The sequence below is a fragment of the Flavobacterium wongokense genome (assembly GCF_021608265.1).
Lineage (GTDB): Bacteria > Bacteroidota > Bacteroidia > Flavobacteriales > Flavobacteriaceae > Flavobacterium > Flavobacterium wongokense.
On the sequence record NZ_JAKIHP010000003.1, the window covers coordinates 346,030 to 403,700 of the forward strand.

The 57,671-nt window shown below is 38.8% G+C and carries 56 protein-coding genes (2 of these 56 only partly in view); 32 read left to right on the forward strand and 24 right to left on the reverse strand.

Annotated elements, in window-relative coordinates; all coding sequences use genetic code 11:
• From L1S31_RS10830 to L1S31_RS10840, 3 genes are all read left to right on the forward strand, one after another.
• Positions 1-2,499: the 3' portion of a DNA polymerase III subunit alpha gene (locus L1S31_RS10830; RefSeq protein WP_236464749.1), read on the forward strand. The gene continues 564 nt to the left of window position 1, outside the view; the window shows 2,499 of its 3,063 coding nt (coding positions 565-3,063); its start codon lies beyond the left edge, outside the window; it ends in the stop codon at positions 2,497-2,499.
• 145 nt (positions 2,500-2,644) lie between these two features.
• Complete coding sequence (locus L1S31_RS10835; RefSeq protein WP_236464750.1) at positions 2,645-3,259, forward strand: HD domain-containing protein; 615 nt, start codon at positions 2,645-2,647, stop codon at positions 3,257-3,259.
• Positions 3,260-3,291: 32 nt separating this feature from the next.
• A complete protein-coding gene (locus L1S31_RS10840; RefSeq protein ID WP_236464751.1) occupies positions 3,292-3,828 on the forward strand; it encodes an NADPH-dependent FMN reductase in 537 nt (178 codons plus the stop codon).
• 84 nt (positions 3,829-3,912) lie between these two features.
• Here L1S31_RS10840 and L1S31_RS10845 read toward each other — a convergent pair whose 3' ends face one another.
• Both L1S31_RS10845 and L1S31_RS10850 read right to left on the reverse strand, forming a co-directional pair.
• The gene (locus L1S31_RS10845; protein ID WP_236464752.1) at positions 3,913-4,281 is read right to left on the reverse strand and encodes a LytR/AlgR family response regulator transcription factor; all 369 of its coding nucleotides are present in this window, start codon (positions 4,279-4,281) and stop codon (positions 3,913-3,915) included.
• Positions 4,282-4,524: 243 nt separating this feature from the next.
• A complete protein-coding gene (locus L1S31_RS10850; RefSeq protein WP_236464753.1) occupies positions 4,525-5,106 on the reverse strand; it encodes a Crp/Fnr family transcriptional regulator in 582 nt (193 codons plus the stop codon).
• Between the two features lie 122 nt (positions 5,107-5,228).
• Between L1S31_RS10850 and L1S31_RS10855 the strand changes: the two genes are divergently transcribed.
• Positions 5,229-5,684 (forward strand): DoxX family protein, encoded by a 456-nt coding sequence (locus L1S31_RS10855; protein WP_236464754.1) that lies wholly within the window; start codon positions 5,229-5,231, stop codon positions 5,682-5,684.
• Positions 5,685-5,885: 201 nt separating this feature from the next.
• A complete protein-coding gene (locus L1S31_RS10860; RefSeq protein ID WP_236464755.1) occupies positions 5,886-6,299 on the forward strand; it encodes a hypothetical protein in 414 nt (137 codons plus the stop codon).
• A 13-nt stretch (positions 6,300-6,312) separates the two neighbouring features.
• On the opposite strand, the gene L1S31_RS10865 is transcribed toward L1S31_RS10860, so the two are convergent.
• Complete coding sequence (locus L1S31_RS10865) at positions 6,313-7,482, reverse strand: retropepsin-like aspartic protease (RefSeq protein ID WP_236464756.1); 1,170 nt, start codon at positions 7,480-7,482, stop codon at positions 6,313-6,315.
• Positions 7,483-7,629: 147 nt separating this feature from the next.
• Positions 7,630-8,649 carry a WD40/YVTN/BNR-like repeat-containing protein gene (locus L1S31_RS10870; RefSeq protein ID WP_236464757.1) on the reverse strand — a complete coding sequence of 340 codons (1,020 nt, stop codon included), beginning with the start codon at positions 8,647-8,649 and terminating at the stop codon, positions 7,630-7,632.
• Positions 8,650-8,881: 232 nt separating this feature from the next.
• Here L1S31_RS10870 and L1S31_RS10875 point away from each other — a divergent pair, with 232 nt between their 5' ends.
• The 9 genes from L1S31_RS10875 to L1S31_RS10915 all read left to right on the forward strand — a co-directional run bounded on the left by L1S31_RS10875 (position 8,882) and on the right by L1S31_RS10915 (position 16,825).
• The gene (locus L1S31_RS10875; protein WP_236464758.1) at positions 8,882-9,472 is read left to right on the forward strand and encodes a Crp/Fnr family transcriptional regulator; all 591 of its coding nucleotides are present in this window, start codon (positions 8,882-8,884) and stop codon (positions 9,470-9,472) included.
• An 83-nt stretch (positions 9,473-9,555) separates the two neighbouring features.
• A complete protein-coding gene (locus tag L1S31_RS10880; RefSeq protein ID WP_255702254.1) occupies positions 9,556-10,140 on the forward strand; it encodes a flavodoxin family protein in 585 nt (194 codons plus the stop codon).
• Positions 10,141-10,323: 183 nt separating this feature from the next.
• Complete coding sequence (locus tag L1S31_RS10885; RefSeq protein ID WP_236464760.1) at positions 10,324-11,103, forward strand: GIN domain-containing protein; 780 nt, start codon at positions 10,324-10,326, stop codon at positions 11,101-11,103.
• A gap of 31 nt (positions 11,104-11,134) precedes the next feature.
• A complete protein-coding gene (locus L1S31_RS10890) occupies positions 11,135-11,590 on the forward strand; it encodes a DoxX family protein (protein ID WP_236464761.1) in 456 nt (151 codons plus the stop codon).
• Position 11,591: 1 nt separating this feature from the next.
• Positions 11,592-12,590 (forward strand): T9SS type A sorting domain-containing protein, encoded by a 999-nt coding sequence (locus L1S31_RS10895; RefSeq protein WP_236464762.1) that lies wholly within the window; start codon positions 11,592-11,594, stop codon positions 12,588-12,590.
• 4 nt (positions 12,591-12,594) lie between these two features.
• Positions 12,595-13,449 (forward strand): PhzF family phenazine biosynthesis protein, encoded by an 855-nt coding sequence (locus L1S31_RS10900; RefSeq protein WP_236464763.1) that lies wholly within the window; start codon positions 12,595-12,597, stop codon positions 13,447-13,449.
• 46 nt (positions 13,450-13,495) lie between these two features.
• A complete protein-coding gene (locus tag L1S31_RS10905; protein ID WP_236464764.1) occupies positions 13,496-14,302 on the forward strand; it encodes a T9SS-dependent choice-of-anchor J family protein in 807 nt (268 codons plus the stop codon).
• A 43-nt stretch (positions 14,303-14,345) separates the two neighbouring features.
• Entirely contained in the window at positions 14,346-15,290 is a 945-nt protein-coding gene (locus L1S31_RS10910; RefSeq protein WP_236464765.1) for an NADP-dependent oxidoreductase, read from the forward strand.
• A gap of 131 nt (positions 15,291-15,421) precedes the next feature.
• On the forward strand, positions 15,422-16,825 hold the full coding sequence (locus L1S31_RS10915; protein ID WP_236464766.1) for a pyridoxal phosphate-dependent decarboxylase family protein: 1,404 nt from the start codon (positions 15,422-15,424) through the stop codon (positions 16,823-16,825).
• Between the two features lie 127 nt (positions 16,826-16,952).
• Here L1S31_RS10915 and L1S31_RS10920 read toward each other — a convergent pair whose 3' ends face one another.
• From L1S31_RS10920 to L1S31_RS10960, 9 genes are all read right to left on the reverse strand, one after another.
• A complete protein-coding gene (locus L1S31_RS10920; RefSeq protein WP_236464767.1) occupies positions 16,953-17,609 on the reverse strand; it encodes a porin family protein in 657 nt (218 codons plus the stop codon).
• A gap of 251 nt (positions 17,610-17,860) precedes the next feature.
• Complete coding sequence (locus L1S31_RS10925; protein ID WP_236464768.1) at positions 17,861-18,073, reverse strand: heavy-metal-associated domain-containing protein; 213 nt, start codon at positions 18,071-18,073, stop codon at positions 17,861-17,863.
• Positions 18,074-18,106: 33 nt separating this feature from the next.
• On the reverse strand, positions 18,107-19,525 hold the full coding sequence (locus L1S31_RS10930) for an MFS transporter (RefSeq protein WP_236464769.1): 1,419 nt from the start codon (positions 19,523-19,525) through the stop codon (positions 18,107-18,109).
• A 94-nt stretch (positions 19,526-19,619) separates the two neighbouring features.
• The gene (locus L1S31_RS10935) at positions 19,620-20,960 is read right to left on the reverse strand and encodes a TolC family protein (RefSeq protein WP_236464770.1); all 1,341 of its coding nucleotides are present in this window, start codon (positions 20,958-20,960) and stop codon (positions 19,620-19,622) included.
• A gap of 10 nt (positions 20,961-20,970) precedes the next feature.
• Positions 20,971-24,072: an efflux RND transporter permease subunit gene (locus L1S31_RS10940; protein ID WP_236464771.1), complete on the reverse strand. Its 3,102-nt coding sequence runs from the start codon at positions 24,070-24,072 to the stop codon at positions 20,971-20,973.
• A gap of 18 nt (positions 24,073-24,090) precedes the next feature.
• Positions 24,091-25,158, reverse strand: a complete 1,068-nt coding sequence (locus tag L1S31_RS10945) for an efflux RND transporter periplasmic adaptor subunit (protein ID WP_236464772.1) — start codon at positions 25,156-25,158, stop codon at positions 24,091-24,093.
• A gap of 151 nt (positions 25,159-25,309) precedes the next feature.
• The gene (locus L1S31_RS10950; protein ID WP_236464773.1) at positions 25,310-27,556 is read right to left on the reverse strand and encodes a heavy metal translocating P-type ATPase; all 2,247 of its coding nucleotides are present in this window, start codon (positions 27,554-27,556) and stop codon (positions 25,310-25,312) included.
• A 42-nt stretch (positions 27,557-27,598) separates the two neighbouring features.
• The gene (locus L1S31_RS10955; protein ID WP_236464774.1) at positions 27,599-27,961 is read right to left on the reverse strand and encodes a helix-turn-helix domain-containing protein; all 363 of its coding nucleotides are present in this window, start codon (positions 27,959-27,961) and stop codon (positions 27,599-27,601) included.
• A gap of 304 nt (positions 27,962-28,265) precedes the next feature.
• A complete protein-coding gene (locus L1S31_RS10960) occupies positions 28,266-28,829 on the reverse strand; it encodes a helix-turn-helix domain-containing protein (protein ID WP_236464775.1) in 564 nt (187 codons plus the stop codon).
• Positions 28,830-29,866: 1,037 nt separating this feature from the next.
• Here L1S31_RS10960 and L1S31_RS10965 point away from each other — a divergent pair.
• From L1S31_RS10965 to L1S31_RS11015, 12 genes are all read left to right on the forward strand, one after another.
• Positions 29,867-30,064 (forward strand): hypothetical protein, encoded by a 198-nt coding sequence (locus tag L1S31_RS10965; RefSeq protein ID WP_236464776.1) that lies wholly within the window; start codon positions 29,867-29,869, stop codon positions 30,062-30,064.
• Positions 30,065-30,278: 214 nt separating this feature from the next.
• A complete protein-coding gene (locus L1S31_RS14945) occupies positions 30,279-30,611 on the forward strand; it encodes a DUF6660 family protein (protein ID WP_370637875.1) in 333 nt (110 codons plus the stop codon).
• A 104-nt stretch (positions 30,612-30,715) separates the two neighbouring features.
• Positions 30,716-35,032, forward strand: a complete 4,317-nt coding sequence (locus L1S31_RS10970; RefSeq protein ID WP_236464777.1) for a CusA/CzcA family heavy metal efflux RND transporter — start codon at positions 30,716-30,718, stop codon at positions 35,030-35,032.
• An 11-nt stretch (positions 35,033-35,043) separates the two neighbouring features.
• Positions 35,044-36,315, forward strand: coding sequence for an efflux RND transporter periplasmic adaptor subunit (locus tag L1S31_RS10975; protein WP_236464778.1), 1,272 nt, complete (start codon positions 35,044-35,046; stop codon positions 36,313-36,315).
• Between the two features lie 31 nt (positions 36,316-36,346).
• Positions 36,347-36,700 carry a heavy-metal-associated domain-containing protein gene (locus L1S31_RS10980; protein WP_236464779.1) on the forward strand — a complete coding sequence of 118 codons (354 nt, stop codon included), beginning with the start codon at positions 36,347-36,349 and terminating at the stop codon, positions 36,698-36,700.
• Between the two features lie 5 nt (positions 36,701-36,705).
• Positions 36,706-38,718 carry a heavy metal translocating P-type ATPase gene (locus L1S31_RS10985; protein ID WP_236464780.1) on the forward strand — a complete coding sequence of 671 codons (2,013 nt, stop codon included), beginning with the start codon at positions 36,706-36,708 and terminating at the stop codon, positions 38,716-38,718.
• A gap of 199 nt (positions 38,719-38,917) precedes the next feature.
• Entirely contained in the window at positions 38,918-39,403 is a 486-nt protein-coding gene (locus tag L1S31_RS10990) for a hypothetical protein (protein WP_236464781.1), read from the forward strand.
• A gap of 100 nt (positions 39,404-39,503) precedes the next feature.
• Positions 39,504-40,514, forward strand: a complete 1,011-nt coding sequence (locus L1S31_RS10995; protein ID WP_236464782.1) for an alpha/beta hydrolase — start codon at positions 39,504-39,506, stop codon at positions 40,512-40,514.
• Positions 40,515-41,558: 1,044 nt separating this feature from the next.
• Positions 41,559-41,978: a DUF6943 family protein gene (locus L1S31_RS11000; RefSeq protein WP_236464783.1), complete on the forward strand. Its 420-nt coding sequence runs from the start codon at positions 41,559-41,561 to the stop codon at positions 41,976-41,978.
• A 20-nt stretch (positions 41,979-41,998) separates the two neighbouring features.
• Positions 41,999-42,175 carry a hypothetical protein gene (locus L1S31_RS11005; RefSeq protein ID WP_236464784.1) on the forward strand — a complete coding sequence of 59 codons (177 nt, stop codon included), beginning with the start codon at positions 41,999-42,001 and terminating at the stop codon, positions 42,173-42,175.
• Positions 42,176-42,186: 11 nt separating this feature from the next.
• The gene (locus L1S31_RS11010) at positions 42,187-42,537 is read left to right on the forward strand and encodes a PcfK-like family protein (RefSeq protein ID WP_236464785.1); all 351 of its coding nucleotides are present in this window, start codon (positions 42,187-42,189) and stop codon (positions 42,535-42,537) included.
• Positions 42,538-42,863: 326 nt separating this feature from the next.
• A complete protein-coding gene (locus L1S31_RS11015) occupies positions 42,864-43,820 on the forward strand; it encodes a PcfJ domain-containing protein (RefSeq protein ID WP_236464786.1) in 957 nt (318 codons plus the stop codon).
• Positions 43,821-43,879: 59 nt separating this feature from the next.
• Here the strand turns inward: L1S31_RS11015 and L1S31_RS11020 are convergent, their stop codons facing one another.
• From L1S31_RS11020 to L1S31_RS11035, 4 genes are all read right to left on the reverse strand, one after another.
• On the reverse strand, positions 43,880-44,056 hold the full coding sequence (locus tag L1S31_RS11020; RefSeq protein ID WP_236464787.1) for a hypothetical protein: 177 nt from the start codon (positions 44,054-44,056) through the stop codon (positions 43,880-43,882).
• The gene (locus tag L1S31_RS11025) at positions 44,043-44,258 is read right to left on the reverse strand and encodes a hypothetical protein (RefSeq protein WP_236464788.1); all 216 of its coding nucleotides are present in this window, start codon (positions 44,256-44,258) and stop codon (positions 44,043-44,045) included. The genes L1S31_RS11020 and L1S31_RS11025 overlap by 14 nt, the downstream gene beginning before the upstream one ends.
• A 9-nt stretch (positions 44,259-44,267) precedes the next feature.
• Positions 44,268-45,053, reverse strand: coding sequence for a hypothetical protein (locus tag L1S31_RS11030; RefSeq protein ID WP_236464789.1), 786 nt, complete (start codon positions 45,051-45,053; stop codon positions 44,268-44,270).
• 123 nt (positions 45,054-45,176) lie between these two features.
• A complete protein-coding gene (locus tag L1S31_RS11035) occupies positions 45,177-45,938 on the reverse strand; it encodes a hypothetical protein (RefSeq protein ID WP_236464790.1) in 762 nt (253 codons plus the stop codon).
• Positions 45,939-46,929: 991 nt separating this feature from the next.
• On the opposite strand from L1S31_RS11035, the gene L1S31_RS11040 reads away from it, so the two are divergent.
• From L1S31_RS11040 to L1S31_RS11055, 4 genes are read left to right on the forward strand one after another with little or no spacing between them, the layout of a single operon-like run.
• Positions 46,930-47,826, forward strand: a complete 897-nt coding sequence (locus L1S31_RS11040) for a MerR family transcriptional regulator (RefSeq protein WP_236464791.1) — start codon at positions 46,930-46,932, stop codon at positions 47,824-47,826.
• Between the two features lie 46 nt (positions 47,827-47,872).
• Positions 47,873-49,330: a bifunctional phytoene desaturase/3,4-desaturase gene (crtID, locus tag L1S31_RS11045; RefSeq protein WP_236464792.1), complete on the forward strand. Its 1,458-nt coding sequence runs from the start codon at positions 47,873-47,875 to the stop codon at positions 49,328-49,330.
• Between the two features lie 11 nt (positions 49,331-49,341).
• On the forward strand, positions 49,342-50,181 hold the full coding sequence (locus tag L1S31_RS11050) for a phytoene/squalene synthase family protein (protein WP_236464793.1): 840 nt from the start codon (positions 49,342-49,344) through the stop codon (positions 50,179-50,181).
• Between the two features lie 4 nt (positions 50,182-50,185).
• On the forward strand, positions 50,186-50,629 hold the full coding sequence (locus tag L1S31_RS11055; protein ID WP_236464794.1) for a sterol desaturase family protein: 444 nt from the start codon (positions 50,186-50,188) through the stop codon (positions 50,627-50,629).
• 54 nt (positions 50,630-50,683) lie between these two features.
• Here the strand turns inward: L1S31_RS11055 and L1S31_RS11060 are convergent, their stop codons facing one another.
• Genes L1S31_RS11060 through L1S31_RS11075 form a run of 4 tightly spaced genes read right to left on the reverse strand, consistent with a single transcriptional unit; the run spans position 50,684 to position 52,726 of the window.
• Positions 50,684-51,217, reverse strand: coding sequence for a GFO_1091 family lipoprotein (locus L1S31_RS11060; RefSeq protein ID WP_236464795.1), 534 nt, complete (start codon positions 51,215-51,217; stop codon positions 50,684-50,686).
• A gap of 6 nt (positions 51,218-51,223) precedes the next feature.
• A complete protein-coding gene (locus L1S31_RS11065) occupies positions 51,224-51,766 on the reverse strand; it encodes a GFO_1090 family protein (RefSeq protein WP_236464796.1) in 543 nt (180 codons plus the stop codon).
• 14 nt (positions 51,767-51,780) lie between these two features.
• On the reverse strand, positions 51,781-52,230 hold the full coding sequence (locus L1S31_RS11070) for a PG0215 family putative anti-sigma factor (protein WP_236464797.1): 450 nt from the start codon (positions 52,228-52,230) through the stop codon (positions 51,781-51,783).
• Entirely contained in the window at positions 52,217-52,726 is a 510-nt protein-coding gene (locus tag L1S31_RS11075; RefSeq protein WP_236464798.1) for a GFO_1088 family ECF-type sigma factor, read from the reverse strand. Before L1S31_RS11075 ends, L1S31_RS11070 begins: the two co-directional genes overlap by 14 nt.
• A 122-nt stretch (positions 52,727-52,848) precedes the next feature.
• Here L1S31_RS11075 and L1S31_RS11080 point away from each other — a divergent pair, with 122 nt between their 5' ends.
• Together L1S31_RS11080 and L1S31_RS11085 are read left to right on the forward strand one after the other, a co-directional pair.
• Positions 52,849-54,261, forward strand: a complete 1,413-nt coding sequence (locus L1S31_RS11080; RefSeq protein ID WP_236464799.1) for a GFO_1087 family putative carboxy terminal peptidase — start codon at positions 52,849-52,851, stop codon at positions 54,259-54,261.
• Positions 54,262-54,275: 14 nt separating this feature from the next.
• The gene (locus tag L1S31_RS11085; RefSeq protein WP_236464800.1) at positions 54,276-54,902 is read left to right on the forward strand and encodes a peptidylprolyl isomerase; all 627 of its coding nucleotides are present in this window, start codon (positions 54,276-54,278) and stop codon (positions 54,900-54,902) included.
• Here L1S31_RS11085 and L1S31_RS11090 read toward each other — a convergent pair whose 3' ends face one another.
• The 3 genes from L1S31_RS11090 to L1S31_RS11100 all read right to left on the reverse strand — a co-directional run.
• Positions 54,903-55,853, reverse strand: coding sequence for an arginase (locus L1S31_RS11090; RefSeq protein WP_236464801.1), 951 nt, complete (start codon positions 55,851-55,853; stop codon positions 54,903-54,905).
• Between the two features lie 114 nt (positions 55,854-55,967).
• Positions 55,968-56,780, reverse strand: coding sequence for an FkbM family methyltransferase (locus L1S31_RS11095; protein WP_236464802.1), 813 nt, complete (start codon positions 56,778-56,780; stop codon positions 55,968-55,970).
• Between the two features lie 89 nt (positions 56,781-56,869).
• Positions 56,870-57,671, reverse strand: partial view of a T9SS type A sorting domain-containing protein gene (locus L1S31_RS11100; RefSeq protein ID WP_236464803.1) — the end only. The gene runs 1,169 nt beyond the window's last position; the window shows 802 of its 1,971 coding nt (coding positions 1,170-1,971); the start codon falls outside the window, past its right edge; the stop codon is at positions 56,870-56,872.

Here is a 57,671-nt window from a genome sequence, read left to right on the forward strand (position 1 = left end):
AAAGTTTCCGAAGTAATGATTCCTTTGGAAAACCTTAATGAGAAATTCAGTGACTATCCTAAGATTATACAAAATACCGAATCTATAATCGTAGCATGCAATTTCGAATTCGATTTCAATACCCCAAAAAATAAAAAGAACTACACCGCCGACAAACACGACGATATAGCATTACTGACTAAACTCGCTTACGAAGGAATGATTCGCCGTTATGGCCCTAATAATGGTCAAGCTAAAGCAAGGGTTGAAAAGGAATTGAAAGTAATCAATGAATTGGAGTTTAGCGGTTACTTCCTCATCACATGGGATATTGTACGTTATAGCATCAGTCGTGGTTTCTTGCACATTGGGCGTGGTAGCGGCGCCAACAGCATTATTGCGTACTGCCTTGATATTACAGATATTTGCCCGTTGGAACTCGATCTGTACTTCGAACGTTTTCTGAATGTCAATCGAAAAACGCCACCCGATTTTGATATTGATTGGTCCTGGCGCGAACGCGATACAATGCTGGAATACATTTTTAAAAAATACGGTGCCGATCACGTGGCTTTTTGTGGCACCAATGTCGAATTCAAATACCGTTCTATTTTCCGTGAAGTAGGCAAAGTCTTTGGTTTGCCTAAAGAGGAGCTCGACGAGCTTGCCAAAAACCCAATCAAAAGCCATCACAAAAATGCAGTAGTCAAAATGGTCCAGGAATATGGCATTATGTTAGAGAAATATCCCAATCAACGAAGCATGCACTCCTGCGGAATCCTCATTTCAGAAGAACCCATTACTAATTTCACGGCTCTGGAAATGCCCCCAAAAGGGTTTCCCATAGTGCAGTTTGATATGCATGTGGCTGAAGATATTGGTTTTGATAAATTTGATATTCTAAGCCAGCGTGGTATTGGCCATATTGACGATACCGTAAAGCTGATTAGGAAAAATCAGGGCATCGATGTCAATATCCGCGACACTTCCATTTCTAAAGATGAAGCAAAATGCAATGAACTGCTGAGCCAGGGCAAAACCATTGGGTGTTTCTACATTGAAAGCCCCGCGATGCGTGGATTATTGAGAAGGTTGAAATGTGACAATTACAAAGTATTGGTTGCTGCATCCTCCATTATCCGTCCCGGAGTAGCCCAATCAGGAATGATGAAGGAATATATCTTCAGGCATAATTATCCGGATAAATTTGAGTACTTCCACGATGTTTTTAAACAACAATTGGGCGAAACCTATGGCATTATGGTATATCAGGAAGATGTAATAAAAATTGCTTTGCATTACGGAGGGCTTCCGGCAGCCGATGGCGATATATTGCGGCGTGCTATGAGCGGCAAAGGACGGTCAAAAGCAGCATTACAGAAAGTAAAGGACAACTTCTTTGCCTCCTGTCAAAGGCAAGGCCATCCATTGCAGTTAAGCCAGGAAATTTACCGCCAGATAGAATCCTTTGCCGGATACTCCTTTTGCAAGGCGCACTCTGCATCCTATGCGGTAGAAAGTTATCAGAGCCTTTACTTAAAAACATACTATCCCATTGAATTCATGACAGCGGTAATCAACAATTTCGGAGGATTTTACCGCACAGAAGTATACATACATGAAGCAAAAATGTCGGGAGCAAAAATCCACAACCCCTGCGTAAATAAAAGTGATTTTCAGACAAATGTATATGGCCGCAATATTTACTTGGGGTTCCAGCACTTAAAAAGCCTCGAATCGAAAATTGGTGAACTGATTGTGGAGGAACGTAATCTAAATGGTCTATACCAATCCTTAGAGGATTTCATAAACCGGGTACCCATCGGAATTGAAGGCATACAGATATTGATTTTCATAGGTGCTTTTCGTTTCACGGGAAAAAGGAAAAACGAACTTTTGATAACAGCACGCTTGATAGTGATAAATTTCAAGCCCGAAAACCGTACACTTCTGCTGCTTCAGGAACCGGTCAGGGATTATAAATTGCCGGTACTGGACCGCTCTCCCTTTGAAGATGCATTTGATGAAATTGAATTGCTGGGCTTTCCGGTATCGGTTACACCATTCAATTTGTTGCAGACTTCATTTCGCGGAGATATAATGGCAAAGGATTTGACTATACACCATAAGAAAACAGTAAGGATGCTGGCTTACCTCATTTCACGAAAACACGTTCCCACTAAACGGGGCGATATGTATTTCGGAACCTGGATAGATGCACAAGGAGAATTTTTCGATACAGCCCATTTCGCAGACTGCCTTCAAAAATATCCGTTTCAGGGCGGTGGCTGTTACCTTTTGCTCGGTCAGGTCGAAGTCGATTATCATTTCCCAACCATTACCATCTCAAAAATGACAAAGATGCCATTCATTCCCGATCCCCGCTATTCAGCAACCGATGAAAAACGTTTCCAGGCACAGCAGCAAATCCGGGAAGACGTTAGCATGACCCATCGGGCACCTTATCCACAGGAACATGAATACAATATGCCTCGAAATAAAATGGAGTCGAGCGTTTAAACCCAAGGCTGAAGGCCGAACTGAGCGAAGCTAAAGAGTCCGGCGGACTCTTTTAGCGATGAGGTCAAGACGTCGCTGAGGCCAAAATCAAGATTATATTCTATTTAGGTTTTAAAAAGACTAAATTTGCACACTAACTTTTCATATGCTGACAGATATATTTTTACAGCTCGTAAATAAATACTCCAATAATACAGGATTGGCAACAAATCTTTGGTTGGAAATATTTACTAAATATTCTGAACCCAAAAGGCATTATCATACTATTAGCCACTTAGAAGCAATTATCAATGATTTGAATCCCATAAAGGAAAATATCGAGGATTGGGATACTACATTGTTTGCTGTTTTTTATCATGACATAATTTACAAAGCATCGAGCAGTACCAATGAAGCTGACAGTGCAAAATTAGCAATGCAGAAGCTCTCTGAAATTGGATATCCTGCTGTAAAAATAGCAAAATGCGCCAATATGATTCTGGCAACCAAATCACACGAACGATCTGAAGACAGCGATACAAATTACCTTACGGATGCTGATTTGGCAATTTTGGGCAGCAGTCAATATGATTATCAAAAATATACAGAACAGATACGGGAAGAATATTCAATCTACCCTGATTTCATGTTCAACACTGGCAGAAAAAAAGCATTACAGCATTTTCTTGAGATGGAGACAATATATAAAACAGAACCTTTTTCCGTAAAATATGAGAAACAGGCCAGGATAAATATTAACGAAGAGTTAGCCGCCATTTAAGCGGCATTACAACCAGTCACATACACAGGACTATGGCAGGGAAAAAGAATATATTTGTGATTGTTGGTAGTGCAAGTGAGGACTCTGCAAACCATAAAATTATTAATCTTTTTGCAGAACTGGCTAAAAATGACTTTAACGTATCAGTATATAAGGAATTAAAAGCGCTCCCTCATTTCGACCCTCAAGTATCGATTGAAGGCCCACCAGAGAAAATTACGGAAGTGCGAAACGAAATTCAAAAAGCAGACGGAATTGTAATCTGTACCCCCGAATACATTTTTAGCATTCCAAGCGGACTGAAGAATGTTATCGAATGGTGTGTGTCTACCGATGTATTTGACAACAAGCCTACCGCGCTTATTACCGCCTCCGCCAATGGAGAAAAAGGACATGAGCAGCTGAAGTTAATAATGCAAACCGTTATGGCAAAAGTTACTGACCAGACAAACCTGTTAATACCGGGAATCAAAGGAAAGATAAACGGTCAGGGTGAAATCACAAATCCAAAAACTATTGAGGATTTAATGTCGCTGATAATTAATTTTAAGATACTGCTCAAAAGTTGAAGCAAGACACCTAAGCGAATAAAAGTAAAGGCAGGAAAAATAATTCCCGCCCTCACCTACTAATCAACCTACCTAACTTTTATTTTACCGATCAAGCCATCTGCGGAACTCGACCGTTTTATTGAGGCTCGAAATTATTTCATTCTCTGACGCCGGTAGCATTTCAATTTTAATCCGGCTTCTTGACCATAGGATCATTTCATCAATGGCATCATAACCTATAATGAACTGGCGGTTTACCCTGAAAAACAGCTGTGGGTCTACTCGCTGGCCAATGGCATCAAGCGAATAATCCAACAAGTGCTTTTCATTATTCTTGGTTACAAGCCTGACATAGCGCCCGTCAGCAACAAAATAGGCAATTCTATTGCTGGGTATACTCTTTATCTTTCTCCCTGATACAATCAGAAAACGTTCCTGGTAACCGGTCGCTGTTAATGAGGGTGTTGACATTTCCAAACGCTGTTATGATTGGTTTATATTTGGGTAGTGTAAAAAATAGGGAACCGCAAATTTTTAGTTTTTGCACAATTCCTATTTATATTCTAAAAATTTATACCACAAAGATATCCTGGGCACATAACAATAAAAATGATGTAGCGTAAGAATTTGACTTGATCCATGTTAAGTTTAAAGCGATTCAATGGTATCCACTAAGTACTGTTTTTAGGTACTTACTTAGCCTGCATCAGGAAATCACGACTTCAGTAATTTACTTTTAAGCCTGCTTAGAGATTCTGGAGAAATGCCAAGATAGGATGCAATCCACTTCTGGCTTAACTTTTGGCTGACCTGAGGATATTTATTGCAAAAATCTACATACCGCTCTTCAGCAGACATACTCAAATTATTCAATGTCCTTGCCTGGAAACTGGCAAAAGCGTTCTGCGTAATCGCTAAAAAATAACTTTGAAACGAGGGAGCTTTCTCAAACGCCTCGCTGATGGCTTCTGACGAGAATTCATAAACCAAAGTATCTTCAATGGCTTGTACATTCAATAGTGCAGGAGTTCCTTTCAAAAAGCTGCTGATGTCACTAATCCACCAACCGTCAAAACCAAATTGGATAAGGTATTCTTCTCCTTTGGTGTCTATAAAATAGCCTACGGCAGTACCCGAAGATATAAAGCAGGTTTTTTTCGCAACGGTTCCGTTGTGAATAATGTATTGTCCCTTTTTTACTCTTCTTTCAATTCCCAAACTCCAGACGGAATCAATCTCTTCATCGGTAATGCCAACATGCCTGCGTATGCTTTCAGTAAATAATTCTTTTCCCATTCTTAATCTAAATCAAGATAATAAATTGATCCACATCATTTCCAAGATACAGGCCATTCATGAAATTTGCCCTGATATAAAAACAAATGCGTGAGTCAAATTTATCAATTAATTTTTTTATTATGAAACGTATTCTTTTAATGGATTTTCTGGACAGTAACAAACATGTCCAAAGTGCCGGTTTATTTATTTTGAGGTTTACTGCTTTTATCGTAGTCTTTCCACATGGGGCACAACTTTTATTGGGCTTGTTTGGCGGCTACGGGTTTAACCAGACTATGGATTATTTTACCGGGACTGTCAAATTACCCTGGATCATTGGATTATTTGTGATATTTATCCAGTTTTTCGGCGCCATGCTATTGCTTCTGGGATGGTATACAAGGCTCAACGCTATGGCCATGCTGGCTATCTTCGCTGGGATGATTTTTACAAACCATATCGAACATGGGTTCTTTATGAATTGGTTCGGTAACAATAGCGGTGAAGGATTTGAGTATCATTTACTGATTATAGGCATTATGCTCGGCCTTGTATTTATGGGCGCCGGAAAATACTCATTAGACAACAACCCCTAATCGATTATGCGACTTTATATTCTCCTCCTCATTTTGCCCCTAAGCTCATATGGTCAGTTTCAGGTCGAAGTAATGGCTGGTTGGCATCACTATCGGTATCAACAAAATTATAACGCAAAAATTCAAAACACTAGTTGGGGATTTTCACATGTTGCTTCGCAACTTAAGTTATATGAAGACAATCTAAAAAAACCAGAGGTAATGACCCAGTCCTACATCACATACAGCAGCCTGCCGTTTATGAAACTAGGACTCGGAACCTATTATACAGGCAAAGCCGGGTTCTCCCTATCGGCAAATGTCCAGCTAACAAAAAAAACAAAGAACTTCTTCATTTCGGCAATACCAAGGATTGATCTCAAACCCAACCCTGCGTGGGATATTTTGCTTGTAATAGAACTCCGGAAGGAATTAAATGCAAATGCCAACTGGTATTTTCGTTCGCAGTCACTGGGAAATTTCACAGGGCTAAATCACAACCGCAGTTATCAGTATTTAAAATTCGGGATTGAAAGGTTAAAAACGCAATTTGGCATTGCAGCAGATTTGGACACCTATGGCCCAAATGCCAATTCCATAGTAAATTTCGGAGGCTTTCTAAGAACAGTATTATGAATAAGGTCCAGTGTTATAAATTCACTTTTTTCAACAAACCATCTTTCGATTTCACCACAATCTCTTTAAGTTCTATGTCTTTTAAAATAGACGGGTTAGTTACTAATTGACAAATGTCATAATTTTCAAAATTGATACCGTTCACTTCGATAATCTGATCTCCCGTGAAAATTTTATCCTTAAGCTGATCGTCCCATACAATCCCAACACAAATCTTATCATTGATGATGGTAGGAATAAAACTTCGTTGCGTTTTATCGAGGTCGATACTTTCAGCACCATCAAAATAGAATTTCTGCTTGATAAAGTCTAAGGTAACCACTCCTTTCTCAAAAAACTCAGAACCTACCTTTGAGTTATTGTCATTTGTAGTAACAGTGGTAACATTCAGGAATCGTGAAGTTGAAATCGTTACAGATGGGATTTTTATGCGTACCTGCTCGTTGCTCTTAGAATTCCCAAAAAGGCCAATATCCTTCGAACCCGTACTTCTGCCAGAAATTATAAAACTGGCCTCGCTTTTCAATAATTGATAATTCCTTCCCGAAATATCATAAAATCCATTCATCCCGGTATCCAATAACACCTTGTCTGTTGTGGTTCCTTTTTCATTAAGGCTGATGGTTATGTAAGGGCTCCCCTGTTCATCCATCACTCCCATTTTGACACTGTTCTTCTTACTGAGCTTTAATTTGTCCCCTTGGTCGGTAATCCGCAGGATTCTGTTTGGAATGTCAATCTGCACTATCGAATGCATCAGTAAATTGCTTCCTATAAAGCCATCAATCTTAAAGCAGTCAAAAATCAGGTTACGTGCCTCGCTCGAAGCTAAAGCAATCGTATTCTGAAAAACAACATTCCCAATAGACAATTCATCAACGGAAACTATATCCATAAAGGATGCATTATTATTGGCATCTGTTACTTGAACCCGTTGAAGGAGCTGAGGATTTAGGGAAGCTTTTAATTCCTTGGTGATGCAATTGGTTGCGCCGGTGTCCAATAGGAACTTATACTCCTTGTTTTGAATGGTAACAGGGATAATGATCTTCCCGTTGATATACTCAAATTTTACTTCAGTAAAATAATCTTTATCCCTGGCTTTACCCCTGCTGAAGTCTATAGTTTGGGATATAAGCATACCGGGAAATAGTAGGAGCAGATAGGCGATTGCTTTTCTCATTATTAATTTGAATTTTCTGTGTTCGGACTGGTAGTATTATAGCTCTGGATTCACTATCGTTTAGTAAAAATACAATTTATTCCTTTAGACCAAAAGCCGACATTCCTGCCGGCTTTCCCAATCAAAACTACCTAATAAACCTCATCATCAAATTTTAGAAAGGTATCCGTTTTTTAGCAGGTAACCATAACTCCCCGCAACATATAGCGTTTTATTGACTCTTATGATTTTTGTGAAAGCACCATCTGGTTCAGGATGCTCATAAATCGATTGCCAATTGGTACCTCCGTCTGAAGACTTAAGGAGCTGACCATCAAGATTGGTGACAAAGATTTGCTTCTCATTCACATACAGTAAACTTGTATTACCCCCATTATGGTAAGGTGCGTAAGGAACCCTTGCTATCATTGTCCAGGTAACACCACCATCCGTAGTTTTTAAGAATTCGCTGTTATGGTTGACCATAAAGCCAACCTCTTTGTCAAGGAATTGCATGGCTTTGATCTCACTTGTCTGTATTGACATTTCAGTCCAATTATTTCCGCCATCAGTTGTTTTAAAAAGAACGGCACCGGAAAGCCCCTCACGTGTATCTCCGCCCCAGGCATAGATAACATTTTGCGATGCATAGCAAAGCCCTTTTATATAAATGCTTTCTTCGAAATTTATCCCCCAGCTGTTTCCAGCGTCTGTAGATTTAAGAACTGTTGAACCCTTCAAAGCAAAGCCGGTAGTTGCAGTATAAAAATGAATGTCATTGATAGTTCCTATATCCTGACCAAGATCTCCCCGGGCAATCATAGCATTATTCTCATTCATTTTATAAAAATCCCTCCTTCCGGCATAAACAGTACTAGGATTAAACATGAAAACACTGGAGTAAGTCGCATCCGTACCAGTCATCGAAGTCCAGGTCAATCCCCCATCATTCGTCTTAATAATAGTGCCCGAGGATCCACCCATCACACCATTCGCTTCATCACAAAAAGAAATATCGTCAAACGTAATTCCACCAAACGGCGAACCTACATCAACGCGGACTCTCGTAAAGCTTTCACTCAATAACTGTTTTGATGAATCTACTTCATCGCTGTCACTACACGAATAAAAAGTAGCTACGGCTACCACCAGATAAATTGCTTTTTTCATAATATTTTTTTTGCACAAACTTAACGGGTAAATAATACCACCCAATCATTCGAAGTTATGAGCGTGAAGATTAATGTTATGGATACGTCATAAAAAAGCATAACTTACTATTCATAAACCAATTGCATCAATTAAAAAATTATACACATTTTTTCTTGAATTGTGCAAGCAAAAAATAAAAGGTACTGGTAATTTTGTCGCGCCAACAGTAATGTCGAGATTTACAGGACGCATCCAAAACAAATGAACTATGGTTTACGGGCAACTTTTTACGGCGATTGAAAAACATGTGAAGCTAACAGAGGTAGAAAAAGATATCATCCGTTCCTGCAGTTCAGTTAAAAAACTTCGCAAGCACCAATACCTATTACAGGAGGGTAACATAGCCCATACCGAGAATTTTGTCATAAAAGGATGCCTGCGGTCTTATGAAGTAAATGAAAAAGGCCAGGAACATGTTATCCAGTTCAGCGTTGAAGAATGGTGGGTAGGTGATTTGCTTAGCTTCCTTACAGAACAGCCTTCAAACTATAATATCGATTGCCTGGAAGACTGCGAACTTATCCAATTTACTAAAGCTGATTTAAATCGCCTTTACGATGAAGTCCCAAAAGTAGAACGGTACTTCCGCATACTCCTCCAAAATGCTTACATAGCAACCAGCCAACGGCTGCTTTCGGCAATGTCTAAAACTGCCGTAGAGCAATATGCAGCATTCATTAAAAAATATCCGCATATCGAACGCCGTATAACCAATAAGCAGATAGCAAGTTACCTTGGCATAACTCCCGAAAGCCTCAGCAGGGTACGCAAACAATATATTGCTCCTTCCAAAACTTAACATAGGTCAAGTAAATTACTTATCCTGCATCATTGTCCACAGCCTACACCCGTCTGTAAATTTGCAGTGTAAATACTTAACATATGCAAAATCTTCAAATTACAATCGTTTACCACAGTGGCTTCGGGCATACAAAACAGGTCGCCACGGTATTGGCCGAGGCAATGCAATCGCATTCAGCACTGGTAGAGATTCGGCTTCTTACTGTCGACGAAGCCATCAAAAGTCCTGAGTTGCTGCATAACTCAGATACTATCGTATTTGGTTCTCCAACCTATTTTGGCAATGTGAGTGCCGAGTTTAAAAAATTTATGGAAACTACAGGAGGCTTCTGGTTCTCGCAAAAGTGGAAAGACAAGCTTGCGGCCGGCTTCACAAATTCCTCTACAACCGGAGGCGACAAGCTGGCAACACTAAGTTCCCTGTCGCTATTTGCTGCACAGCACAGTATGATCTGGATCAGTCAGGGTGTCATGCCCCGTTTCCTATGCGACCAGCAAACCGACGGGCAAAATCGTTTGGGAAGTTATCTGGGCCTTATGGTACAGTCCGATAATAATCTACAGGAAGTAAACCCAATGCAGTCAGGTGATTTACTTACAACAGAATTGTTTGCAAAACGAATTGTCGATATCACATTACAATATGGTAAAGTACTGGGAACTTAAAGACATCTTTTGAAAATTATAGAAATAGTATCCATAATTGAGCAAAAACGAACAAAATAAGCGCCAATATCTTTGCTAAGACCCTAAAGCGTACAATCAAAAATCATAAAGTTTCAACATCAATCAATCCGTGAGAAAGACTCACAAAAATTAAATCATCATCATCATCTAAAATCAAAAATCATGAAAAAATTCATTTTCACCGTGGCAATGGTCACAATCAGCTTTCTGTCGAAAGCACAGGTATCAGAAACAAGAAATGTTTCTTCATTCTCAAAAATTCAAGCTGCGGATGGCTTGGAAATAATTTACAGTAAAGGCAATACAACATCCGTTATTGTAGAAAGCACCGGTGATACTCCATTAAACACCATAAAGACAAAAGTGAAGAACAACACGCTTTTCGTTTCCGGGGCAAAGGGCTCGTCTGCAAAAATTTATTTGAGTACACCCGAAGTAAAGGCAGTGGTCCTTAAATCCAATTCAAAATTCAGGATTGTGGATGAGCTTACAGCACCTTCTGTTACAGTAAAAGTATCTTCCGGAGCCTACCTGTTAGGTCACATTAAATCAGAAAATTTAGTGATATCGGCTACTTCAAATGCTAAACTGATACTTACAGCTACCTCGTCTTCTGTTTCAGCATATTGTAGTGAAGGTGCCAAAGCAAGGGTTTCAGGTACTACTAAAGAGTTAGACTTGCGGTTAAATTCAAACGCATATTGGAATTCCTCCAATTTAGAATCTGAAGATATTACCGTAAAGGCGTCAAATAATGCTGATGCCGTACTATGTGGGTTGGCCAATTTAAATCTAAGCCTGGAAGATGAGGCTAAAGTAACCTATTTTGGAACGCCTTCAAACTTGTACGTAGCTGAAGGTTTGACAGTAACCGAAAAAAAATCTTCAGGAGAGAATTCCAAAATTGTAATGGTGCAAAATCCTGAAACCAGAAATTTATAATTAAGTCAAAATAAGTATAAATTCTAATATCATGAAGACAGATCTCTTTAAAAGGATAAATATTACGATGGCGTTGTTACGCATAATGCTGGCGCTTGCACTATTTCCTCACGGTGCACAGAAAATGATGGGTTGGTATGGCGGATACGGATTTGAGGGCACGATGGGGTACTTTACCGAAACCATGAAAATACCTTACATCATTGCCTTATTAGTAATCATTATCGAATTTATTGGCCCGATACTGCTGATGTTGGGTGTTTTTACCAGGACGACCTCCGCTCTGATTTTCGCCCTCTTTATGGGAATCATTTTCACATCACATGCCACTAACGGGTTTTTTATGAACTGGTTTGGAACACAAACTGGCGAAGGATACGAATACCATTTACTAATCCTTACCATCAGTTTAGCAATAACAATTATGGGGCCAGGCAATTTAAAACTCGCCAAACTATACAGAAAACAAACTCCTAAATCAAACTAAAATGAGAAAAATAATCGTAACGATAATCACATTACTATCAATACAAAGTGTCACAAGGGCACAAGTAGCCAGTTATACCTTCCAACACGAAGCACATGCATTTCCTTACCTCGCCGCTATACCTTCGGCCACAATAAATCATCATGACATAACTGATGATTTCGTACTTCCCACCGAAGCAGGTATACCGTTTAACTTCAGATTTGGAAACACCTATTACAATACTGTCAATATTTCAGAGAATGGATTCGTTTGGTTTGGTTCAGCTACCACGTCCGATATAACACAATGGAACCCAATTACAAACCCCCAACCGGCTAATCTTACCGGAATTATTTCGGCGATAGGTGTCGACCTTCATCCGCAATATACTGGAAGTGATTTCACCCGAATCAGATCAGGTTACTTTGGCGATTCTCCCAATCAGGTTTTTGTTATAGAGTGGTATCATACCTCGCGCATCTCCGTAATTAATGAAGCTGCCGGTCCGGATGAACTGGATTTTCAAATAAGGCTGCATGAAACTTCTAATAAAGTAGAGATTATCTATGGGAGGTTCCGAATGAATCCCCTGTATTTTGAATCAGTACAGGTAGGATTAAAAACCACAAATTCCGATTTCAGCTTACGCTCCACCGCCAATGCCCAATGGAACGCAACGGTCAATGGCGCTACGCTGAACAGTTCCTGTTTCCTTAGTAATACTTTCAAGCCTGCCAATGGTCAGTTTATGGTTTGGACGCCACAGTCGCTATCCGTTAACGACGGACAACTCAACAATGTTTCATTATATCCTATTCCCGCCTCAGCTTCACTTCATATCCATGGACTAGAAACAGCATCATTGACTTATAGGGTTATCGATCTAACGGGACGTATAATCGCTCAGGGAATTACTGACGATTACAGTATACCTGTAGATAACCTGCAAAGCGGAACATTTCTATTGGAACTAAAAAGCGACGACAATGTTGCCTATCACAAATTTGTTAAAATGTAATATCATGAAAGTAAATGTTAATGCCATAAGTGCCTTTACAGTAGACGGAAAAGGAGGAAATATTGCCGGGCTTGTTCTTGATGCAGGCCAATATACTTCACAGCAGAAGCAACAGATTGCCACACAATCCAATTTTTCTGAAACAGCCTTTGTATCACACTCACAAATTGCCGAATTTAAATTGGACTTTTACACACCTGTTAAACAGATTCCGCATTGCGGACATGCTACCATCGCTACATTCAGTTACCTAAAGAGCCAGGGCCTAATTGACGGTGAAACCTCTTCAAAGGAAACTATTGATGGCGTCCGTCAGATATTTTTTGATGGTGATATGGCTTTCATGGAGCAAAAGCCCGGAAAGTGGAGCTACACCGATGATGAATTAGAAATTGCCAACGCTCTAAATATCGAAACAAAAAAATTTAAGTCAAGTCCAGTTATAGTTAATACAGGCAACTCTTTCGTATTGGTCGAACTGGGCTCCATTAAGGAACTACAGGATTTGGCTCCCAATTTCGATTTGGTAAGGGAAATTTCAGAGAAGTACCTGTTAATAGGGTTCTATGTTTACGTACGGACTCCCAATGCTACAACCATTGCAACAACGCGTATGTTTGCACCATTATACGGTATACAGGAAGAATCTGCAACAGGTATGGCCGCGGGCCCATTAGCCTGGTGGCTCAACACTAAAGATCCCGGCATCGGAACAACATTCATGATCCGTCAGGGTGACTTTATGGACGTCCCTTCTTCCAGCAATCTTCATGCAATGATAAGTAAAGGTGAAAAGGTATCCAATATTTTCGTCGGAGGATCCGGTTCTTTTCTTCATAAACTCGAAATAACCATTTAAAATTCCCTCATTGAATACAATTAAAAATTTAAAATCTACAATTGCAATGAAAAAACTATTGCTCTTAAGCTTACTGATAGCAAATCAGTTTGAGGCACAAAGCCAGGCCGCAAACGTTCCTTATTCTTACGGATTTGAGAATTTCACCGAAGGATGGGACATCGTAAATTTAGGGACAGGAACAGCCACATGGTTTTTTTGGGAAAATGGTGATAATGGGGTGACCTCTGCAGAGGGAAATAATTACGCGGGTTACTTCTTCTCCGATACCGATGCCAATTCCTGGATTCTGTCACGAAAAATAAATATGTCGGCCGGGATCACCTATGCAATCTCCTTTCAATACAGGGGACAGGTGCCCGAGTACACCGAATGCCTCAAAGTAACAATCGGGAACAATAATACGGTAGCCGCACAAATAGCAGGTACGCTCTTGTTCGAAAATAACCAAATCCAAAGTGACCAATGGGTTACCAAAACGGTTTACTACACTCCGGCAGCCTCAGGTAACTATGCGCTGGGCTTCAATGTCTGTTCAATAGCATGGCAGGCGCTGCTTGCAGTTGATGATATCCGAATAAACATTGCAACGCTTTCAAATGAGGATTATGCAACACCACAGTTTAGTGTCGCTCCTAACCCTGTAAATAATTTACTGACCATTGAAAATCCGCACGGACTACTAATTGGAAAAATAAATATTAGTGACAATTTAGGAAGGATAATGAAGCAAATCGTTAATCAATCCAGCACTTCTGTCGTACTTGACATCGCCAACGTACCGGCTGGAATGTATATACTCCTCATTGAGACTGAAAACGGGATAACCCGAAAAAAAATTATAAAAGAATAATTCTAGCAAGGTAATTTGCAATAACAATCAAAAAAACGTGACTATGAAAGCTATAACTCTTGAAAAATTTGGAGGCGTTGAAAATTTTAAAATCCAAAATTTACCAATGCCTACTATTTCCGAAAATGAAGTATTGGTGAAGGTCAAAGCTTTTAGTGTTAATCCTGTCGATGTAAAAACCCGTGTAGGAGGATCTTTGGCAAAAGAACTTGAAAATGACCCTCCTATAATTCTCGGATGGGATATTTCAGGAACCATTGAAGAAGTAGGCGCCAATGTTACAAATTTTAAGGTAGGAGATGAAGTCTTTGGAATGGTTAAATTTGGCCAAAGTGCAAAGGCTTATGCCGAATATGTTGCAGCTCCCGCCGATCACCTGGCACTCAAACCGGCAAATATCACCCATCCACAAGCGGCAGCAAGTACCCTGGCAGCACTTACGGCATGGCAGGCACTCACCTATTTCGGAAAACTAAAACAAAATGATACTATTTTAATACATGCAGCTGCCGGAGGTGTCGGTCACTTTGCCGTACAAATTGCAAAACATCTCGGAGCTAATGTAATTGGGACCTCATCTGAAAAGAATAAGGAATTTGTCCTAAGTTTAGGAGCCAATGAGCATATAGACTACCGCAGTACAAAATTTGAAGACGTGGTTTCGGATATCGACTTTGTTTTGGAAACCATGGGCTACGAAAATTTTGGCCGTTCCATCGATGTGCTGAAACCTACAGGAACTATAATCAATTTGCCTTCAGGCCTGTCAGACGAAGTAAAAGCAAAAGCGATCCAAAAGGGAGTAAATGCCAACTTTTTCATGACAGTGTTTTCAGATAGTCATGACATCAATACTATTGCCTCCCTCTTGCAAAGTAATATCCTAACACCATACATCTCACATCAATATTCATTTGAGGAAATTGGTGCTGCCCATACACAAATGGAAAGTGGCTCAACAGTTGGAAAAATTGTGGTTTTAGTCTAAATTAGTGCTTTGTAAATAATCAATAACATCACACCGGTTTAGTTCAAAGAATAAAGTATGCCTATCCGGTGTACTTTACTTTTATATAGATACCGGCTCTAATATTAGCGTTTAATTTTATCATCAATAACATGAATACTAACCTTAAAAAAGATGCTGCCAACCTGGCGACTATACTAAAAAAAGTAAGCGAGCAAGGAGCGGAATATCTCGATGGTATCGCGGAAAGGCCTACCTCAACAACAGCTACAATACAAAAAGAACATACCCTGTCCGAGCAAGGGATTGGCACATTGGCCACCCTGGAAAATTTCAACGAAAGATTCGAACCATTGATGGTTGCCTCTTCAGGACCAAAATACTGGGGTTTTGTAACTGGGGGCTCAACCCCGGCTGCTATCGCCGGAGATTGGCTGACTACAATTTACGACCAAAATACCCAGGCTGAAAAAGGGTCAGGAGACAATTCCGCTCAAATTGAACTCGAAACAATTCAATTACTCCTGGATCTGTTTGACCTGCCTAAAGATTATTTAGGTGGATTTGTTACCGGTGCAACACTTTCCAACTTTACATCACTGGCAGTGGCCAGGCAATGGCTCGGAAAACAAAAAGGGTATGATATCGCAAAGGAAGGTAGTATCGCCGGATTAAAATTTTTAACGGCAACACCCCATTCGTCGGCATTAAAGTCAATGGCAATGTTAGGGGTCGGTAGTAACAACTTTACTAAAATCAGAGTCCTTGAGGGCAATCGTGAAGCGATGGACACAAAAGATTTAGAGCAAAAAATAATAGCGCTTAATGGCGAACCATTTGTACTTATTTCAAGTGGTGGAACGGTCAACACTGTAGATTTTGATGACTTTCAGGCCATTTCAGAACTAAAAAAACAATACAGCTTTTGGTGGCATATAGACGCAGCATTCGGTGGTTTCGCAGCTTGCTCTCCTATTTACAGGCACTTGGTGAAAGGTTGGGAAAATGCTGATAGCATCACAATAGATTGCCATAAATGGCTGAATGTTCCATATGAAAGTGCTGTCTATTTTATCAAGGACCAGCATCGTAATTTACAGGTAGAAACGTTTCAAAATTCCAATGCGCCTTACTTAGGTGACCCTTTGGAAAATTTTACTTACCTCAACTTCCTGCCCGAAAATTCAAGGCGGCTTAAAGCATTACCGGCTTGGTTTTCCCTTAAAGCCTATGGAAAAAAAGGATACCGCGATATAGTGGAAAATAATATCGAAAACGCAAAACAATTTGGAGATTACATCGATAAGGATAGTGCTTTTGAATTGCTGGCCCAGGTAAGGCTCAACACCGTTTGCTTTACATTAGAAGGCGCGGAAAATCAGGAAAAAGTTATTCTTTTCCTGAAGTCATTGAACGATACAGGAAAAGTATTTATGACCCCAACGGTTTATAATGGTAAAAAAGCAATCAGGGCGGCATTTGTGAACTGGAGGACCAACAGCACAGACATTAATGATGTAACACAACTTATGAAAGGGTTGGCAGATAAACTATAAGTAATCCGAGCACATTAAATTAAATGCACTTTAAAATATGTAGACATGAAAAAAATAAAACCCCAATACAATGTATTGGGGTTTTGCTTACACAGGAATCAAAAATGAACTATAAACAATTGAGTTCTTAAAAACGATATCCAACCGAAAATTGCGCACCCGAAGTCCTTACCTTCGAAGAACCTATCCCAGCTTCGCTTTGTCCGTTATTGATATTAGGGATTCCTTTGTTTAATCGTAATTGTAAATAGATATTTTCGCTGATGTTATAGGTTGAACCAAGCACTGCATCAAGATTAAATTGGTGAAAATTGTCCTTTACATCTTCTGTTCCTGAAGTATTAACCGGTGCTCCTTCAACTATTCCCTTCATCTCATAACTGTCTTTTGCAGCAATAAGATAGCCAACTTGCGGTCCACCTTCAATACTCCACTTTTTTGAAAGTGACCATTTCAGTAGAACCGGTAAGCTAACATAATGCAGCCTAAGTTTCTCACTCACGTCAAATTCCGAAGTATCATCCTCATTGTGGAAAGAGGTCTTGGCTCCCTCGCCTCTCAGAAGTAATTCAGGTTGTAGGGCAAGTGTACTGGTCAACGGTATCTCAGCTTGAACTCCTAAACTGTAAGACAGCAAAGGTTTGAACCGATCATCATCATCCCCATACAAAGGGAGGGTAAAATTAGAGACGCCCAGGCCTACTTTTCCGCTCCAGTTAATTTTTTGTGAGTTTGCGAATTGCGCGGCAAGGAGTAGCAATGCCGGAAAAATGATTTTCTTCATGTTTTAATAATTTTAATTGATAATTAATTGTCCCTTTTCTCGCTTCCTGAAGTCCTTTCCTACTTCAAAAATCCAGGACTTGATGATTTTTTTTGCAAAATTAGGTAAGGCATTTTGCAGGGAAAATGATGTAGGATAAGTAATGCGATTGACTTATGTTAAGTTTTGCAATAGCCTAACCTTCAAACTCCGTTAAAAACAAAACCCTACAAAGCAACTGTAGCACTTCATAGGGCTTTGAATCATATAATTTACGAAATCGGTTCTGCAGTAAACCCTGCCTCATTTACGATATCTACCACCTCTTTTTGGGTTAAATCACCTGGAGAGACAGTCAGTGTTTTTTTCAGTGTCATCACGTCAACCTCCCACTTTCCTTCTCCAATTTTCTCGTTTAAGGTAGGTGTTGCTTTAGCGATACAGCCGGCACATTTAATGTTTGTTTTGAATTGTAAAGTATTCATGTTAAAAATTTTTTTAATTAATTATTTGGATTTTTATTTTGTTGTTTTAATTGTAAAGATGGTCAGTAGGGTTGCCAGCGCACTCAATACCGCTGCAGCTGTAAAGGCAGTCTGAAAACCTGCAACCAATCCATTCTGCGGTGTGGCAACCAAAGCCGTCACGGCTTCTGTTTTCGCTGCTGCTATTACAACAATAATTGCCAATCCTAATGCCGAACCTATTTGGTAACTGGTGTTTACCAGTCCAGAAGCCAGTCCCATTTCTTCAGGCTTGGCACCCGACATAGCAGCCATGGTACTCGGTATATAAGCCAACGACATTCCAATCGCTCCCAATATAGATGCCGGTAAAACATTTCCTATAAAGGTACCGTCCGCAGGAGCCATGCTAAACAGGACTAAGGAAGCTGTCAGGAACAGTAATCCTGCAATTAAATTGGCTTTAAAACCAAATTTCACAACCAGTTTTCCAGTAAAGCCAACCATAACTATCATAATAACAAGTGTCATCGGAAGCAACGCCAGTCCGCTGTTAAATGCAGAATAATTAAGCACTTGCTGCAAATACAGGTTCAGGTAAAACCACAACGGAATCCAGGATCCTGCCAACAAAGCGGTTATAATATTGCCCGCAGATAAATTTGGCACCTTGAAGATGCTTAAGGGAAGAAGGGGCTCTTTCTTTTTATTTTGAGATACCAGGAAAATTGAGAATAAGATTGCTGAAACCAATAGCAAGCCTATGGTTTGTAAAGACATCCATCCGGCAGATTCTGCAGAAACAATGGCATAAACCGTTAGGACTAATGCCGTGGTAGCCATAATTGCTCCCGAAATATCCACACTTCCTTTTCTCGTTATCCCTTTTTGTAGTACACCTGGTGTTTGGAATAGTACCAGCAAACCTATCGGAATGTTGATTAAAAATATCCATTCCCATGACAGCCATTCTGTAATAACACCACCTAAAAATACCCCGGCAGAACCACCTGCTGCGGCAGCCGCACCCCAAAAACCAAACGCTTTACCCAACTCCTTCGGATCGGTGAACATCGTCATAACCATAGTAAGTGCTGCAGGTGCTATAAAAGCAGAACCTAAGCCTTGTAGGGCCCTTGCAGTATTTAAAGCTGAATCAGACCAGGCTACCCCTGCAAATAAGGAGGCCAATGTGAGTATAGCAAAACCCCACATAAAGATTTTGCGTGCTCCAAACACATCGGATAGCTTACCTCCTAAGAGTAAGAATCCGCCAAAGAAAATCACATACGCATTGAAAATCCATTGCAGCCCGGTTTGACTATAACCTAGATCGGCCTTGATAGCCGGTAATGCCACTCCAATAATGGAGGTATCCATAATCACTATAAATTGTGCAACACACAATAAGAATAAGGCTGACCATCTCAATGGATAAGGAGCCGGAGCCGTTGTTGTTTTAGTATCTTTCATATCTAAATTATTATTAAGCAAAATTATCACGGGTGTCTAATCCAAACTTTGCACTTTTTACTGTTGTTTTACTATAATTTTCTAAAATCTGGTATTATTGTAATAACCCTAAAGCCTTTTCGTAAGCTACCGTCAGGATCTTCAACTCATAAACCGCCATCAGATAATTGACCTGGGCCATATTATAAGCCAATTCAGCATCGTTTACTTCCAACATCGAACTCAGGTTATTCAGGTATCTGTTGTTATTAATCGTGTAATTCATTTCGGCGGCTTCTACGGTTTTCTTCTGAATGTCTAACTGAGCTTTGGCATTTTTCCAATTACTGGCCGTAGTGCTCAACTCTAAGTTGACTTCTTCCTTCAAATCCTCCAGAACCAGTTTTTCCTGTTGGATCTTTAGTTTACCCTGTCGTGCTTGTGCAGTAAATGTGCCGCCGCTAAAAAGAGGCACAGTAACCTGGAGGCCTACGAAGCTTGTTTTAGGGAATGTGTATTGGGACACTTTTACATCGTCGGCCTGCGCCTGAAGCTGGTATTGGCCAATTAAAGATACCTGCGGCAATTGGCTGCCTTTTATCACCAATAATTTTCGCTCTTCTTTTTCAATAGTTAAAACCTGAAGTTGGATATCTTTTCGCTTCGATGTGGCACTTTCAGCTTTATTTTCCAATAGGAGGAACTTTTCACTTTCATCTTCCAAAGCCAAACGGTCAGTTAGTTCAATCGGTAAAGTGCTATCCATTCCGATAAGTTTTTTAAATCTGGCCGTTACGATGTCAATATTGTTTTTCAGATAGGATATAGAAGATTTTAAATTTTCCACCGCAATATAACTTCTCAGCGTATCAACCTTTAAGGCTCGTCCTTCGGCAAATAGCGACTTCGCGTCCTGCAAAGCCTTTTGGTTTCGGGACATGCTTTTCGCCTGCAGTTCTAACTGGCCTTTCATCAGTTGAATAGTGTAATACTCTTTTGTAACCTGCAGCAACAACTGACTTTTCATCTCTTCGGTCGTTTCCTTTTCAATCTTCTCATCCACTTTCGCGACTTCTTTTTGGCGGCTGATATTTTTCGAAATCAGAGGTTGTTGCAGTGTGACTGCAGTATTCAAAGTATTCAAACCACCTACGCTTACATCCTGTACCGGATTCTGGGTACCGGCAAAAGTACCAGGCAAAAAGATGACTTGCCTGTCAAAATAATGGGACACAGTTCCGTTTAAGGCTACTGTAGGCAGTTGCTTTCCCCTCATCTCGTTGGTAATTTCCTTTTGTCTTTGCTCTTCAAGTTTTTGAACTGATAGGGTTTTATTGTTATTAGAGGCCAATTCTATAGCTTCCTTTAATGAAACCTGAGTTGTTTGTGCCTTCAGAAAATGTGTTGAAAGCAAAGCCAGAACAAGCCAGGCTGTTTTATAAATGACTGTTTTCATAATCAACATTTTAAAATTCGTTAGTATTTTCAAAGGATAATGCATCAGGATCTTCGACGATAGCGTTGGTTTTGCTGGCTGAAAGATAGGAGTACACCGCAGGGATAATGAATAAAGTCAGGATACCGGCAAAAAGAAGCCCTCCCACAATTACGATTCCTAATGATTGCCTGCTGTTCAGTGTCAGCGCAATTGGCAGAGCGCCAAATATCATCGCCAGGGAAGTCATCAGGATCGGTCTGAAACGCTGCACTGCCGCATGGGTTACCGCTTCAAATTTCGACATGCCCTTTGCCTTCAAATCATTGGCAAACTCTACGATTAAGATCCCGTTTTTGGTAATCAATCCGACTAGCGTGATGATTCCAATTTGACTAAATACGTTCAAACTTTGATCAAACCAGTATAGGCTTATCAGCGCACCGGTTACTGCCATCGGAACGGTCAGCATAATGATTAGCGGATCGCGCAAACTTTCAAATTGTGCAGCTAAAATCAAATAGATGAGAAGCAGCGCCAATACCAACGTGAATAAAATATTTCCCTGGCTTTCTTCGTAATCACGTGCCTGGCCCGATAAAGAGGTTTTAAAATTTTCGCCTAAAACACTTTTCCTGATACTTTCCATTTCACGGATGCCTTCTTCCAAGCTTACGCCTGGAGCCAGTCCTGCCGAAACCGTGGCAGAAGTATATTGATCGTAACGATAAATTGCCGCCGGACTAATATCTTCCTCAAGCGTAACTAAATTGTCCAAAGAAATCATATCGCCATTACTTGACCTGACATTAATGGATTTTAAATCACTCAAATCATTTCGTTGTTCTTTCTCTACCTGTCCAATCACCTCATATTGGCGGTCGTCTTTCAAGAAATATCCATAGCGCTGTCCCGATAATGACAATTGCAGGGCTCTCGAAACTTCCTGGATTGAAACCCCCATCAAGGCCGCTTTTTGACGGTCGATATTGATTTTGATTTCGGGTTTATTCATTTTTAAATCCGAATCCACAAACATCAATTTTTTGCTTTGGCGGGCGGCATTAAGGAACTTTGGCAGTACCTTATTGAGCGAATCCAGATTCTGCGCCTGCAAAACATACTGCACCGGCATACCACCACCATATCGTGTCCCAATTGTTGGGGGCATATAAGGGAACAGAAGGAATTTTCTAAAATTACCCGAAGCAGCTCCATATTTATTATAAATATCCTGAACAGAAGATTTCCGCTCTTTAGGATCTTTTAGGTATATGGTTTGTACAGCCACGTTCACCGGCGCAGGGGCAGGAATAAAAGAAATAGCGACCATAGAATACGTTTGGTATAGCCCATCAGTAGAATCGTTGACAAATTTGCCCACTTCCAACATATTTTTCTTCATATAGTCATAGGAAACGCCTTCCGGGGCCACTGCAATCAGATTCAGGTTAGAACGGTCTTCTACAGGCGCCAGCTCCGACGGCAGTGCTTTTCCTAAAAAGTAAATAAGTCCACCTGCAGCTACCAGGAACACCCACGCGAGCCATCTTCGCTTCATGAAAGAAGTTAACAGGTTCTCGTAGCCTTTATTCAGCTTAAGAAAAAACGGTTCTGTTTTGAGGTAGAGCCAATTGTGCTTATCTTGTTTTTTTAATAGATAGGCACTCAGCATTGGCGACAAAGTCAAGGCAACAAAAGCGGACACCAATACCGAACCCGAAACCACTATTGCAAATTCTTTAAATAACTGCCCGCTGATACCGCCCATAAAGACGATAGGCATAAATACGGCTGCCAATGTAATGGTAGTAGAAATTACCGCAAAGTAAATTTCTTTGGATCCCTTGAAAGCAGCCTCCCTTGGAGTCATGCCTTCCTCTACTTTTTTATAAATGTTTTCCAGCACTACGATAGCATCATCTACCACTAATCCAATGGCCAATACCAACCCCAACAATGTCAGGACATTGATGGAAAAACCTGCTACATACATAATGAAGAAAGCTGACAGGATCGAAACCGGAATTGCCAGTACGGGGATAATGGTTGAACGCCAGTCCCTTAAAAATAAAAAGATAATCAGCACTACCAGCCCAAATGCGATAAACAATGTTTCTTCCACTTCCTTAATCGATTCCCTAACCGGTTTAGTAAAGTCAAAACCAACTATTAACCGGTAATCCTTAGGTACTTCTTTGCGTAACTGATCTAATCTTTTATAGAATTCGTCCACTACTTCAATGGCATTGGCACCTCTTTGGATTTGAATAGCTACTCCAACTCCAATCCTGTTGGCATTATCAGTTCCGTTGATGATTGCATTGCGTTCATTCATTTCTCCTAATTCTGCAAAACCGACGTCTTTTAAACGGATAATAGCGTTTTCGGTTTGCTTGATAATCATGTTGTTAAAATCGGCAACCGAAGTCAGTCTTCCAATCGATCTCACACTCAGCTCGTTACTGTTCCCTTCAATTCTTCCTGAAGGCAGATCAATGTTTTCTCTTAGCAATGCCTGTCGTATATCTTCTGGAGTCAGTTTTACGGCTGCCAATCTGATAGGGTCAAAGCGCAATCGCATAGCGTATTTATGGTCACCCACTATCGCTACCTTGTTGATTCCCGGAATGGATTGAATCCTGTCTTTGATAACGGTCGAAGCCAAATGACTTACTTCCTTGATGTCCTTGGTATCGCTTTCCACTTCAAGAAAAGCAACCAAATTATCAGGTGAAGAAGCTTTTTCAACTATCGGCGGATCAACATCAGCCGGAATCTGATTTTTAGATTTCGCCACTTTATCGCGCACATCGTTGAGCGCATCCTCTAAATTAATATCGCGGTTAAATTCAACCGATATAATACTTACCTGCTCCCTCGATTCTGACGAAATGGTTCTGAGTCCATTGGCTTCTGCAATAGATTCCTCCATAGGCTTTGTAATTTTTGAAGCAATTACATCTGGGCTTGCACCGGGATAAAAAGTAACAACAGATATCACCGGAGGTTCGGTTAGCGGAAATTCCCTGACACCAAGGTACTTCCATCCCACTAATCCCATGATGGCTATGATTACCGAAAATACGCCAGCCAATACGGGCTTTTTAATACTTAATGATGGTAAATTCATGATTTCTTTTACTAAATGTTATTTTGAAGTAATTGCATTAACGGGCATACCATCCCCTAAACGGAGAATATTGGTAACCACAACAGCATCTCCATTATTGATTCCGGAAGTAATAGTGGCCTCTGATTCAGAGCGGTTGGAAATGGTAACAGATGTTAATTTGGCTTTACCGTCAACAAGGATATAAACATTATATCCTTTCTCTCCCGGTATCAATGCTTCTGATGGTATTGTAATGCCTTTGGCACCAGCTCTGCCCACCTTAAAGTGGATTTTTGCCGACATACCGCCTTTAAATTCTCCCTTCGGATTAACGGCAACTGCCTGCACTTTTAAGTTTCTGTTGGCTTCCTCCAATCCTGATTCACTGGCTTTTATAATCGCCGTATGCTGTTGGTCCGTAAGCTGTGTACTGAATCCAATCTTACTACCATTTTTAACTAGTGAAAGATATTTTTCAGGTAAGGAAAAATTGATTTTCACGGTAGATTGATCTTGTAGGTTTACCAAGTCTAGGCCCGGTGTAACATAAGAACCTAAATCCACTTTCGAAATGCCAATCCTGCCCGAAAAAGGCGCCCTGATTTCGGTTTTACTCAATTGAAATTGGACAAATTCCTGCTGGGCTTCCAAAGTTTGCAGCTTAACGGCAGCTTCATCATATTCCTGCTTTCTGACAGATTCCATCTTTAATAACCTACCTAAGCGCAGCTCGTTAAGCCTGGCCAATTTGAGTTCGGCCTGCAGTTCTTTTAATTTTGCTTTCAGGTCAGTATCGTTCAACTTATAAAGCAGTTGTCCTTTGCTTACATTCGAACCATCACTAAAAGCGATGCGTGTGATCTTTTGGGCAATTTCACTTACTATCGCAACCTCTTGGTAAGGAAGAATGGTGCCCACTACAACTTCCTCCTGGTCTAAATCAGTCTCCTGCGCTACGATAAAATCTACAGGAAGTTTACTTACTGCAGCAGCAGTATCACTGCCTTTTTTGGCCTCAGCGTCGCCATTCTGGCAGGAATTCAGAGTTAGGATCAGTATTCCCAATACAAGGAATATTTTGCCGATTTTTAAAACTTGTAACATATTAAATGATTTTAAATTAATAATATGGTACAAATTTATGGCGGGGCTTATGCAGGCTTTTTGCACTATTCAGAGGAAGATGTCTAAAATTTTAAACCAAAAAAAATGCCCGGTATAACCGGACATTCTGTAAATTATATTCAAACAAGCTTTACAGCTTCAACGCTTTTAATCTAAGGCTATTCCCTACTACCGACACAGAACTTAAGGCCATCGCTGCTCCTGCAATCATCGGGTCCAGTAAAAATCCGTTGATAGGATATAGTAATCCGGCAGCAACTGGGATACCAATTAAATTATAAATAAAGGCCCAAAAGAGGTTTTGCTTGATGGTATTGATGGTCCTGCCCGACAACTTCAGGGCTTTAGGTACCATATTCAAATCGGAGGTAATCAGGGTCATTTTGGCAACATCCATAGCTATGTCCGATCCTTTACCCATAGCAATGCTCACGTCAGCCTGAGCCAGGGCATGGCTGTCATTAATACCGTCTCCTACCATCGCCACAACTTTCCCCTGCGCTTGTAATTCTTTAATAAAGGAAGCTTTATCAGCGGGCATTACTTCAGCTTTATAGTGTCTCAGTCCAACTTCTTTTGCCACCGCGTGGGCGGTCTGCTGATTATCACCGGTCAGCATAAACACTTCAATACCGCTGTCCTGCAATGTTTTGATAGCCTCTTTAGAAGTCGCTTTCACTTTATCCGCTATTGCTATGACAGCTAAAGTTTCCATTTCATCAGCGAAATACACCACGGTTTTGGCTTCCTTTTGCCATTTTTCAGCAAAAGAGGATACCAGCGCACCTACTTTGATGCCATGCTCCGACATTAGGTTTCTATTTCCCACTAAGTACGTTTTCCCATCACTGGACGCTTTAACACCCCTGCCTGTGATACTTACAAATTGCCCTAACTGTAAAGACTGAAGGCCTTCGGTCTGCAAAATGGCAGTGACAGCTTCAGCCAATGGATGCTCAGACTGTTTTTCAATACTGTATAGGATTTGTTTTAGCAATGCATTATCACTTTGCTCATCCTTCCAAACCAATTCGGTAACTACTGGATTTCCTTCAGTGATGGTCCCTGTTTTATCCAGTATAATGGCATTCACCTTATGTGCCAGTTCCAGGCTTTCGGCATCTTTAATTAATATATTGTTTTCTGCACCTTTACCTATTCCCACCATGATGGCTGTTGGAGTGGCTAAACCAAGCGCACAAGGACATGCAATAACCAAAACAGATACCGATGTAAGCAACGCATGGGTCAGGGCATTATCAACCCCAAAAACCATCCATACAATAAAAGTCAGTAGCGCTATTCCAATAACTATAGGAACAAAAATCCCTGCAATCTTATCAACAAGCTTCTGGACCGGCGGTTTGCTGCCTTGGGCATCCTGCACCATTTTAATGATATGGGCCAAAATAGTGTCACCACCCACTTTTTCAGCTTTGAATTCAAAACTGCCCTTCTGGTTGATTGTTCCTGCAAAAACCTTTTCTCCTTTTATTTTTTCAACAGGTATAGGTTCTCCGCTTATCATACTTTCATCTACAAAAGACTGCCCCTGTGTAACTTCCCCGTCTACCGCTATTTTATCTCCCGGTTTCACAATAATAATGTCTCCCATGGCAACATCAGCAATAGGAACTTCCCTTTCAACACCGTCAGTTATAATGCTTACTGTTGTAGGCTGCAGTCCAATCAGTTTCTTCAAGGCTGAGGAGGTGTTGGATTTAGCCTTTTCTTCCAGTAATTTCCCAATAGAAATAAAAGCCACAATTACAGCTGCCGCTTCAAAGTATACATGGGCGTGTAAACCTCTCTCGTGCCAAAATTCAGGAAAAAAAGTATTAAAAACACTGAACAGGTAAGCTATTCCTGTACTCAAAGCTACCAGCGTATCCATATTGGCTTTACCGTGTTTGGCCTGTCTGTAGGCATTTATAAAAAAGCCGCTGCCCAAATAAAACACTACAGGAGTGGCTAACGCCATCATAATATAATTGCCAAAGGGCATATCCATGAAGAACATTCCAATAACAACGATCGGAATAGACAGCAGCACCGCTAAGGCCGTTCTTTTTTTCAGTGCTTCATAGTGTTTTTGCTGCTGCTCCTGTTGCACCTGAAAGGGATCTTCCGCATCTACGATCAAATCATAACCTATCGAGCGGGTTCTGTTTTGAATTTCTTCTATACTTACGGCATCTGAATACTCAATCCATGCCGATTGGTTGGCATAGTTCACACCGGCATCCTTTACACCTTCAGTCGATTTAATGATGCTTTCCACGCTTATGGCACAGGCAGCACACGTCATACCGGTAACCGGAAAAGTGTGCTTTGCAAAAATATTTTTTTCAGTTTTATTCTGGACTAAAGTTTCCATGATATTAAATTTTAATTAGTGGTATTCGTTTTTATGCCGTTGTTAAGCCATGTGCATAGCAGCAGACAATAAATTATTTTTTCTAAGGTTCTTAAAATGATAGGTATCAAAGCCTGTATAGGTTTTTAATTGCCTTGATAGATGAGAGACACTACTATAACCCCACTCATCAGAGATTTCAGTAAGTGATTTGTCGGTCTGTATTAGCTGCTCCTTTACTTTATTGATTCGTTGCTGGATAATAAATTTTTCCAAAGTAATGCCTTCGTAATCTGAAAACACCGAACTCAAGTAAGCGTAATCTCTTCTCAACTGCGTACTCAAATACTCTGAGAATTTAGGAGTGGTTTTGTTTTCGGATTGTAAATCGATAGCGTTTTTAACGCAATCCTTAATTTGTGACACAAGCGCTAACTTTTTATCGCTTAAAAGAGCAAAGCCGTACTTATGAAGTAATGACTGAATCTGATCTTCGCTAATATGACCTGGTAAATCTCCCTTAAAAAAAACTTCCCCCAGGTTTATCGATGTGACCTCTAATCCTATAAGGGATAATTCGTCGAATATAATGGTGATGCATCTCGTACATACCATTCCTTTTATCTGAAGTCTGTTAGTGCCTTGCATGTCCTTTTAAATTTTATAGGACAAAATTAGGGTATGCAGGTTGCAGCGCTATTGTAAAATTCCTGAATAGATGTGCAAAATTTTACAATTGGTCAAGTGACTTCCGCTTGTTTTCCTTTATCGATTTGAAATGAGATGGTGTAAGGCCGGTAATTTTTTTAAATTGGGTAGACAAATGCTGTACATTACTGTAACCCAGTTTGTAGGCTATTTCACTAAGCGAAAGTTCATTATACACAAGGAGTTCTTTTACCCGCTCTATCCTTTGCAGGATAATAAATTGTTCAATCGTAATGCCTTCCGTAGTAGAAAATATAGAACTGATATAGTTGTAATCAATTGGGATCTGGTCTGCAATCAGTGTTGAGAAATTTTTCTTAATATCAATATCATCAGAGCCATGGATCAGGGTGACAACGATGTTTTTCACCTTTTCAATAATCATCGCCTTTTTGTCATCTAGTAATTCAAACCCATGCTCAGCTAAGCCATTTTTTAACTGTTCCAATTGCTCATCAGGTAAATCCTCCCTAAAACTGATTTCCCCTAAATGAACAATCTCCGCCTCCAAATTATGCTTTTCCAACACTTGCTTTACCACCAGGATGCATCGTTGGCAGACCATATTTTTTATCGATAATTTCATTTTTGACTATTTGTTAATTCTAAATGAAGATAACAAAGTTATAAAAACTCTTTGAATCAAATCCTGGGAAAGGATTGCTAATGATAGTTGTTATCATTCCTGTGTAAAGCTACTCCAATGATTTTGGGATTGCCTTGCATAATTTTATAAATAGTGTATAAAATTTATTAATCCAATTATTGTGTCATGCTTGGCGCAATGCACGTATTCATAACACAAACCTGCGCCCTCATTACATTCGTTCCAATAGCTACTCATCATAAAGTATAATTTTATCTTACTAAAACAATTCATTTTGTGAAAAAGGATATTGACCAAATAGTATTTCCCTGTTCCGTCTCCTTCTCACAATGGAAGTATTTTGAAATTAAAGATTCTGCATGAAATACCATTCAAATGTAAACGTTTCGCTTCTTCTGATTCCAATTTTCATGTGTTGCAATTGTTCAGATGAGAAGCAGTACAACTATGCTGTAAAGAAGCCCGATCTTTTGTTGTCCCTGCGAAAACAGCTCCTTTTTAAGTATAGTTCTCCACTAAATAATGAAATAAAGTTTTTTTTTCAACACGAATTGAAAGTCCTCAAAACCCATTGCCGATGAAAGAAGTTTGGGAGGTTGAGGAAAAAATAAAACATAATAATCTTTTGCTTGGTTGTTATTATTTTTAAATCTACTATAAAAAATGGAAAAAAAAATTGGTTTATACTGGTATGGAACAATAGTTCTTGTATTATTATCAGGGTTTTTACCAATTCAGATAGCATCATTATCCTACTTCCAACAGCTGCATTTTAAGCGGATAGGCAGAAAACCTTAGAGTAACTCGTTCAATTAATTAATCCATAATTATAAAACGCCGCAGTTTGCGGCAATAACTTTAAAAAAACAAATATGAAAAAAAGAACACACTTTTAATTGAACTCGTGACAATTCAATGTATGTTTAATTTAGCGAATGCACAAACAATGCAATGGACCGGAATCTAGGGCGGTGACGGTGAAGATGTAGTAATAGTAGGCATGTATACAGAGAGCAATGGTAGTACCTACACAACCGGATACTTTACCAATAACTGCGGTTTTAAATATTAGCGACGCTTCATCAGTCATTCAGCATGAAAACGTTTTTCAAACATTCATAGCCAAATACAATACAAATGGAGAATTAGTTTGGCCAAAGTATATCGGAGGAGATACAAGTGAAAATGGTACCGCCATAATTGTAAAACAATAATCAAATAAATAGGTCTGTAACTAAACTTGGATAGTTTCAAGTTTAGTTACAGACCTATTCTATATAACCCAATTCTCACGATTAACAGTTATACATCACATAATAGATAAAGCAACGCTATTATTAAACTTCAGCTCGTTATAATAAACATTAAATAAATATAAAGTTGTTATACTTATTTTAATTTTAAAATAAAAAAACTACTTTTACAATTGTGAAACTTTTAAATTACATATTATCAATCTATTTGATAGCGCTATCGTGTTTGCCTTGCGCGGATATGGAAGTAAGTAGCGCAGCGCATAAAGTTACTGAAGTCGCTGCTAATCACGATGAAAAATCCCATAACCACAATAAAGAAAAGGATTTATGTTCTCCTTTTTGCAGTTGCAATTGTTGTGGCTCTCAAATAGTAAGCTATTTCAAGATCTTAACTGTAAATTTTGCAGTAGTTTCCAAAAATATTAAAACACAGTTGCCTTCATATACATCTAAATTCACTTCCAATTTCTACGGAAGTATTTGGCAACCCCCTCAGATAGCATAATGAACCCGTCCCGACAATTCGGGATTCGGGCTAGAGAGTTGTGGAATTTCCACAGTATTTAAAGGACAGCTCTGTCCATTTTTCTCATTCATTATTCTATTAAAATGTTAGATAAAATTATACAATTCAGTATAAAGAACAAGTTCATTATACTACTGTTTACCTTAGTACTTATAGCTTGGGGTGGCTATTCAGTAAAAAATTTACCCCTCGATGCTTTGCCTGATGTAACCAACAATCAGGTACAAATCATTACTACTGCACCGACATTAGCAAGTCAGGAAGTAGAACAATTAATTACCTATCCCTTAGAACAATCTGTAAAAACCATCCCAAAAGTAATTGAACTTCGCAGTATATCGCGTTTCGGATTATCAGTAGTGACAGTGGTTTTCAAAGATGATGTAGATATTTTTTGGGCAAGAGAACAAATTTTTCAACGGCTTAATCAAGCAAAAGAAAACATTCCGGCTTATGCAGGTTCTCCGGAATTAGCCCCTATTTCAACAGGCCTTGGTGAAATATTTCAATATGATGTATATGCTAAAAAAGGATATGAAGACAAATATGATGCTATCAAATTAAGAACAATTCAAGACTGGATAATTATTCCACAATTGCAAGGTATTGAAGGTGTTGCCGAAGTTAGTACCTGGGGAGGCAAACTAAAGCAATATGAAATTGCTGTCGATCCAAACAAACTTAATAGCTTGGGAGTTACCATTACTGATATTTTTGATGCACTCGAAAAAAACAACCAAAATACCGGTGGTGCTTATATTGAAAAAGACCAATACGCCTATTTCATCAGAGGTGTCGGTATGGCAACAGGCATCAAGGATTTGGAAAATGTTGTTGTTGCTAATAAAAATGGCTCTCCAATTTTAGTCCGCAATGTAGCCGAAGTTCGAGAAGGTGTATCATTGCGATATGGAGCTTCAACCAAAGACGGTAAAGGAGAAATCGTATGCGGATTAGTATTAATGCTTAAAGGTGAAAATTCCAACGCCGTTGTTGACAGGGTTAAGACCAAAATGGAGCAAATCAACAAAACATTGCCTGAAGGGGTTGTTGCAGAGCCCTTTATTGACCGTGGAAAATTAGTGGATAGCGCCATAGGAACTGTGACTAAAAACCTATTGGAGGGTGCGTTAATTGTAATTTTTGTATTGATTCTATTTCTTGGAAATCTTCGCGCCGGATTAATAGTCGCTTCTGTAATTCCACTGTCAATGCTTTTCGCAGTCATATTAATGAATGCTTTTGGTGTAAGTGGTAATTTAATGAGTTTAGGGGCTATCGATTTCGGAATTATAGTCGATGGTGCTGTTATTATTGTCGAAGCAACGTTACATTATTTACAAAAACTAAAAAAGGAGAAGTTATCACAACATGAAATGGATAGTGAAGTGCAAAAATCGGCCTCTAAAATTATGAGTAGCGCTGCATTTGGAACTATAATTATTCTGATAGTATATCTTCCAATATTAGCATTGGTAGGAACAGAAGGAAAAATGTTCAGACCGATGGCTATGACGGTTGGTTTTGCTATTGTTGGTGCTTTTTTACTTTCACTTACCTATGTGCCGGTTATGAGTACCCTATTTCTATCCAAAAAAACACAGCATAAAGAAAATATTAGCGACAGAATGATGTCATGGGTTTATTCCAAATATTCCCGACTGCTAAATAAAGCCTTGCAATTCAAAAAAACAGTTCTCGGCATTGCTGTGGGGATATTTGTATTGGCACTAGTAGTTTTTCAAAATATGGGCGGTGAATTTATTCCAACAATTGAAGAAGGAGATTTAGCCATTAATGCAACAATAATGACAGGGAGTTCGCTTTCGCAAATGGTAAAAACCACCACCGAATATGAAAAAATGCTTAAAGCCAAATTCCCAGAAATAAAAACTATAGTAGCAAAAATTGGTAGTGGTGAAATCCCAACCGACCCAATGCCTATAGAAAGTGCCGATATGATTATAGTACTAAAAGGAAAAAGCGAATGGTCAGGGAAATATCATAATTGGGAAGATTTGGCCAATGCTATGAAAGAAGAAATGGAACGAATTCCAGGCGCCAATATCGAAATCTCACAACCTATTCAGATGCGTTTTAATGAGTTAATGACGGGCAGCCGAAGTGATATTGCCATTAAGATATTTGGTGATGATTTAGATGTCTTAGATGCCAAAGCCAACGAGCTAATTTCAAAAGTCAATAACATTGAAGGAGTTGGTGATTTAAAAGCCGATAAAGTAACAGGTTTGCCACAAATAACGGTAAAGTATGATTACAATAAAATAGCATTATATGGTTTAAATATTTCAGATCTAAACCAAATTCTGCGTTCCTCATTTGCTGGAGAAAGTGCCGGGAAAATCTATGAAGAAAGTAAACGTTTTGATGTAGTGGTCAGAATGGACAAAGACAATAGAACAGACATTACCGATGTAAGTAATTTGTTTATTCCATTACCAAGCGGGCAACAAGTGCCTCTTTCCCAAGTGGCAACTGTAGCCTACGAACAAGGACCGGTCCAGGTGAGCCGTGAAGATGGAAAAAGAAGAATTACAGTTGGTTTAAATGTTCGCGGGCGTGATATTAAAAGTGTAGTAGAAGAAATACAGGAAAAACTCGACAAGGATTTTAAACTTCCTGCCGGCTATTATGTAACCTATGGCGGACAATTTGAAAACTTAGTCGAAGCTTCAAAAAGATTGTCCATTGCCTTACCAATTGCTTTGGGATTAATTATTATTCTCCTGTTCTTTACTTTTAATAGTTTCAAACAGGCAGGACTAATCTTCACTGCTATTCCGCTATCTGCTATCGGAGGTGTTTTTGCATTATGGGTTCGTGGCATGCCTTTTAGTATTTCGGCAGGAATCGGGTTTATAGCACTATTTGGAATTGCAGTATTAAACGGTATTGTACTGATATCTTATTTCAATCAACTCAAAGCCGATGGAATTTCAGACCCATTGCAACGGGTAATACAGGGCACAAAAACACGACTGCGACCGGTTCTAATGACTGCCGCGGTAGCTTCTTTCGGATTTATGCCTATGGCATTATCTACCAGCGGTGGAGCCGAAGTGCAAAAACCATTGGCAACAGTAGTTATAGGCGGTTTGCTATCGGCAACATTACTAACGCTTATAGTACTGCCTATTCTATATTTACTATTTGAAAAAGGAATTAAAAGAAGAAAAAAAATGACAACATCAACTATAACTGTGATTGCCTTATTGATTAGTACCTTTTCTTTCGCACAAACTGGTCAACCCATTACACTGCAGAAAGCAATTGAAATAGCAAAATCAAATAATATTGATTTGAAAATTGCTGACAAAGAAATTGAAAAGCAAACCGTACTCAAAAAGACTGCATTTCAAGCTGACCCTTTACAAGTTCAATACCAGGGCGGACAATTCAACAGTAAGGATTACGACAGCAATGTGTCAGTACAGCAATATTTCCCTATCGGAAGAATTACAAAAGCAAACAGGCAATTGCAGGAAGAATTGGTAAAACTGGCAGAAAAGCGAAAAGCACTGTCCGAATATGAAATTGAAAAAGCAGTTTCCATCGCATACTATCAATATTTGTATGGTGTCTCTATTCAAAAGCTTAATACTGAATTGTTAGATATTTATGCAAAATTCCTGAAAAATGCTGAGCTTCGTTTTGAAACTGGCGAAAGCGGTAAAATCGAAGTTATTAGTGCCAAGGCCAAATCAAAAGAAATCGAAACACAAAAAGCCCAACTCGAATTTGACTTAGCCATTTATCAAAAGCAATTACAATTTTTTCTTCAAACAGAAGACAATGTTGTACCGGATACTACAACACCAATGAAGTTTTCGATGCTGACAGATACTAATAAATCAAAAGTAGAAAGTTTGGTGAACGATTATTATACACAACAAATTTCGGTGTATCAAAAAGAAGCCAATACTTTCAAAGCTATGCGAACGCCAAAATTGGGATTGGGCTATTTTGCGCAAACAATTGATACCAAATCATTATTTCAGGGCTTTACTGCTGGCTTGCAAATCCCATTATTTGGAGGCGTAAATACAGCTAAGGCAAAAGCATCAGCAATTAGTATTTCACAATCTCAATTAGAATTGGATAAAAGTAAGTTAGCTTTAAAATTGCAGATACAGGAATTGAAAAGCGATTATGATAAGCAACAAAAAGCGTTAGATTATTATCAAAACGAAGGATTACAATATGCTGACCAAATTATAACTACAGCGCAAAAAAGCTATGCAAATGGCGATATGAGTTACTGGTCATACATTAGTTTTCTTAATCAGGCGATTGACATTAAAAAACAAAATGCCGAAGCCATAAATGATTACAATCAGAGTGCTATACAATTGCAATATCCATCTTTCAATACTAATTAATATACAACATCATGAAATACACAATAAAAAATACATATCTAAAAATTAAGAATAAATCAGCGCTGTTACTTTTGGCTTCTTGCCTAATGCTTTTATCATCTTGTAATGAAAAAGTAGCTGAAGAGGCTGGCCACGAAGAAGAAAAATCAGAAAATGAAGTGGCATTAACCGAAGCACAATTTAATACTGTTGGGATTGAAACAGGAACTGTAGAAAACAGAAACTTGAATCTAGTGATTAAAGCCAACGGATATACAGCGGTTCCACCGCAAAACATGGCAAATATTTCAACCTTAATAGGCGGAACGGTTAAAGATATTTTGGTCTTGGAAGGTACTTTCGTAAACAAAGGAAAAGTACTGGCAACCATTCAAAATTTAGAAGTGGTAGAAATGCAGGAAGACTATAATTCGGCTGTGGCGAACATTGAATACTTGCAATTAGAATACAACCGCCAGAAAACTTTAAGTGATGAAAATGTCAATCCACGAAAGACTTTTCAGGAAGTAAAATCAAAATTAGCGGTAGAAAGAGCACGCGCACAGGCAGCTAAAAACAAATTGCAGGCATTGCATGTCAGTACAAACGGTGCCAATGCTTTAGTACCTATCGTTTCTCCTATTTCCGGATATGTTGGTAAAATCAGTATTGCCAAAGGCGCTTATGCAGAAACTGGAACCATACTTTTCGAAGTGGTTGATAATAGTCAAATGCACTTGGATTTAAACGTATATGAAAAAGATTTAGGATCCATTTCTATAGGTCAGGAAGTCGATTTCGTATTGACAAATCAATCTAATAAAGCAATTAAAGGAAAAATATTTGGTATCAATAAATCCTTTTCTAACGAAAGTAAAACCGTAGCGGTACATGCCAAAATCAATCCGGCAGATGCCAAAGATTTAATCTCAGGTATGTATGTTTCTGCCAATATCAATATAAAAAATGCTACCGTTCCCGCTTTGCCAAAAGATGCTGTTGTTAGAAATGGTGATAAGTATTTTGTTTACATACAAGAAGAGCATCGGGATAAAGTGACTAAAGAAAAAACTGAAGCACACGAGCACAAAGAAGATGAAGCCCATTCTGAACATGCAGCTGGCGAAGAGGAAGGTCATAATGAAGTACATTTCAAAGCCATTGAAGTAATTCCGGGAACAACCGATTTAGGTTATACCGAAGTAAAATTTGTAGAAAAAATTCCCGCCGATGCGAAAATCGTTATCAAAGGAGCATTCTATTTACTTTCTGCCATGAAAGGTGGTGGCGAACATGAACATTAAGAAACAATTATAAACTTTAAATTATATCACAATGAAAAATCTATTAAAATCAGCATTCTTAGTACTTACAGTATTTTTAATGACTAATACAGCGATCGCGCAAAAAACAAATCAGAAAGCAGTAATAAAAACCACTTTGCATTGCGACCATTGCAAAGAATGTGAAACTTGCGGATTGAAATTTAAAACCGAAATGCTCAAAATAAAGGGAGTAAAAATGTATGAGCTTGACGATAAAAAGATGACGTTTACAATTTATTACAATCCAAAAAAGACAACATTACAGGCAATTAAGGAAGGTATTGCTAAATTGGGTTATGATGCCGACGAAGTAAAAGCAACTTCAGAGGGAATTGCCTCTTTGGACGGTTGCTGTAAAGCATAGCAATTATGAAAGAACAAAATAAAAAGAAAGCTACTGATAAGAAAGTCAATCCTCCGTCGGACAAAAGAAAAGCCACTTCAAAAAAAGAGAATTGTTGTGCAACTGATGAGGAGGAAATTCATTCAGAAGATGACGGTCATGATCATGGAGGAATAGAAGATTCCGGTTGGAGAAGCCATTGGCAATTACTTCTGGCAATAGCAATTTTATTTGTTATGTTGACAATGGAATTTGGTTTTAAATACATTCCCGAATTTCCAATTAATCTCATTGTTTTTAGCGTCGCCTATCTATTGGCGGGGTACAATGTACTTTACTTAGCTTGGCGCAAAGCAATTCGGTTTGATTTCTTCAACGAATTTTTCCTGATGAGCGTTGCGACTATTGGTGCATTCGCTATTGGTTCTTACAGCGAAGGTGTAGCGGTAATGGCATTCTATTCCATTGGGGAATGGTTTCAGGATGCCGCAGTCAATCGGGCAAAAAGAAGTATTAAGGCATTACTCGATATCAGGCCAGATGAAGTTTCAGTGGTCCGCAAAGGTAATGTCGAAGTGATAAATCCTAAAGATGTTGCATTAAATGAAATTATCCGGGTGAAACCTGGCGAAAAGGTAGCATTAGATGGAGAATTGCTTTCAGAAAAAGCTTCTTTCAACACCGCAGCGCTTACAGGCGAAAGTAGACCCGACACAAAAGGAAAAGGTGACCCAGTTTATGCAGGAATGATTAACCTAAACACCGTTACCGAAATTAAAGTAACTTCATTGTTTACCGACAGCAAATTGAGTAAGATACTCGAAATGGTGCAGGATGCAACTGCCCGTAAATCACAAACACAATTATTCATCAGCCGTTTTGCAAAAATTTATACACCAATAGTATTTGCCTTGGCAGTCGCCGTTTGTTTTGTGCCATATTTCTTCGTAAGTGATTACAATTTCAATGATTGGTTTTACCGTTCGTTGGTATTTCTTGTAATAAGTTGCCCATGCGCTTTAGTCGTGTCAATTCCTTTAGGGTATTTTGGAGGTATTGGTCTGGCTTCGCGAAATGGAATTTTGTTCAAAGGCTCTAATTTTCTAGATGTAATGACGGGTATAGATACCGTTGTAATGGACAAAACCGGCACCCTCACCGAAGGCGTTTTCAAGGTTCAGGAAATTGTTACTAAAGATATTGAAGAACCCTATTTGGTTAAGCTTGCTGCGGCCATCGAAAGCCAGTCAACCCACCCAATCGGAATGGCAATAGTAGAACATGCTGGCAAAGAAAAAGGCAAAGAGTTAAGTATTGCTGAGGTTGAGGAGATTTCAGGACATGGCTTAAAAGGCAAAATCGACGGCAAAGAAGTACTTGCAGGAAATACAAAGCTGATGAAGAAATTCAACATCGAATATCCTGCCGAAATTGATAACATTGTTTATACGATTGTAGTGGTAGCTGTCGATAAAAAATACAAAGGACACATCACAATTGCCGATAAAATAAAGGAAGATGCAGTTCAGGCAATTAACAGCATGCATGCCTTAAATATCAAAACTGTCATGCTTTCGGGTGACAAGCAAAGTGTTGTTGATGAGGTTGCCAAAAAGTTAGGTATCGATAATGCTTATGGTGATTTATTACCCGAAGGAAAAGTCGAGAAAGTTCAGGCATTAAAAGACCAGGGCAAACACATTGCTTTTGTCGGTGATGGTGTAAATGATGCGCCTGTTGTCGCTCTTGCTGATGCAGGAATAGCAATGGGTGGTTTAGGCAGTGATGCTACGATTGAAACCGCTGATATTGTAATCCAGAATGATCAGCCATCAAAAATTGTTACCGCTATCAAAGTCGGAAAACTGACCAAACAGGTTGTGTGGCAAAACATCATAATGGCAATGGTTGTAAAACTTATAGTTTTAGGATTAGGTGCAGGCGGCATCGCCACTTTATGGGAGGCTGTAATTGCTGATGTAGGTGTAGCCTTGCTTGCAATTCTCAATGCGGTCAGAATACAGAGAATGAAACTGTAGCGTTAATTATTATTCAATAAGTAAAGGATGTTTGTATTTAATAACAAGCATCCTTTTTTGTTTGGTGGAGAAAATACTGTTCTAAGTGCATGTCCTAATATGTCGTTTAGTTGTCTTTTGCACTGACTATTACCGATTTAAATTTGCAGTGTAAAACAATAACAACAAACATTAAATAAAAATTAAAAAACAATACGACATGAAATCAAAATTTATTCAATTTGGAATTTTAGCAGTACTGATCAGTAATTCAGTTTTTGCAAACGGTTTGACAAACGAAAAAAACGATTTGACAGGTATTCAGTTAATAGTATCTGATACAACGATTTTGACAAAACCAACATTAGACCCCGATTCTGATACAATTGTAACATTAGTTGCAGGCTACAGAAAAACAATGGAGGAAATTATTAAGGAAGACAATCTGATAATTGAAAGCAACATTACGGATGAAATTTATCCTCTAAACATTGGCAGCATCTATGACGCGGATGTTGATACAATAGCGATGAGTTATAAAAAACCAGTAGAAGAGGTAATTAAGGAAGACAATCTTATTATTGAAAGTAATATAACAAACGAGGTATCTCCATTGAACTTTAAGAGCCTTAATAAAAAGACTTCTAAACCAAGAAAAATAATTCCGTCTCATTGCTTCTTAAACAAATGTTGTATAAAATCATAAGTTTAAATGACGAACTTACTTTTATACTGCAAGGTATTTAGTCCTAAATGAAAAATTTAAATAATTTTGTTCGTATGCGAATTGCAAACTCTCATTAATAATGAAAAAAAACTTTATACTATTCTTACTGATATGCGCAGCATCACTCTCTTCAACAAACCTACAGGCACAAAGTTGTGGGAATCGACAGTTAAATCCTGACATAGCTTATTTCTTGAAAATGATTGGCTATCAGGATTTGTCTTTAGAACAACTTCGCAAAATGCCAATCGAGCAAATTAAGTTTGCTGGTCCACCAGCAATTACTTATCCGTCAAATGATGTTAAAAGAATCAAAATAAGTGCTGACAGCATTCCTGTTTTAGTTTTTAATCCTACACACGGTAAAAACCTTCCCATTATTATCAATTATCATGGTGGTGGATTCATTTCTCCCCTATTACCTGGTTTAGAGCATTCTCTTTGGCTTGAAGCCAAAAACTATGAAGCAATTGTTTTTGCAATTGACTACAGAGTAGCACCAGAACATAAGTTCCCTGCAGCAGTAAATGATAGTTATTCAGCATTCAAATGGATAGCCGAACATGGCAGCGAATTTGGAGGTGATACAAATAAGATAGTTGTTGAAGGTAATAGTGCAGGTGCAAATTTAGTTGCCGTTATCGCTCAAAAGGCAAAAAAAGATGGAATCAGCAACAAAATTAAACTGCAGGTAATGAACGGACTTCCTATAGACCTGAGACCAAAAAATATGGAAACCTCTGTATCATATCAGGAAAATGCTGTTGGCTATTTTCAAACAAAGGCTGCTTGTTATTTTGCAGTCGAAACGTATGCTCCAAATCAATTCGACAACCCAGAAGTTTCCCCTATACTTAATGACAACTTAAAAGGTTTGCCACCCGCAGTAATTATTAATGCAGAATTTGATCCACTTAGAGATGATGGAGTATTATATGCAGCTAAATTGCGGAAATCTGGTGTCAAAGTCTGGGAAAAATGCTTCCCTGGTCAAATACATTGCCTGATTGGTTTACTTCCCGATTCAAAGGTGCAAAAGGAATACGAAGCTTTTATTAAGGACGCTATGAATGACTGCTTTAAAAAGTAGTTGCTTGTTTTCTTTGCCACTCCTTCCCCACGCTCTTAAAAAATTACCGTCACAGTTATTGATGCAATAACACGTACACTCCGTGACTTGCGCCGGTAATTTTTTCTCCCAAGCTTCTTTACATAATGTGGCATTATAATGCGGAGCACTATAATAACATTATGTAAAAAAGCCGCGCACCCCAAAAGCGGTATTGAGTTTGCATTGCTTTTGTAAGTGCTGCCATTGTCTTAGGAATTTAGTTCTCCTGCCCATTGTTAAAGCCAATTGCAGCACCCACAAAACCAAATACCCGGCAAGAGTGCCACTTTTCATTTGCCAATACTATAACAAGCTTGCTTCCTCAACAGCCAATGCATACCGTTTCAGGTGTGCATATTTTGTTTACAATTCAATTCGGCTGCTAACAATATCAGGCATCGGCTATTGACAAAGCAATCACAACCTTTTCTTCAGCAAATAAAAAATGGCACACTTGCCCGCGCTGCTGCCCCGTCTCACTAGGTAGTATCATGCATTGTTTTTTGAAGATGCTTCCCATCTTCAATTGCTCTTTTATTTTAGCCCGAAAATCACCTTTTTGTTAGCCGTCCTGGCATCCTCAAAAATCAACCCCAAGAAAGAGTGTAAAATTTCCGTGCCTAATAAAAAGAAGTTTAATGGGTCTGTTGGCAATTTTATCAGGCCCAAAAAATTTTACACCCTTTCCCCGGACAAATAGTCAATTTATCCAAAATAAAAAAGAGATAAAAAAGACTGCAAAACTAAGTTCCAGGTATTCAAAAAAGCAAGTTCAGGCCTCCGGTTCTTTGAATTTTTTTTCACCCCATTGTTCAATTAACCCTTACTCCCGATGAAAAAAATTTCAAAAAAACTTGCTTTTTTGAAACCCTCCACTTCAACTGATGGCTTTCTTTTTTCTCTTTTTTTCTTTTGAAAAATTATGTGTGCGAAATGTAGCGAAGCGGAATTCGCGAACACCGAGAAAACAGATATAAAAGCTGTGAGCAATTGTAGCGACGCACCTCACGTTAAATCGAAGCCATGAAGAATTACATTATCAAGACCCATAAAAAAGGCATTAGCTATCTGAAACCGCATTTGTTTATTCTGAACAAAGGGCTAAACAGCGGAAAGCCTTGTAAAGAGCCATTCACCAACAGCTTTGTTGTCATTTTTGAAAACGAACAGGATTGCGAAAGCATTTTTTGGATAACCTACAGCCTTTGGCAGTCCAAATTTTGGCACCGCAACCTTGTCGGTTCTGTGATTCCATTTTTGCGAATCCATGATTTCATACAAGAGTTTTCAAGTAAAGTCGATGAAATGCTAGCCGATTTTGAGCAGCATCAAAAAGATGTTAAAGCCTTGCAGTTGCTTGAACAGCAGGCTAACAATTTTCAACAGAACATCAATCTAATTAATGATATGCGCAGGGTTATCCTGCACCGGTACTGCAAATAATAATTTAAACGCCAAATATTATGACACTATTTATTCTCTACCAAACAGACCAATGGAAAACCAAATCTTCAAGGGTTTTCTTCGGAGTATTCGACAGCCGTAGCAAAGCAACTGATTGTGCAAAGTACCACGATTTGTACTCTAATAATTCAAAAGTAGTCATCGAAGAAGTTACCTTAAATCAATGTCAATGCTAATCTGATGCGCCATGGAAAACAAAGACCCATTCAAAGAAGCCGTCAAAGGATACTTAGAGCAATTGGCATCACACGATGATTTATTTGCCAAAACAATGGAAAAACCAAATAAAAACATCGACGACTGTGCCACCTATATTTTAAATACTGTAAAGAAAAGCGGTCGGCAGGGTTTTGCCGATGATGAAATCTACAGCATGGCAATCCACTACTACGATGAAGATACGATTGTAGTAGGTGAAAAGATTTCCGCCCGTGTTTTCATCAATCAGCCACTTGCAGCTCCTGTTCAAAAAGCAGTTTCAAATCCTAAATGCGCTTCCAAAAATATCGATGCCAATCAAACAACCTTATTTATATGAAACCAAAATCTCAATTAGAACATGCAATCGTTACGGTTAGCGATAGCCTTCCGGCTATAACGAAGAAACAACACCAGCTTGCCTTTAGCAAATGCTTTTCAGACTGTGCAGTATTATCAAGAAATACTATTTTTTGCTTGGAATGTGGACATAGTTGGAAAGACTTGAACCGTCATCAAAATCCAAAAGTAACCTGTCCAAATTGTTCTCGAAAATTGCAACTTACGGATAGGTATGCTAACGGTCTAAAAGAAACAGACTATTATCAGATTGTAACAACAGAACAGGATTTTCAAATTGTGCGAATGGTTTGCGTTAGTAAAACGATGAAGAAGTTGCAAAAACCTTCGTATTTTGCCCATGAGGTAATGCAGATGTTTATAATGTCTGACGGAAGCATGCGCTATATGTCAAAAAATGTTATGGGGCTGTCAATGTATATAGACCAATGGGTTATCAGTAGTGATTTGTCTCTAAAACCAAATTATGATACGCCACGATTGAGATTAACACCGTCTTTCGTTCAGCCCAAACTAAAAGTGCTGCCAATAATCAAGCGGAATGGTTTTAATGGCAAATTTCATGGAATCGCACCGCAAATCCTACTTTGTGAACTTCTTAATGATAACGTTGCAGAAACCTTGCTTAAATGCAATCAGATAGATTTATTATATTATCATATCCGCAACAATCCAATTAAGAAGGACGGCAAAATCTGGGGTGCCTTAAAAATCTGCATTCGTAACAATTATATTGTTACCGATGCCAAACTATGGGTTGACTACCTTGAATTATTGGAATACTATTGGAAGGACTTAAAAAGCGCTAAATACGTTTGTCCGATAGATTTGAGAAAGGCGCACGATAAACTGATGTCAAGGAAGCAAAAGGAAATTATGAAAATGACCTTTGAGGAAAATAAAAAGCAAATTGGCAAAAATCAAAAACATTACTTAAAAGCCAAACAGCACTTTTTCGGGCTTATTTTTAGCGAAAAGAATATTTCTATAAGTGTAATCGAATCTGTTAAAGAATTTCTAGAAGAGGGATGTTACCACAATCATTGCGTGTTTACCAATGAATACTATAAAAAACAAAACTCGCTCATATTGTCTGCAAAGGTCGATGGCATACCAACAGAAACAATTCAGCTCTCGCTTGAAAATTTTGAAGTGCTTCAGTCAAGGGGAAGAGGCAATAAGGCATCCAAACACAACAAACAAATCCTCTCAATTATGAAGAGGAATTTGCACCAAGTCCAAAATCGGATGAAAGCCGCTTAAAATGAAGAAAGCCAGGTCTCACGACTTGGCTTTCTAATTTTTCGGGATTCAATCCCGAATTACTTTTTATGCTTTTTAATCAAGCACTTTAAGATCAATGAAATCGAGAAACTTACAACCGCCCCGACGGCAGCCAAAACGATTGTCTTAACGATATCGGCAGACTGGATATTTGGAACAATACTTAAAAATGTTCCACCAACCGTGCCGAAGAAGGTTTCGTTATTCGATGACATTTTTCTCGGTTGTTAATTGGCTGACTGCAGAGGCGACACCACCAGCGACTATCAGATAACCTCCAACGGTTGTAACTGCAACAGGTAAGGCTACAGGAGCAGCTAAGATAGTTCCGCCGACCGCGGCCAAAACCAAACCAATGTTGCGAAGCACCTTAAAAAATTTAGGCGTAGGTGCTTTCACTTGCTCGACAATTTTCATTGCCTCGTTTTAGTTTAGGGCACTAAGACACGCATAAGATTCGGGAACTTCGCCTGTCGTTCCGCTTGAACCCCTGCCGCCGGTATCATCATCATCATCATTGTCATCTCCATAATCTCCAGTTGTTGATGTTCCGCGACCATTTCGTCCACCTGTATCAGCGACTGTTATCTGACCTAAACCTGTATCAGAACTTTTCCCGCCTCCAATATCAGCACTTTGATTGTTTAGCAATCCACCACCGGAATCACGTCCGCCAGTATCAACCAAGCATCCTACACCCGGAATGTACTCCAACGAAAGTTCAGGTCTGCCAATAACTACACCGCCATTTCCACCGGTATCCATGGGATTGGTATAGGTTGGATCAGTTCTTTGTCCTGTATCTGAAGAAGTTCCTCTCCCACCTCCGGTGTCAGTCAGTAATGCGAATTCTCCTGTACCTGTTCCCGTGTTAGTACCTCGTCCACCAATATCGTAGGGATCAACGTCGTCATTTAATTGACCGGTATCTCCGCCAGTGTTAGTTCCTTTCCCCCCACCACCAATATCATTTGGATAAGCAAATATGCATTGTGTTTTTTGTGATAGGACAATCATCCCACCCGCTGTATCACGTGGCGCTCCTTGTGAACCTCCAATATCTAATATTTGACCAAATGGATCTGTACTTGGAGTTTTACTTCCTCCAATCGACGGATTTTGTGTGGACTGTGAATAGCCAACAAATGCGCCTAATACGGCGAGAGTAATAAACGCATAGCGTTTCAAATTTGATATAAAATTTGTTTTCATGTTTAATAAAAATTAAGATTGATTAAATAATGTATTCCAGTTATCGGACAGTGGGCCCAACTGTTACCGACTTAACTGACCTAAAAGACGTTTTAGGATTTTACTTTTGGTTAATGATAACCGTTAAACGCCACTGTCAACTTTTGAGATTGACAATGGGTTGAATGCACCGTTTTTAAGTGGATACATCTGACCATTGACTTCCTGATAGAACTCAATTCCCAACGCAAGGAATAAAGGTTTGGTGCTCGCTGCCGTAACTTGGTTTGTATGTGCTATCGCAACAGTGGCGTTCGCATCCCAAGGTAAAATAGCAGTCTCCGAAGTTTCAACAACAAAGGTTTCTGCTTCAAAGTCAATTTCCGCACCTCCCGAAATAATCTTAAAATGTGTAGTACCCGATGGAGCAGCAATCATGTTAACAGGAACAAACGATGGAACATCCACAGTTATCTCTCCCGAAACACGGTCAATTGCACTGGTAAAAGGAGCATAAAGGCTTGTGCCTAATTTACCCCTGATGTTGAACTCAAATCCAACCAGCAATTCTGCTTCACCGTCAATTACGTTTCTCAAACCACGCTCACTGACTAAATCAGCCTGGATCACTTTTACCATTTCTTTGGTTAATCGACTAACCATTCTGCCATCGGCAGAATTCAACAGTAAAGCCCTCAATGCAGTCCTAAGCAATTTTCCGGCCTTCCCAGCCCTTCCAAACTCAGAACCGTTTTCACGCGTTCTTTGAAACGCAGGATCACTTTCAATCCTACTTTTTTCGATACCTCCTTTCTCGCGGGCAAGATGCCCGTCTTGCGAAGTCTTGTAAAAGGTAATACCACCGATAGTACCTTTTAATTTAATTATGCCTTTCTGTCTTGCCATAATTTCTAAACTTTTGATTAATACTCATTTTCACGTTTCACTTTCATTTCGTTAATCGTTGCAACTAAATCCCGAATGATTTAATCAAAGGTTCAGACATTAAAATCACAATTCAAATAGTGGGCGTTGGTAACCATACATAACCGCACATATTCGACTATTTTAGCCTACGTGGATTTGCAAAAAATGCATAGATTTGTATCACTCCTTTGCTCCGTATCAAAGACTAGGCAAAGGCATACTTAAAGTATAAAAAGGGGATAATTATGATTCCGAACAGCGTCAGGGTATGTATCTATCCAAAAGACGTGCAGCGCATCATGGGAAAGGAATATGCACAGGCCAGAATGTATTTAGTGAAGATTAAAAAGCATTTAAACAAAGAACCCCACCATCTGATCTCGATAGAGGAGTTCTGTGAATATACCGGTCTTAAAATAGAGCATGTAGTGCGTTGCATAGTTGGATAAAAAAATGAGCAGCGAAAAGACTGCAGCACTTCTAAAAATTTACTCAACCAGTTCAATAATTAGCCCGATTATTTAATGAATTACTTTGTAGTTATCATTGGATTTTGTACTTTTATGAAGTCAAAAAAGCATAAAACGAATTAAGCTGATAGGGGTATAATTCGGGGTACATCAAAAATATGACATTGTGAAGCCTATAAAACAAAGGCACTACAGATAAGGTTCAAATCCCACCGTGGTCACATTTGAAATTAAAAGGAGGAAGCCCAGTGGGCTTCAGGTACAAAACCATCAAGCAAGCTTGATGGTTTTTATTTTCAAACCTGGTTCAATACTTGCTTTTCATTTTGAAGGAAATCAAAACGTCCCAATAGCCCCGACAGCAGCAAACTACCATGTAGTGCGGATGGCGGGAGCAATGGTGTAAAAACGCAAAAGGTTCCGCTCCTAATCCCTATTAAAAACCTATTACTGCTGTTAAAATAATTTTGCTAATTTTGTTTAACTAGTTTCAGCAAACGATGAACAATATTAAAAGTGTTTTCAGCATTAAGGACCTCGAAAATCTTTCGGGAATCAAAGCGCATACGATCCGTATTTGGGAAAAGCGCTATAAGGTTTTGGAGCCAATGCGTACTGAAACCAATATCCGTTTGTATGACATTGCTAATCTTCAAAAGCTCTTAAACATTACTTTACTGCACAAACATGGTTATAAAATTTCGAATATTGCCAAACTATCCAAAGAGCGAATTCCTGAGTTGGTCAATGAGATTATAACTGACAAAAGCTTTAAAAACCAGGCAATCAGTTCGTTTAAAATGGCAATGATCAATTTTGACCAAACGCTGTTCATGACAACTTACAATAATTTGCTTGCTGAAAAGTCATTTCGGGAAGTTTTTTACGAAGTTTTCCTTCCGCTAGTCAATGAAATGGGGCTGCTTTGGCAGACAGATACAATTAGTCCGGCGCATGAACATTTCATTTCCTATCTGATTAAACAAAAAATTTTATCGGAAACGGAGAAAGTCCAGGTTAGGGAACATTATAAAACAAACCGGATTTTTGTGCTTTACCTTCCTTTGCATGAAATCCACGAACTGGGCCTGATGTTTATCAACTACGAAATCCTCAGCCAAGGTTACAAGACAATTTACCTTGGCAGCAACATTCCGATATTCTGCCTGAAAGATTTGAAGCGGTATTTTGACAACATAACCTACATCAGTTACATGACTGTAGAGCCCAAGATAAGTGAGATCAACAATTATATCAAAAAAGTGGAAGAGGAGATCCTCGATGAAACCTCGCAACTTTGGACCATTGGAAGGGCTACGCAATACATTGAGAGCCATCTTTTCTCGTCAAAAATCACTACATTTAATTCCATCAAAGGGTTAGTGGATAATTTATGATTTAATATCATTTTTGTTTAACTTTTTTGTATTTTTGTTAAACACTATGAAAAAAGAAATCAAAATAATCGGTTCCGGATTTGCTTCACTTGCCGCTGCATGTTATTTGGCTCAGCAAGGGAATGAAGTTACCGTTTATGAAAAAAACGCTACCATTGGTGGAAGGGCGAGGCAGTTAAAGCGTGACGGATTTACTTTTGACATTGGTCCAACCTGGTATTGGATGCCCGATGTGTTTGAACGTTTCTTTGCCGATTTTGGCAAAAAGCCATCAGACTATTATGAACTCAAAAAGCTGTCACCTGCATATCAGGTGTATTTTGGTGTAAATGATTTTGTGACCATTGCCGACAATCTTCCTGAAATCATAACGACATTTGAGAGCATCGAGAAAGGAAGTGGTTATAAACTCGCCAGTTTTATGGCAGAAGCCCAGAGTAATTACGAAATTGCCATTAAAGACTTGGTTTACCGGCCTGGAATTTCTGCACTGGAATTGGTTACCCTTGAGACCATAAAAAAAATGAATCAGTTCTTTGGGAACATATCGAAAGACATTCGCAGGAAATTTAACAACCCGAAGCTAATCCAAATCCTAGAATTCCCCGTACTTTTCTTAGGAGCAAAACCTTCTGACACACCTTCATTTTATAATTTTATGAATTTTGCTGATTTTGGTTTGGGAACCTGGCATCCAAAAAAAGGAATGTACAGTGTTATTTTGGCAATGGAAAAGTTGGCCAAAGGACTTGGTGTTATGATAAACACCAACTCTACTATTGAAAAAATAATCATTGAAAATGGAGTTGCCAATGCGCTGGTTGTAAATGGTGAAATTGTCAAAGGCGATATTATCCTGAGCGGTGCCGATTATCATCACAGTGAAAGTTTAATGGATCAGAAATACCGCGTTTATTCTGAAAGCTATTGGGAGAATCGGACCTTTGCACCTTCTTCACTCCTATTTTATGTTGGTTTTGATTCGGAAATAAAAAACGTAGAACATCATAGTTTGTTTTTTGATGTTGATTTTGACCTGCATGCGCGTGCAATTTATGACGACCCACAATGGCCAAAGGAGCCTTTATTCTATGCCAGTTTTCCATCAAAAACTGATGCAGATGCTGCTCCTGAAGGAAAGGAAGCAGCAATATTCCTAATTCCTTTAGCTCCTGGACTAGAAGATACTTCAGCACTAAGGGAGGAATATTTTGAAAAAATCATTTCCCGATTTGAAAGACTGACACAACAATCGGTGAGGGATAAAATCCTTTTTAAGGAATCATTTTGTGTAAATGATTTTATAAAGGAATACAATTCGTATAAAGGGAACGCATACGGTTTGGCCAATACCTTACTGCAGACCGCTTTTTTAAGGCCCAAATTGAAAAGCGGGAAGGTTAAGAATCTTTTTTTTACAGGGCAGTTAACCGTTCCTGGCCCTGGTGTTCCGCCAGCATTAATATCAGGAAAACTCGTATCCGAACTTATAAACAAAACTTAATTTTACAAGGCATGAAATCACTTTTTGACAAAATATCATTTGATTGTAGCAGGAATGTAACGCAATCCTATAGTACATCGTTTTCTGTCGCTGTAAAAATGTTGGCACCAAACATCCGGCAGGATATTTATAACATTTATGGATTTGTGCGTTTTGCTGACGAAATTGTAGATACGTTCCATGATTATGACAAGGAAAAGTTATTCGAAATGTTTGAGAAAGATCTGGAAAGTGCTTTGGAGAAAAAAATCAGCTTAAATCCTGTGCTTAATTCTTTTCAGCATACGGTCCATAAATACAATATCCCAAAAACCATGATTGATTCTTTTATGGGTAGCATGAAATTGGATTTACAAAAAACGGAATATAAATCGTTTGAGGAATACAATGAGTATATTTATGGCTCGGCTGATGTTGTAGGCCTGATGTGCTTAAAGGTTTTTGTAAATGGCGATGATACTAAATTTAGCGAATTAAAACACGCCGCAATGCGATTGGGTTCTGCATTCCAGAAAGTAAATTTTCTGCGTGACCTGAAAACGGATTATGAGGAACTGAACCGGACTTACTTTCCCAACACCGATTTATCATGTTTGGATGAATGTTCGAAACAAGACATCATCAGGGAAATTGAAGCCGATTTTGAAGCGGGTTTCCAGGGAATATTAAAACTACCTTTGGAAGCAAAATTTGGGGTTTATACAGCTTATGTTTATTATAAAAAATTATTGTCCAAATTAAAAAAGACACCATCGGTTGAAATCAAGAACACCCGGATCCGTGTTCCGGATTATGAAAAGTTTGGGCTTTTGGCTAAGTGTTATGTTAACTATCGTTTGAATTTATTGTAAAGTCATGCTTCTGAATATATTCGTTTTTATACTTACCTTCTGCATTATGGAATTCATGGCGTGGTTTAGCCATAAATATGTGATGCATGGCTTTTTGTGGAACCTGCACGCCGACCATCATAAAAAAGACCATGATTCGTGGTTTGAGCGTAACGATGCCTTTTTTATATTTTATGCTGTCGTAAGCATTGGGTTCTTTTTACTTTGGCAGAATGACATTTTGGAAATAGGGCTGGCAATTGGGTTGGGAATATTTGCTTACGGCTTGGCCTATTTTACAGTTCATGACATCTTTATCCATCAGCGTTTTAAATTGTTTCGTAATGCGAACAATCGTTATGCAAGAGCAGTTAGAAGAGCTCACAAAATGCACCATAAACATTTGGGTAAGGAAGAAGGTGAATGCTTTGGAATGCTTGTAGTACCGTGGAAATACTTTAAAAAATAAAAAGCCCTGAATTTCTTCAGGACTTTCTTTTTAAAATAACTACCTCTAATAAAATTATTTAATCAAACCTTGTAGTGGTTTTAATTGTTCCATATCCAATTTTGAATCTTTCAATAAGGAAATCATGTTCATAATGTTATTCGGATTCATATCATCGCCTAAAATCCTAATGACTGCAAATCCGTTTTCTTTCTTTTTAGCATAAAACACAAACTCGTTGATATGGTCCATATCTCCCACAAAACTCACGGAAGCAGCATCTTTACCTGAACCAAACTTCATCAGTTCCTGATAGTCTTTCCCTTTAAGTATTTGAGTTACTTTTTGGCTTTCGGCTTCAAATTGCGCTTTATTTTTGTCATCCAGTTTGAATGCTAAAATATTCATTTTGTCAAAAGATTCTAAAGCGGTTTTTTGTTCAGCTGTTAGCTTTGTTTTGTCCATGTTGATGATACTTGGAGAAACATCGACACTAATGAAATCTTTCTTTTCAGAGCTTTCTACAAAATACTTCTGAAGTGATGGCTCGCTATTACAACCTGAAAGGAATAATGAAACCAATACAACCGTGTAAAATGCTATCCTCATGATTTCTTATTTTTGACCTTTAGGCCCTTTGGAGCCTTTTGATGCTTTTTTCAAATCGTCACCACCAGGTAAATTCATTTTATCGGTTAAAACCGAAAGCTCATTCAGGTCAAAATCACCCGTTAATGACATTAAAACCGATTGGGATTTTGGTCCAGCTCCATCAACAAACATCAATAATTCCTTGATTTGTGATTCAGAAGCTCCCGATTTCACATAGATTTTTACGCTTTTACCTTTTTCGGTCATACGCATCAATTCGTCCAATGCGGATGATTTGATGTATTTATCTGAAACAGCTCTCATTTCGTCTGCTTTCTTATCGCTTTCCGTAACAAATACCCTAAGGTTGTCCAATTTCTTGATAAGATTCACGTATTGTTGTGTCTCTTTGTCTTTAGCCTCCATTTTGCCAAGCATCGTAAACATTTTCTTGTTGACAATTACAGTTGCAATATCGTCCTGTCCGTCAAATTTGTCAAAAACGCTTTGAGCAAAAAAGGTATTTGCAGTTAAAACCAATACTAATGTTAAAAATATTTTCTTCATGATTTCCAATTAATTTATTTTTTAAAAATTTTGTTTTTTGATTGTTCGTATTCATTTAAATAACCCATACTTCCGATACCTTTATTTACGCTTTCCGAAATCATTGCCAGTGCTTTTTGTGTTTCCCTGAAAGCTATCTCGGGATCATTGATCGTGCCTAAATTTTCCTGCTCAGGCTGATTGTAATGATTGAAAGTAAATAAACCCACGCCAAGTAAAACTGCCACAGATGCGGCAACAGATAACCAAACTACGCTTTTGCGTTTATTAGTTTTTAATGGAATCGTTGCGGTAAACTGCTCTTGTTTTGCCTGGACGGCATAAACAAACATTGGCTTGTATTGTTCCAAATGCTGCGCAACATCCGGCGAATTAAAATAATCCTTTAATTCCTTTTCTTCAGCAATGCTGGTTTGTGCCTCGAAGTATTTTTCCAGTATTTTTTCTATTCTATCCAATGCCATAATGATGTGTTTTTATCATTTTTTCTCTTATCGATTTTCGTGCTCTTGATAATGCCGTACGTATAGCCTGCTCATTCATTTCTAAGACTTTGCTCATTTCCTCAAACTCCATTTCCTCAATGTCCCTCATTTGAACAATCAGCTTTTGCTGTTCCGGTAAATCATTCATTATTCTTTCAACCCAACTCCAGGTGTCGCTGTCTTCAACCTTTTGCTGTAGGCTTGCTTCCCTGTCAGTGAAATTATTGTGGACAATTTTCATATTGCCTGCGCGCTTCGATTTTAATTGATCCAAACAATAATTTTTGGTCATTGTCATCGCTACCGCTTCCACACTCTTATATTCATCCAAACTTTCATTTCGGTTCCACAATTTCACCAAAACTTCCTGAGTTGCATCTTCTGCTTCCTCAGTGCTCACAAGCAATCGCTTTGCTACCCGAAAAAGCTTATCCTTAAAAGGATTTACAAGTTGCATAAACTCATTTTGGTTCATTGAAACTACTTTTGGTTATTGGTTGTAAGGTCTAGACGAAAGACATTTTTATTTGTTACAAACAAAATACATTTATCCATCTAAACTTAGTAAATTTACGTTTATTAAAATAAAATGCCGTTATGAAAAAGATTATAGTTTCATCGCTACTCCTGTTGCTGTTTGCAATTTCTTATGGCTGTGATGACAAAGATGACAATGATGTTCCTGCTGCTCTCGAGATAAATGATTTTGTTTGGAAAGGAATGAATCTGTATTATTTATGGCAGGAAGATGTTCCTGATTTAGCCGATGACCGCTTTGCCAATCAAACCCAACTGAATACTTTTTTGGAAGCATATGCATCTCCGGTCGACTTATTCAACCATCTTCGTGTTGCATCAGCCATCGATCGTTTTAGCGTGATTTACAGCGATTATACTGTGCTTGAAGGAGTGCTTTCGGGAAATACATTAAACAACGGAATGGATTACGGTTTAAAGTATACCGATACCAGTCAGACCACGGTATTTGGCTGGGTACGTTATATTATTCCAAATTCTGATGCTGCAACCAAAGATATTCATCGTGGAGATATTTTTTATGCCATTGATGGAGTTCCATTGACAAACGACAATTACAAAACGCTATTAGCAGCCAATACTTACACCATAAACTTGGCAGATTACAGCATTAATGCAGGTGTTGTTACCCTAACACCAAATGGGCAATCAGTAACTTTGACCAAAACCAATCTGGCCGAAAATCCTATTTTAATGAGCACCGTTATCAATCAGGGAACGCACAATATTGGCTATCTGATGTATAATGGATTCTATTCGAGTTATGATGGACAGTTAAATACTGCTTTTGGTTCCCTGGTGTCGCAAAACGTAACTGATTTGGTTTTGGATCTGCGTTATAATTCCGGTGGTTCTGTAGCCACGGCAACCAAACTGGCAAGTATGATTACCGGACAGTTCACAGGCCAATTATTTGCCAAAGAACAATGGAATGATAAGGCGCAGTCCTATTTTCTAGCCAATAGTCCGGGTTCGTTGGAAAATAAATTTTTTTCAGGCTTAAACGGACTGCATCTCAACAAGGTTTATATTTTGACTACAAAAGCCACTGCTTCTGCCAGCGAATTAGTGGTTAATTGTTTAAAACCCTATATAGATGTAGTGCAGATTGGGGACTTGACAACTGGTAAAAATGTAGGTTCGATAACCATGTATGACTCACCAACTTATACCAAAACTAATGTGAATCCGCACCACAAATATGCAATGCAGCCCATAGTACTGAAAGTTGTAGACAAAAATGGTTTTGGCGATTACACAGCCGGAATCGCACCAACAATCCTTTTACCGGAAAACCTAAATGATTTAGGGATTTTGGGCGATGTAAATGAGCCTTTACTGAATGCAGCCATAAACCAGATTATTGCCAGCGGAAAAATGCTGCCTCAGGTTCCTGCTGTAATTAACAGGGACTTTACGGATGCCAAATCAATCAATCCGTTGCGAAGTGAAATGTATGTTGAGCATCGATAGCAACTTTTTATAGTATGAAATACCTACTGCTTTTAATTACCGCCAGCTTTCTGATTTGTTGCAGCAAATCGACTTTCAATCCTGAATGGACTAAGCAAACTGCGCCTCCAACCTTTGTTGCCCGTTTTGAAACTTCGAAAGGGAACTTTGATATCGAAGTAACACGGGAATGGTCTCCATTGGCTGCAGATCGCCTGCATCAATTACTGACGCATCATTTTTATGACAATGTCCTTTTTTATAGGGTTGTGCCCAATTTTGTGGTGCAGTTTGGCAATATTGATACGACAGTTACCAAGAAATGGGAAAAGTTTAAAGTGCCCGATGAACCTGTTCTGAAAAGCAATCTCAAGGGTTATGTGAGTTTTGCACGGGCAGGAAAGGAAACCCGCGGAAATGATTTATTCGTCAATCTTAAGGACAATTCACGTTTGGATACGGTACATTATAGTGATGTTACCGGATTTCCTGTCCTTGGAAAGGTAATAAATGGTATGGAAGTCGTGGAAAAACTTTATCCTGAATACGGCAATAAACCATTGGACGCTTATGATTCGGTAAGTCCAAACCGCAAAAAATATTTAGCGTTATTCCCAAAGTTGGACTCTATAAAAAAGGCTTATATCTTAAAAGGCAAATGATTATTTTAAAGTCTTAACAACCGATTCAATCAAACCAAGCGCTACCTCAGCCATGGTGTTTTTTTTGTCATCCAGGCACGGATTCACCTCAACCACTTCGATGCAAACCGTTTTAGGATTTTTTGCCAAAGCCACCAAAATTTCTTCCGCTTCCTGAGGCGACAAACCATCTTTAACCGGAGTTCCTGTTCCGTAAGAAGTTAAATCAGGATCCATCGAATCCACATCAAATGAAACATAAATAATATCACAAGTATTAAGTTTTAAGCTTATTTCATCAATGACTGCTGAAACTCCTTTTTGACGTAATTCTGCAACAGGATAATTTTTGATTCCGAGTTCCCGGATAATGCAGTCTTCCTGTTCTTCTGTATCGCGAACCGCAATGTATACAATATCTTCAGGTAAAATTTTAGGGGAAATATTACCAATATTTTTTAATTGATTCCAAAGCAAAACCGTTTCTTCACAAACATCATTTACCCTGCATTCCAAATTATCGATATTCAAGGCTGTAGCCAAAGGCATTCCGTGCATGTTGCCTGTTGGTGTCGTGTAGGGTGTATGAATGTCGGCATGCGCATCAATCCAGATTACGCCTAATCGCTTATCCGGAAAGGCTGATTTTATTCCGGCTATGGTTCCACCTGCCGAACCGTGGTCTGCCGCTAATAGTATTGGGAAATCATCATTGGATAAAAGCGAAGAAACCTTTTTGTGAATCTCCTGGTAAATGGTAATTAAACCATCAATTCTTTTGGCAAATTTATGCCTTGCAGGAAAATCTAAAAGATGATTGGCATTCTCAATTTTTTGGGTTTGATTTTCACCAAAAATGGCACTTTCTTTTCTTCTTGCTGCTGTTATTATGGCTTCGGGGCCAAGAGATGCGCCGCGTGAGCCTGCTGTAATTTCGGATTTGTTGATTAAGAAAACAATATTCTTATGCATAAAAGTTTGATTCGAACCGGAAGTACATTTTCAGTACTACAACGATTTCATAATGGACAAATATAAAAAAGCTTCCCAATTATGAGAAGCTTTGTTTATAAGTATTTATTAAAATTATGCGATGCCCAAACCTGCAAAAGTAATTATCTCATTTCCCCTAAAAGTCACAGTCTTATAAGGATAATTCATTTTCCTGAAAAACTCCTCAACTTTGATGTAAGTCGGTGCTCCATTTACAATATGATAGGACGCAATGGCAAAATTGGGTTTGAATTGTTTTATCACTTCTACACAACCATCCAAAGCTTCAATTTCGGCACCTTCGATATCCATTTTAATGAAATTCAATTGGGATAGTTTCAATTTTTCTGCCCAGCTGTCAAGGGTCACTGCCTGCTTTTTTACGACATTGGCATTATCTGAAAACCAAACTGCAGAAGAGCCAACAGTTCCAGCTTCCTCAAAATCGACCAAAATATTTTCATTCCACAATAACAAATCTTCGATTAAGATATTATCGAATAAATCGGTGTTGAGCTGCCTGTTGCTGTTTAAACGTTCTACATTGAATTTGTCCGGTTCAAAGCAGTATACTTTTCCATTTGCTCCTACTTGTTTGGAAAGAAAGATAGCGATGTGACCAAAATTGGCTCCGGCATCAACGACAATGTCATTCTCTTTGGTTTTGTAAAAATGTTGGTAATAATTAAAATCATCTGCTATGGGATACAACGCTTCATTCGTCAATAAAGTGGTTTTGCCAAAAGTCGTCTTGTAAATTACCTTATCCTTACTTTTCTTGATGATTTCAAAAGAAATTCCTTTTTTTTGGAATAAACCATAAAAAAACAGTTTTATCCTTTCCTTTGCATATCCTTTGGGAACAATATAACTCAGCGTTTTTTTGACTTTTTTCTTTAAGGACATAAACCATTTGAATTGAATGAAAGGCAAATATAAAAAAGCTTCCCCATTAGGAGAAGCTTTCTTTCATTAAAAACGATTAACTAAACTAACTAATTTTTAATTAACTTTTTCGTGTATAGTTTTCCGTCGTCAGAGGTAACATTTATGATATAGATGCCATTCGCATAACGACCAACATCGATTTGGGTTTTATCTGTTTTCTCAATATTATACTCATCAACTATTTTTCCGTCAATCGTAACTACGCTCACCTTACCAAACTGACCGTCTTTCATTACAATTTGGGTCAGGCCATTTGTAGGATTGGGAATGATAGCAAAGTCGCGGCTCACTCTGATTAAGTTGACTGTTTCTTCTATGATTTTTGGCTGGTTTGCTGCCACAATCTGTGGTGCTCCTTTATAGACATAGTTTGATGTACAGCCTTCAGGATATGCCATAAACTGTGCTCCAGCAAGTGCTTCAAATCCCGGATTGAGTTCTACATAATTTTCGGCATGGTACACTACTCCATTCGACAATGCATTATCACCAACGGATACAATGTTCGCGGCCTTAATCCAATTCGATCGTTCCCGTTTCTTGACAACAGTAGAAGCTAAATTATTGACATCATCGGCAGGTGAAGCCAGCGATAATATAGGCTGGCAGCAATTATCAAAGGTTACATCGGGGCCAATGTTTGCAGAATTATCGGATATCGTATAAACAAATGTTCCGGCCGGACAGTTGACATTGAAATTGGCATCAATCTGGAATTCAAAATTCCCGCTTGGATTTGCCCCCAACTGACTCGGTAAAACGGTAAAACAGAATGTACTTGGCGTAAGTGTTGTTGGTGCATTAATGGTTCCGATGATGACATCATGCTGTATTATGTTTAATACAATC

Excerpts from the sequence above, each read along its gene's own strand:
- L1S31_RS10885 (WP_236464760.1), top strand. The coding sequence starts at position 10,324 with ATGAAAAAATTCATTTTCACCGTGGCAATGGTCACAATCAGCTTTCTG.
- L1S31_RS10995 (WP_236464782.1), top strand. The coding sequence starts at position 39,504 with ATGAAAAAAAACTTTATACTATTCTTACTGATATGCGCAGCATCACTC.
- L1S31_RS10875 (WP_236464758.1), top strand. The coding sequence starts at position 8,882 with ATGGTTTACGGGCAACTTTTTACGGCGATTGAAAAACATGTGAAGCTA.
- L1S31_RS10970 (WP_236464777.1), top strand. The coding sequence starts at position 30,716 with ATGTTAGATAAAATTATACAATTCAGTATAAAGAACAAGTTCATTATA.
- L1S31_RS10910 (WP_236464765.1), top strand. The coding sequence starts at position 14,346 with ATGAAAGCTATAACTCTTGAAAAATTTGGAGGCGTTGAAAATTTTAAA.
- L1S31_RS11075 (WP_236464798.1), bottom strand. The coding sequence starts at position 52,726 with ATGAACCAAAATGAGTTTATGCAACTTGTAAATCCTTTTAAGGATAAG.
- L1S31_RS10960 (WP_236464775.1), bottom strand. The coding sequence starts at position 28,829 with ATGAAATTATCGATAAAAAATATGGTCTGCCAACGATGCATCCTGGTG.
- crtID (WP_236464792.1), top strand. The coding sequence starts at position 47,873 with ATGAAAAAAGAAATCAAAATAATCGGTTCCGGATTTGCTTCACTTGCC.
- L1S31_RS11070 (WP_236464797.1), bottom strand. The coding sequence starts at position 52,230 with ATGGCATTGGATAGAATAGAAAAAATACTGGAAAAATACTTCGAGGCA.
- L1S31_RS11085 (WP_236464800.1), top strand. The coding sequence starts at position 54,276 with ATGAAATACCTACTGCTTTTAATTACCGCCAGCTTTCTGATTTGTTGC.
- L1S31_RS11010 (WP_236464785.1), top strand. The coding sequence starts at position 42,187 with ATGGAAAACAAAGACCCATTCAAAGAAGCCGTCAAAGGATACTTAGAG.
- L1S31_RS10840 (WP_236464751.1), top strand. The coding sequence starts at position 3,292 with ATGGCAGGGAAAAAGAATATATTTGTGATTGTTGGTAGTGCAAGTGAG.
- L1S31_RS10980 (WP_236464779.1), top strand. The coding sequence starts at position 36,347 with ATGAAAAATCTATTAAAATCAGCATTCTTAGTACTTACAGTATTTTTA.
- L1S31_RS11015 (WP_236464786.1), top strand. The coding sequence starts at position 42,864 with ATGAAGAAGTTGCAAAAACCTTCGTATTTTGCCCATGAGGTAATGCAG.
- L1S31_RS11000 (WP_236464783.1), top strand. The coding sequence starts at position 41,559 with ATGAAGAATTACATTATCAAGACCCATAAAAAAGGCATTAGCTATCTG.
- L1S31_RS10900 (WP_236464763.1), top strand. The coding sequence starts at position 12,595 with ATGAAAGTAAATGTTAATGCCATAAGTGCCTTTACAGTAGACGGAAAA.
- L1S31_RS10915 (WP_236464766.1), top strand. The coding sequence starts at position 15,422 with ATGAATACTAACCTTAAAAAAGATGCTGCCAACCTGGCGACTATACTA.
- L1S31_RS11030 (WP_236464789.1), bottom strand. The coding sequence starts at position 45,053 with ATGAAAACAAATTTTATATCAAATTTGAAACGCTATGCGTTTATTACT.
- L1S31_RS11040 (WP_236464791.1), top strand. The coding sequence starts at position 46,930 with ATGAACAATATTAAAAGTGTTTTCAGCATTAAGGACCTCGAAAATCTT.
- L1S31_RS11065 (WP_236464796.1), bottom strand. The coding sequence starts at position 51,766 with ATGAAGAAAATATTTTTAACATTAGTATTGGTTTTAACTGCAAATACC.
- L1S31_RS11005 (WP_236464784.1), top strand. The coding sequence starts at position 41,999 with ATGACACTATTTATTCTCTACCAAACAGACCAATGGAAAACCAAATCT.
- L1S31_RS11095 (WP_236464802.1), bottom strand. The coding sequence starts at position 56,780 with ATGTCCTTAAAGAAAAAAGTCAAAAAAACGCTGAGTTATATTGTTCCC.
- L1S31_RS10855 (WP_236464754.1), top strand. The coding sequence starts at position 5,229 with ATGAAACGTATTCTTTTAATGGATTTTCTGGACAGTAACAAACATGTC.
- L1S31_RS10845 (WP_236464752.1), bottom strand. The coding sequence starts at position 4,281 with ATGTCAACACCCTCATTAACAGCGACCGGTTACCAGGAACGTTTTCTG.
- L1S31_RS10945 (WP_236464772.1), bottom strand. The coding sequence starts at position 25,158 with ATGTTACAAGTTTTAAAAATCGGCAAAATATTCCTTGTATTGGGAATA.
- L1S31_RS10880 (WP_255702254.1), top strand. The coding sequence starts at position 9,556 with ATGCAAAATCTTCAAATTACAATCGTTTACCACAGTGGCTTCGGGCAT.
- L1S31_RS10990 (WP_236464781.1), top strand. The coding sequence starts at position 38,918 with ATGAAATCAAAATTTATTCAATTTGGAATTTTAGCAGTACTGATCAGT.
- L1S31_RS10905 (WP_236464764.1), top strand. The coding sequence starts at position 13,496 with ATGAAAAAACTATTGCTCTTAAGCTTACTGATAGCAAATCAGTTTGAG.
- L1S31_RS11090 (WP_236464801.1), bottom strand. The coding sequence starts at position 55,853 with ATGCATAAGAATATTGTTTTCTTAATCAACAAATCCGAAATTACAGCA.
- L1S31_RS10860 (WP_236464755.1), top strand. The coding sequence starts at position 5,886 with ATGACCCAGTCCTACATCACATACAGCAGCCTGCCGTTTATGAAACTA.
- L1S31_RS10920 (WP_236464767.1), bottom strand. The coding sequence starts at position 17,609 with ATGAAGAAAATCATTTTTCCGGCATTGCTACTCCTTGCCGCGCAATTC.
- L1S31_RS10935 (WP_236464770.1), bottom strand. The coding sequence starts at position 20,960 with ATGAAAACAGTCATTTATAAAACAGCCTGGCTTGTTCTGGCTTTGCTT.
- L1S31_RS11080 (WP_236464799.1), top strand. The coding sequence starts at position 52,849 with ATGAAAAAGATTATAGTTTCATCGCTACTCCTGTTGCTGTTTGCAATT.
- L1S31_RS10850 (WP_236464753.1), bottom strand. The coding sequence starts at position 5,106 with ATGGGAAAAGAATTATTTACTGAAAGCATACGCAGGCATGTTGGCATT.
- L1S31_RS11020 (WP_236464787.1), bottom strand. The coding sequence starts at position 44,056 with ATGTCATCGAATAACGAAACCTTCTTCGGCACGGTTGGTGGAACATTT.
- L1S31_RS10975 (WP_236464778.1), top strand. The coding sequence starts at position 35,044 with ATGAAATACACAATAAAAAATACATATCTAAAAATTAAGAATAAATCA.
- L1S31_RS10865 (WP_236464756.1), bottom strand. The coding sequence starts at position 7,482 with ATGAGAAAAGCAATCGCCTATCTGCTCCTACTATTTCCCGGTATGCTT.
- L1S31_RS10925 (WP_236464768.1), bottom strand. The coding sequence starts at position 18,073 with ATGAATACTTTACAATTCAAAACAAACATTAAATGTGCCGGCTGTATC.
- L1S31_RS11035 (WP_236464790.1), bottom strand. The coding sequence starts at position 45,938 with ATGGCAAGACAGAAAGGCATAATTAAATTAAAAGGTACTATCGGTGGT.
- L1S31_RS11050 (WP_236464793.1), top strand. The coding sequence starts at position 49,342 with ATGAAATCACTTTTTGACAAAATATCATTTGATTGTAGCAGGAATGTA.
- L1S31_RS10890 (WP_236464761.1), top strand. The coding sequence starts at position 11,135 with ATGAAGACAGATCTCTTTAAAAGGATAAATATTACGATGGCGTTGTTA.
- L1S31_RS11025 (WP_236464788.1), bottom strand. The coding sequence starts at position 44,258 with ATGAAAATTGTCGAGCAAGTGAAAGCACCTACGCCTAAATTTTTTAAG.
- L1S31_RS10895 (WP_236464762.1), top strand. The coding sequence starts at position 11,592 with ATGAGAAAAATAATCGTAACGATAATCACATTACTATCAATACAAAGT.
- L1S31_RS10950 (WP_236464773.1), bottom strand. The coding sequence starts at position 27,556 with ATGGAAACTTTAGTCCAGAATAAAACTGAAAAAAATATTTTTGCAAAG.
- L1S31_RS10940 (WP_236464771.1), bottom strand. The coding sequence starts at position 24,072 with ATGAATTTACCATCATTAAGTATTAAAAAGCCCGTATTGGCTGGCGTA.
- L1S31_RS10965 (WP_236464776.1), top strand. The coding sequence starts at position 29,867 with ATGGTAGTACCTACACAACCGGATACTTTACCAATAACTGCGGTTTTA.
- L1S31_RS10985 (WP_236464780.1), top strand. The coding sequence starts at position 36,706 with ATGAAAGAACAAAATAAAAAGAAAGCTACTGATAAGAAAGTCAATCCT.
- L1S31_RS10930 (WP_236464769.1), bottom strand. The coding sequence starts at position 19,525 with ATGAAAGATACTAAAACAACAACGGCTCCGGCTCCTTATCCATTGAGA.
- L1S31_RS11055 (WP_236464794.1), top strand. The coding sequence starts at position 50,186 with ATGCTTCTGAATATATTCGTTTTTATACTTACCTTCTGCATTATGGAA.
- L1S31_RS11060 (WP_236464795.1), bottom strand. The coding sequence starts at position 51,217 with ATGAGGATAGCATTTTACACGGTTGTATTGGTTTCATTATTCCTTTCA.
- L1S31_RS10835 (WP_236464750.1), top strand. The coding sequence starts at position 2,645 with ATGCTGACAGATATATTTTTACAGCTCGTAAATAAATACTCCAATAAT.